General features: G+C 33.2%; 59 protein-coding genes and 1 tRNA gene (2 of these 60 only partly in view). 7 read left to right on the top strand and 53 right to left on the bottom strand.

The window, feature by feature from the left end:
* From AC37UB_RS05565 to AC37UB_RS05555, 3 genes are all read right to left on the bottom strand, one after another.
* A protein-coding gene (locus AC37UB_RS05565; RefSeq protein WP_117972584.1) for a CDP-glycerol glycerophosphotransferase family protein crosses the window boundary here: on the bottom strand, window positions 1–141 show its start. It extends 993 nt beyond the left edge of the window; the window shows 141 of its 1,134 coding nt (coding positions 1–141); the start codon lies at window positions 139–141; its stop codon lies beyond the left edge, outside the window.
* Window positions 122–1,216, bottom strand: a complete 1,095-nt coding sequence (locus tag AC37UB_RS05560; protein ID WP_117972583.1) for an ABC transporter ATP-binding protein — start codon at window positions 1,214–1,216, stop codon at window positions 122–124. Before AC37UB_RS05560 ends, AC37UB_RS05565 begins: the two co-directional genes overlap by 20 nt.
* Window positions 1,217–1,328: 112 nt before the next feature.
* Window positions 1,329–2,471, bottom strand: coding sequence for an LCP family protein (locus AC37UB_RS05555; RefSeq protein WP_117972582.1), 1,143 nt, complete (start codon window positions 2,469–2,471; stop codon window positions 1,329–1,331).
* 194 nt (window positions 2,472–2,665) lie between these two features.
* On the opposite strand from AC37UB_RS05555, the gene AC37UB_RS05550 reads away from it, so the two are divergent.
* The gene (locus AC37UB_RS05550; protein WP_117972581.1) at window positions 2,666–3,796 is read left to right on the top strand and encodes a glycosyltransferase family 4 protein; all 1,131 of its coding nucleotides are present in this window, start codon (window positions 2,666–2,668) and stop codon (window positions 3,794–3,796) included.
* A gap of 5 nt (window positions 3,797–3,801) precedes the next feature.
* On the opposite strand, the gene AC37UB_RS05545 is transcribed toward AC37UB_RS05550, so the two are convergent.
* Together AC37UB_RS05545 and map are read right to left on the bottom strand one after the other, a co-directional pair.
* Complete coding sequence (locus AC37UB_RS05545) at window positions 3,802–4,740, bottom strand: YihY/virulence factor BrkB family protein (protein ID WP_117972580.1); 939 nt, start codon at window positions 4,738–4,740, stop codon at window positions 3,802–3,804.
* A gap of 14 nt (window positions 4,741–4,754) precedes the next feature.
* The gene (gene map / locus AC37UB_RS05540) at window positions 4,755–5,507 is read right to left on the bottom strand and encodes a type I methionyl aminopeptidase (RefSeq protein WP_117972579.1); all 753 of its coding nucleotides are present in this window, start codon (window positions 5,505–5,507) and stop codon (window positions 4,755–4,757) included.
* Window positions 5,508–5,656: 149 nt separating this feature from the next.
* Between map and AC37UB_RS05535 the strand changes: the two genes are divergently transcribed.
* Window positions 5,657–6,103 (top strand): flavodoxin, encoded by a 447-nt coding sequence (locus AC37UB_RS05535; protein ID WP_241699294.1) that lies wholly within the window; start codon window positions 5,657–5,659, stop codon window positions 6,101–6,103.
* 31 nt (window positions 6,104–6,134) lie between these two features.
* Here the strand turns inward: AC37UB_RS05535 and AC37UB_RS05530 are convergent, their stop codons facing one another.
* The gene (locus AC37UB_RS05530) at window positions 6,135–6,704 is read right to left on the bottom strand and encodes a TetR/AcrR family transcriptional regulator (protein ID WP_241699293.1); all 570 of its coding nucleotides are present in this window, start codon (window positions 6,702–6,704) and stop codon (window positions 6,135–6,137) included.
* A 267-nt stretch (window positions 6,705–6,971) separates the two neighbouring features.
* On the opposite strand from AC37UB_RS05530, the gene AC37UB_RS05525 reads away from it, so the two are divergent.
* Window positions 6,972–8,210: an aminopeptidase gene (locus AC37UB_RS05525; protein ID WP_117972576.1), complete on the top strand. Its 1,239-nt coding sequence runs from the start codon at window positions 6,972–6,974 to the stop codon at window positions 8,208–8,210.
* Between the two features lie 38 nt (window positions 8,211–8,248).
* Here the strand turns inward: AC37UB_RS05525 and thiI are convergent, their stop codons facing one another.
* The 18 genes from thiI to AC37UB_RS05435 all read right to left on the bottom strand — a co-directional run bounded on the left by thiI (window position 8,249) and on the right by AC37UB_RS05435 (window position 25,742).
* Window positions 8,249–9,466: a tRNA uracil 4-sulfurtransferase ThiI gene (gene thiI, locus AC37UB_RS05520; protein WP_117972575.1), complete on the bottom strand. Its 1,218-nt coding sequence runs from the start codon at window positions 9,464–9,466 to the stop codon at window positions 8,249–8,251.
* A gap of 13 nt (window positions 9,467–9,479) precedes the next feature.
* Entirely contained in the window at window positions 9,480–10,631 is a 1,152-nt protein-coding gene (locus tag AC37UB_RS05515; protein WP_117972574.1) for a cysteine desulfurase family protein, read from the bottom strand.
* A gap of 121 nt (window positions 10,632–10,752) precedes the next feature.
* The gene (locus AC37UB_RS05510; protein WP_117972573.1) at window positions 10,753–12,477 is read right to left on the bottom strand and encodes a septation ring formation regulator EzrA; all 1,725 of its coding nucleotides are present in this window, start codon (window positions 12,475–12,477) and stop codon (window positions 10,753–10,755) included.
* Between the two features lie 416 nt (window positions 12,478–12,893).
* Window positions 12,894–13,286, bottom strand: a complete 393-nt coding sequence (locus AC37UB_RS05505) for an OsmC family protein (RefSeq protein WP_117972572.1) — start codon at window positions 13,284–13,286, stop codon at window positions 12,894–12,896.
* Window positions 13,287–13,359: 73 nt separating this feature from the next.
* Window positions 13,360–14,187: a MetQ/NlpA family ABC transporter substrate-binding protein gene (locus AC37UB_RS05500; RefSeq protein ID WP_490685421.1), complete on the bottom strand. Its 828-nt coding sequence runs from the start codon at window positions 14,185–14,187 to the stop codon at window positions 13,360–13,362.
* Entirely contained in the window at window positions 14,187–14,864 is a 678-nt protein-coding gene (locus tag AC37UB_RS05495) for a methionine ABC transporter permease (RefSeq protein ID WP_117972570.1), read from the bottom strand. Before AC37UB_RS05495 ends, AC37UB_RS05500 begins: the two co-directional genes overlap by 1 nt.
* Window positions 14,861–15,580 carry an ATP-binding cassette domain-containing protein gene (locus tag AC37UB_RS05490; RefSeq protein ID WP_490685420.1) on the bottom strand — a complete coding sequence of 240 codons (720 nt, stop codon included), beginning with the start codon at window positions 15,578–15,580 and terminating at the stop codon, window positions 14,861–14,863. The genes AC37UB_RS05495 and AC37UB_RS05490 overlap by 4 nt, the downstream gene beginning before the upstream one ends.
* A gap of 206 nt (window positions 15,581–15,786) precedes the next feature.
* Window positions 15,787–16,614 (bottom strand): DUF72 domain-containing protein, encoded by an 828-nt coding sequence (locus AC37UB_RS05485; RefSeq protein ID WP_490685419.1) that lies wholly within the window; start codon window positions 16,612–16,614, stop codon window positions 15,787–15,789.
* Between the two features lie 65 nt (window positions 16,615–16,679).
* Window positions 16,680–16,765 (bottom strand) — tRNA-Leu (locus AC37UB_RS05480).
* 54 nt (window positions 16,766–16,819) lie between these two features.
* Window positions 16,820–17,266, bottom strand: a complete 447-nt coding sequence (locus tag AC37UB_RS05475) for a SprT family protein (RefSeq protein ID WP_242094112.1) — start codon at window positions 17,264–17,266, stop codon at window positions 16,820–16,822.
* 13 nt (window positions 17,267–17,279) lie between these two features.
* Window positions 17,280–19,448 carry a Tex family protein gene (locus AC37UB_RS05470; RefSeq protein WP_117972566.1) on the bottom strand — a complete coding sequence of 723 codons (2,169 nt, stop codon included), beginning with the start codon at window positions 19,446–19,448 and terminating at the stop codon, window positions 17,280–17,282.
* Window positions 19,449–19,450: 2 nt separating this feature from the next.
* Window positions 19,451–21,346, bottom strand: coding sequence for a hypothetical protein (locus AC37UB_RS05465; protein ID WP_490685418.1), 1,896 nt, complete (start codon window positions 21,344–21,346; stop codon window positions 19,451–19,453).
* A gap of 82 nt (window positions 21,347–21,428) precedes the next feature.
* Window positions 21,429–21,815, bottom strand: a complete 387-nt coding sequence (locus AC37UB_RS05460) for a DUF1149 family protein (protein WP_117972564.1) — start codon at window positions 21,813–21,815, stop codon at window positions 21,429–21,431.
* Between the two features lie 144 nt (window positions 21,816–21,959).
* Window positions 21,960–22,655 (bottom strand): hydrolase, encoded by a 696-nt coding sequence (locus tag AC37UB_RS05455; protein WP_117972563.1) that lies wholly within the window; start codon window positions 22,653–22,655, stop codon window positions 21,960–21,962.
* A gap of 58 nt (window positions 22,656–22,713) precedes the next feature.
* Window positions 22,714–23,340: a glycoside hydrolase family 73 protein gene (locus AC37UB_RS05450; protein WP_117972562.1), complete on the bottom strand. Its 627-nt coding sequence runs from the start codon at window positions 23,338–23,340 to the stop codon at window positions 22,714–22,716.
* Window positions 23,341–23,347: 7 nt separating this feature from the next.
* Window positions 23,348–24,091, bottom strand: coding sequence for a M15 family metallopeptidase (locus AC37UB_RS05445; protein WP_117972561.1), 744 nt, complete (start codon window positions 24,089–24,091; stop codon window positions 23,348–23,350).
* Window positions 24,092–24,096: 5 nt separating this feature from the next.
* Window positions 24,097–24,657, bottom strand: a complete 561-nt coding sequence (locus AC37UB_RS05440; protein ID WP_117972560.1) for a hypothetical protein — start codon at window positions 24,655–24,657, stop codon at window positions 24,097–24,099.
* A 122-nt stretch (window positions 24,658–24,779) separates the two neighbouring features.
* On the bottom strand, window positions 24,780–25,742 hold the full coding sequence (locus AC37UB_RS05435; RefSeq protein WP_117972559.1) for an aromatic acid exporter family protein: 963 nt from the start codon (window positions 25,740–25,742) through the stop codon (window positions 24,780–24,782).
* Window positions 25,743–25,863: 121 nt separating this feature from the next.
* Between AC37UB_RS05435 and AC37UB_RS05430 the strand changes: the two genes are divergently transcribed.
* Both AC37UB_RS05430 and AC37UB_RS05425 read left to right on the top strand, forming a co-directional pair.
* Window positions 25,864–26,496, top strand: coding sequence for a hypothetical protein (locus AC37UB_RS05430; RefSeq protein ID WP_117972558.1), 633 nt, complete (start codon window positions 25,864–25,866; stop codon window positions 26,494–26,496).
* A 15-nt stretch (window positions 26,497–26,511) separates the two neighbouring features.
* Entirely contained in the window at window positions 26,512–27,117 is a 606-nt protein-coding gene (locus AC37UB_RS05425) for an FUSC family protein (RefSeq protein ID WP_117972557.1), read from the top strand.
* Between the two features lie 191 nt (window positions 27,118–27,308).
* On the opposite strand, the gene licT is transcribed toward AC37UB_RS05425, so the two are convergent.
* From licT to AC37UB_RS05410, 3 genes are all read right to left on the bottom strand, one after another.
* On the bottom strand, window positions 27,309–28,151 hold the full coding sequence (gene licT, locus AC37UB_RS05420) for a BglG family transcription antiterminator LicT (RefSeq protein ID WP_117972556.1): 843 nt from the start codon (window positions 28,149–28,151) through the stop codon (window positions 27,309–27,311).
* 108 nt (window positions 28,152–28,259) lie between these two features.
* Entirely contained in the window at window positions 28,260–30,137 is a 1,878-nt protein-coding gene (locus tag AC37UB_RS05415) for a beta-glucoside-specific PTS transporter subunit IIABC (protein WP_490685417.1), read from the bottom strand.
* A gap of 248 nt (window positions 30,138–30,385) precedes the next feature.
* Window positions 30,386–31,819, bottom strand: coding sequence for a 6-phospho-beta-glucosidase (locus AC37UB_RS05410; RefSeq protein ID WP_490685416.1), 1,434 nt, complete (start codon window positions 31,817–31,819; stop codon window positions 30,386–30,388).
* A 101-nt stretch (window positions 31,820–31,920) separates the two neighbouring features.
* Here AC37UB_RS05410 and AC37UB_RS05405 point away from each other — a divergent pair, with 101 nt between their 5' ends.
* Complete coding sequence (locus AC37UB_RS05405; protein ID WP_117972553.1) at window positions 31,921–32,895, top strand: LacI family DNA-binding transcriptional regulator; 975 nt, start codon at window positions 31,921–31,923, stop codon at window positions 32,893–32,895.
* A gap of 12 nt (window positions 32,896–32,907) precedes the next feature.
* On the opposite strand, the gene AC37UB_RS05400 is transcribed toward AC37UB_RS05405, so the two are convergent.
* From AC37UB_RS05400 to AC37UB_RS05310, 19 genes are all read right to left on the bottom strand, one after another.
* Window positions 32,908–33,426, bottom strand: a complete 519-nt coding sequence (locus AC37UB_RS05400) for a hypothetical protein (RefSeq protein WP_233519158.1) — start codon at window positions 33,424–33,426, stop codon at window positions 32,908–32,910.
* A gap of 12 nt (window positions 33,427–33,438) precedes the next feature.
* Window positions 33,439–33,822, bottom strand: coding sequence for a DUF4430 domain-containing protein (locus tag AC37UB_RS05395; RefSeq protein WP_233519157.1), 384 nt, complete (start codon window positions 33,820–33,822; stop codon window positions 33,439–33,441).
* Between the two features lie 87 nt (window positions 33,823–33,909).
* Entirely contained in the window at window positions 33,910–36,696 is a 2,787-nt protein-coding gene (gene ileS / locus AC37UB_RS05390; protein ID WP_117972551.1) for an isoleucine--tRNA ligase, read from the bottom strand.
* A 274-nt stretch (window positions 36,697–36,970) separates the two neighbouring features.
* Window positions 36,971–37,762 (bottom strand): DivIVA domain-containing protein, encoded by a 792-nt coding sequence (locus AC37UB_RS05385; protein WP_117972550.1) that lies wholly within the window; start codon window positions 37,760–37,762, stop codon window positions 36,971–36,973.
* A 14-nt stretch (window positions 37,763–37,776) separates the two neighbouring features.
* A complete protein-coding gene (locus AC37UB_RS05380; RefSeq protein WP_117972549.1) occupies window positions 37,777–38,559 on the bottom strand; it encodes a YlmH family RNA-binding protein in 783 nt (260 codons plus the stop codon).
* A gap of 18 nt (window positions 38,560–38,577) precedes the next feature.
* Window positions 38,578–38,841: a YggT family protein gene (locus tag AC37UB_RS05375; RefSeq protein ID WP_199500889.1), complete on the bottom strand. Its 264-nt coding sequence runs from the start codon at window positions 38,839–38,841 to the stop codon at window positions 38,578–38,580.
* A gap of 15 nt (window positions 38,842–38,856) precedes the next feature.
* Window positions 38,857–39,465 (bottom strand): cell division protein SepF, encoded by a 609-nt coding sequence (locus tag AC37UB_RS05370; protein WP_117972548.1) that lies wholly within the window; start codon window positions 39,463–39,465, stop codon window positions 38,857–38,859.
* Window positions 39,466–39,480: 15 nt separating this feature from the next.
* A complete protein-coding gene (locus AC37UB_RS05365; protein ID WP_233519156.1) occupies window positions 39,481–40,167 on the bottom strand; it encodes a YggS family pyridoxal phosphate-dependent enzyme in 687 nt (228 codons plus the stop codon).
* A gap of 13 nt (window positions 40,168–40,180) precedes the next feature.
* Window positions 40,181–41,449 carry a cell division protein FtsZ gene (gene ftsZ / locus AC37UB_RS05360; protein WP_117972547.1) on the bottom strand — a complete coding sequence of 423 codons (1,269 nt, stop codon included), beginning with the start codon at window positions 41,447–41,449 and terminating at the stop codon, window positions 40,181–40,183.
* Between the two features lie 21 nt (window positions 41,450–41,470).
* Window positions 41,471–42,811 (bottom strand): cell division protein FtsA, encoded by a 1,341-nt coding sequence (gene ftsA / locus AC37UB_RS05355; protein ID WP_117972546.1) that lies wholly within the window; start codon window positions 42,809–42,811, stop codon window positions 41,471–41,473.
* A 131-nt stretch (window positions 42,812–42,942) separates the two neighbouring features.
* Window positions 42,943–43,872: a cell division protein FtsQ/DivIB gene (locus AC37UB_RS05350; RefSeq protein ID WP_117972545.1), complete on the bottom strand. Its 930-nt coding sequence runs from the start codon at window positions 43,870–43,872 to the stop codon at window positions 42,943–42,945.
* 21 nt (window positions 43,873–43,893) lie between these two features.
* Window positions 43,894–44,982 carry an undecaprenyldiphospho-muramoylpentapeptide beta-N-acetylglucosaminyltransferase gene (gene murG, locus AC37UB_RS05345; RefSeq protein WP_117972775.1) on the bottom strand — a complete coding sequence of 363 codons (1,089 nt, stop codon included), beginning with the start codon at window positions 44,980–44,982 and terminating at the stop codon, window positions 43,894–43,896.
* Between the two features lie 2 nt (window positions 44,983–44,984).
* Window positions 44,985–46,346 (bottom strand): UDP-N-acetylmuramoyl-L-alanine--D-glutamate ligase, encoded by a 1,362-nt coding sequence (gene murD, locus AC37UB_RS05340; protein WP_117972544.1) that lies wholly within the window; start codon window positions 46,344–46,346, stop codon window positions 44,985–44,987.
* Window positions 46,347–46,359: 13 nt separating this feature from the next.
* Window positions 46,360–47,328 carry a phospho-N-acetylmuramoyl-pentapeptide-transferase gene (gene mraY, locus AC37UB_RS05335; RefSeq protein WP_117972543.1) on the bottom strand — a complete coding sequence of 323 codons (969 nt, stop codon included), beginning with the start codon at window positions 47,326–47,328 and terminating at the stop codon, window positions 46,360–46,362.
* A gap of 1 nt (window position 47,329) precedes the next feature.
* Window positions 47,330–49,222: a peptidoglycan D,D-transpeptidase FtsI family protein gene (locus AC37UB_RS05330; RefSeq protein WP_117972542.1), complete on the bottom strand. Its 1,893-nt coding sequence runs from the start codon at window positions 49,220–49,222 to the stop codon at window positions 47,330–47,332.
* Window positions 49,222–49,614: a cell division protein FtsL gene (locus AC37UB_RS05325; RefSeq protein ID WP_117972541.1), complete on the bottom strand. Its 393-nt coding sequence runs from the start codon at window positions 49,612–49,614 to the stop codon at window positions 49,222–49,224. Before AC37UB_RS05325 ends, AC37UB_RS05330 begins: the two co-directional genes overlap by 1 nt.
* Before the next feature lies 1 nt (window position 49,615).
* On the bottom strand, window positions 49,616–50,581 hold the full coding sequence (gene rsmH, locus AC37UB_RS05320; protein ID WP_241699283.1) for a 16S rRNA (cytosine(1402)-N(4))-methyltransferase RsmH: 966 nt from the start codon (window positions 50,579–50,581) through the stop codon (window positions 49,616–49,618).
* A 19-nt stretch (window positions 50,582–50,600) separates the two neighbouring features.
* Window positions 50,601–51,032, bottom strand: coding sequence for a division/cell wall cluster transcriptional repressor MraZ (gene mraZ, locus AC37UB_RS05315; RefSeq protein ID WP_117972539.1), 432 nt, complete (start codon window positions 51,030–51,032; stop codon window positions 50,601–50,603).
* 147 nt (window positions 51,033–51,179) lie between these two features.
* A complete protein-coding gene (locus AC37UB_RS05310; RefSeq protein ID WP_117972538.1) occupies window positions 51,180–51,554 on the bottom strand; it encodes a DUF3397 domain-containing protein in 375 nt (124 codons plus the stop codon).
* Between the two features lie 169 nt (window positions 51,555–51,723).
* Here AC37UB_RS05310 and AC37UB_RS05305 point away from each other — a divergent pair, with 169 nt between their 5' ends.
* A complete protein-coding gene (locus AC37UB_RS05305; protein WP_277756540.1) occupies window positions 51,724–51,843 on the top strand; it encodes a DUF4044 domain-containing protein in 120 nt (39 codons plus the stop codon).
* Window positions 51,844–51,871: 28 nt separating this feature from the next.
* Here the strand turns inward: AC37UB_RS05305 and recN are convergent, their stop codons facing one another.
* The 7 genes in view from recN to folD are tightly spaced (at most 17 nt apart) and all read right to left on the bottom strand, a layout consistent with a single transcriptional unit that may run on beyond the window.
* Entirely contained in the window at window positions 51,872–53,548 is a 1,677-nt protein-coding gene (gene recN / locus AC37UB_RS05300) for a DNA repair protein RecN (protein WP_117972536.1), read from the bottom strand.
* 16 nt (window positions 53,549–53,564) lie between these two features.
* Complete coding sequence (locus AC37UB_RS05295; protein WP_117972535.1) at window positions 53,565–54,011, bottom strand: arginine repressor; 447 nt, start codon at window positions 54,009–54,011, stop codon at window positions 53,565–53,567.
* 17 nt (window positions 54,012–54,028) lie between these two features.
* Window positions 54,029–54,856 (bottom strand): TlyA family RNA methyltransferase, encoded by an 828-nt coding sequence (locus tag AC37UB_RS05290; RefSeq protein WP_117972534.1) that lies wholly within the window; start codon window positions 54,854–54,856, stop codon window positions 54,029–54,031.
* Entirely contained in the window at window positions 54,853–55,752 is a 900-nt protein-coding gene (locus AC37UB_RS05285) for a polyprenyl synthetase family protein (protein ID WP_158559376.1), read from the bottom strand. Before AC37UB_RS05285 ends, AC37UB_RS05290 begins: the two co-directional genes overlap by 4 nt.
* A 2-nt stretch (window positions 55,753–55,754) precedes the next feature.
* Entirely contained in the window at window positions 55,755–55,982 is a 228-nt protein-coding gene (locus AC37UB_RS05280) for an exodeoxyribonuclease VII small subunit (RefSeq protein WP_117972532.1), read from the bottom strand.
* Window positions 55,979–57,328, bottom strand: coding sequence for an exodeoxyribonuclease VII large subunit (gene xseA, locus AC37UB_RS05275; RefSeq protein ID WP_490685415.1), 1,350 nt, complete (start codon window positions 57,326–57,328; stop codon window positions 55,979–55,981). The genes AC37UB_RS05280 and xseA overlap by 4 nt, the downstream gene beginning before the upstream one ends.
* Window positions 57,325–57,671, bottom strand: the end of a protein-coding gene (gene folD / locus AC37UB_RS05270) for a bifunctional methylenetetrahydrofolate dehydrogenase/methenyltetrahydrofolate cyclohydrolase FolD (RefSeq protein WP_117972530.1). The gene runs 517 nt beyond the window's last position; the window shows 347 of its 864 coding nt (coding positions 518–864); its start codon lies beyond the right edge, outside the window; the stop codon is at window positions 57,325–57,327. The genes xseA and folD overlap by 4 nt, the downstream gene beginning before the upstream one ends.

Raw genomic sequence — 57,671 nt, 5'->3', positions numbered from 1 at the left:
AATTAAGCCTTGATCATTATTAGGGAAGCTCATTAAATAGCACACTTGTTCTACTACCTCATTTTGTCGATTACTATTAGACAACAGGCGTATCAACCAACTGTATATTTCTTTAATCGAACTAATCAATAAACGTTTCATAAAGTTGTTCCGCTGAGATATCTCGTGCTAATTGTTTCTCGACTTGAGGTGTTTGTTTTTCTGCAAAATATGATTTAAAAGAGCGTCCTCTAATATTAATTGTACCAAATACTACAATTCCTACAATCATAAATAACAAAACGACTTTTGTTAACAGTGACATTGTTCCAATAGCAGGACCTCTTAAAGCGGATTTACCATGCCCTCGTTCAGATGCTATTTTTTTTAGATCATCCACACTAAAGTTTTTTTGCTTTTCTTTATAATCGTCTTGATACTCTTTTTTTTCTTGTTCTGATAATGTTCTAAACCACTTTATAAATTTATTATAATTGGCAACAACTTCTGCTGTATCCCCGTATTCACGTAATTCACCATAATGAATCCAAGCGACTTTATCACACAGTTTCTTTACTTGGTTTAAAGAGTGTGACACAAAGAAGATTGTTTTTCCTTCTGCTTTAAATTGTAAAATACGATCCACACATTTTTGATAAAATGTATCATCTCCAACTGATAAGGCTTCATCAATAATTAATACATCTGGGTTATTATGAACAGCAATCGCAAAACCTAATCTTGAACGCATCCCACTAGAATAATTTTTTACCGGCTGATTCACAAAATCCCCTATGTCAGCAAATTCTGTAATATCCGGTAAAATAGCATCAACTTCTTCATTCGTTAACCCTTGCATCAAACACTTTAAACGAATATTTTCAAGACCTGTTAATTGTGGTTTCAACCCAGCACCAATGGCAATAATGGATGTTTCGCCTTTGATTGTCATTTGCCCAGTTGTCTGAGGGATGATTCCTGCTAATATATTTGATAACGTAGATTTTCCAGATCCATTAATTCCGATTAATCCCACTGCTTCACCTGGATAGACTTTCAAATCTATTCCCCTTAGTCCCCAGAAATGCGGCACACGTTTCTCTGAAAATTTAAATAATGCTTTGATTTTATCTGATTTTTTTTTATACAAATCATATTCTTTGGTAATCATCGTTAATTCTACTTTTGGATTTTCTTTTTGATTCACGTTGACCCATCCTATTCTTTTTCTGTTCATTAAAACTACACCATTTTACACTATTATTAGTATTTTATCAAAATTTCATTCTAAACTTAACCCATTCTTCATTAATTTAAAAAAGAGTCTAAGGGAAACGCCCCCTAAACTCCTAATCATCATCTATTGCATACCCATCTTGTGGATAAGTTCTTGGGTCAACAACGCTATCTGTTGTAAATTTATAGCCTTCTTCATCTCGATTATCTGTCGGTTCTAAATTAAGTGATAGACGTAATTTATGCGAGATATAATCAACGCTATCTTTATGTAAACCGACCATACTTTGATCACCATACATGTAACTCATCCAAGAAAAAACATATGAATCGAATTTGTAATCTTTTGTTAAACCAGATTGTGCCACTGACAAAATACGATTAGGTGGCATATCTGTTGTAATATGTCCATCCAATGCATTTAAAATACTTTTATATTTTGCAATCGATCCTACTGCCATCGCTTTTTGTGCAATAGCCTCTAAAACTTCTTGTTGCCTTTTCCCACGCTCAACGTCATTATCCACATAACGTGTTCTAGCAAAAGCTAAGGCTTCTTCGCCATTTAAGTTATGCTTTCCTTCTTTTAACTCAACGACTTTTTTACCTTGTGCATTTTGTTCTGTTAAAGTAAACGGAACATTTATTTCTACCCCGCCGACTGCATTCACGACATCTTCGAATGCTTTAAAATCAGCTGTTGCATAATAATTAATTGGAATGTTCAATAAATTTTCTACTGCATCTATCGATCCTTCAATCCCACCATGTGCATAAGCAGCATTTATTTTATCATTCCCGTCAAAATTTTTCGTCTGAATGTGCGTGTAAGTATCTCTCGGTATACTCACCATACTGACTAATTCTTTAGAAGGATTGATGGTGAGTAAAATCATTGAATCTGTTCTAGCTCCACCAGTTCCCCTCGTATCCTCAGCATCATCATCTAAACCAAGTAATAGTATCGAAATAGGGTCCTTTTGAACGTCAATTTTATCATTAGCAACTTGCATGGTGTCTCTAGGCTTATAAGCATCATTTAGGAACTTATTGCCATCTATAAACATTTTTGCTCCGTAAACAACAACTCCTAGTAAACAAAGTAATAAAATAATACCTAAAACTTTACTGATTTTTAACATATTACGTTTAAGTTTTGTGTCTCTTTTTCTATTTCGTCGTTGATTTAATGAAATATAATTTTCTTCTCGTATTTCTTTATTTTTTGGAGTTTTTTTTTCTTTCTTTTTTTTCACTCTATCCTTCTCCTAATCATATTTGAATAAAAAATAATTTCAATCTTAAACAGTATAGCATAATCTTTATTTTTTAGGAAAACTAATCAGGATATTTAGACTTTTTTAAACAAATCTTCATAGTTAGAATTAAATTGTTTATTAAATAAAGAACGTGTTATAATATAGTTTGAATTCTGAAAGTAGGTAAGAGAATGAACTTTATATTAGAGATATCATTTCGTTTATTTTTAACGATGCTCTTTGCTTTCCTTATAACGCCTTTAATTCGAAATTTAGCCTTTATTATTGGTGCTGTTGACCAACCTAATAAAAGACGAATCAATACAGAACCTATGCCAACTGCAGGTGGGTTAGCTATTTTTATCTCTTTTTCTTTATCCATTTTATTTTTGTTTAATGATATTATTCCAACAAGCTATGCTCTACATCTAATTATTCCTTCTGGAATTATTGTGGTCACTGGCTTAATTGATGATATTTTCGAGATATCACCTAAACAAAAAATGATTGGGATTCTTTTAGCGGCATTATATGTTTGTTTTGTCTTTGACATTATTATGCACTCTATCACCTTGCCATATATTGGAACCATACATTTTGGTTGGCTGAGTTACCCAATTACCATTTTGTGGATTGCAGGATTAACCAATGCAATTAATTTAATTGATGGGTTAGATGGTTTAGCATCAGGGGTTTCCATCATCGCTTTAACTACCATTGGAATTATTGGTTATATTGGAGCATCAACTGGAGCTGTACACATTGTTGTCCCACTTAGCATTTTTATTTTGCTAATGAGCACGCTAGGATTTTTCCCTTTCAATTTTTATCCGGCAACGTTATATCTTGGAGATACCGGAGCTTTATTTTTAGGTTTTTTAATTTCTTTATTATCACTACAAGGGCTTAAAAATGCAACATTCATTTCATTGATTACGCCACTAATTATATTAGGCGTTCCCTTGACAGATACTGTATTTGCCATGATTAGACGATTATTGAATAAAAAACCTATTTCATCAGCTGATAAGATGCATTTGCATCACCGACTCATCTCATTGGGATTTACACACAGGGGAGCTGTTGTGATGATTTATTGCATGTCTCTTATTTTTTCACTTATTTCATTTCTATACTTGTTTACCAATACATGGGGAACTATTTTCTTGACGATTGCGTCTCTTCTTGGTTTACAATTATTTATTGAATTAATTGAACTAAGCGGAGAGAACAGGCAACCCTTATTACATGTACTCAAGTTTATTGGAAACAAAGCTTATCGTCAAAAAAAGTTGTTAGACCGAAAAAAAAAGAAAGAGTAACTCAATTAACTAACTGAGTTTTCTTTCTTTTTTTCTTCTCTTTTTTCTTTTACTCGTTGCATCGTACTTTCTACGTAATTTCCAACAACACTTTCTTTTACGTTAATTGGTCCATAGAGAAATCTTTCGACGGTAACATTGATCACACCACCAATAATAATAATCGAAGCAGCAATATTTAGCCAAAACATAAAAAGGATAAATCCTCCAATAATACCATAGCTGGATATTTTACCTGAGAAATGTATCACATATAAACTAAAAGCTTGGGTCACTATCATCCAAGTAATAGTTGTAAATACTGCACCAAATAAAATGGTCTTAAAATGTATTTTCGCACTCGGTAAAAAATAATAAAGACACGTCATAACAACAAATAAGACAGAGATGGTCACTGGCCATCTCAGTGTTTGAAATGTTGATAATATGTTATCTGGTAACCCTAATATCGGAAGAAGGTGCTCCAATATTACCTGCCCAAACCCCATTATAAACATTAAAACTAATAGAGCTAACATCAATAAAAATACCATAAAAAATGATAATAACCGCCTAATAATTTGCGTTTTTTGCTTAGATACACCATATGCTTTATCTAAACTAATACGAATCCCATTAATACCTTTACTAATCGCCCAAAATGTTCCTACCGCAGAAATAGAAAGTAAACCACCATTACTCTTAGTCAACAAATCTTCTATCGTATCTTTTAAAAGACGATAGATATCTGGTGGTAACAACTCTCTAATATAAGGATAAATTGTGGCCTCATCGATTTTTAAATAGGGCAATATATTACCAATCACAATGAAGAGTGGGAAAAATGATAATAACATGTAATATGTTACAACAATGGAATAGATTGTAACATCGGCTTGTTTTAACGTCGCCATAAAATCCTTAACAAACGATCGCCAATCTTTCTTTTCTTTTATTTTTCCCATTCCGTGCAACGCTCCTATTCGTCTTGTAGTGTTAAAATTTTTGGACCGTCTGCTGTAATAGCAATTGTGTGCTCGTATTGACAGCTAAGTCCACCGTCTTTCGTTCTTGCAGTCCATCCATTATTATCCATCTTCATTTGCCAAGTTCCCGTATTAACCATTGGCTCTATTGTAATAACCATACCTTCTTTTAAACGTAACCCTTTTCCTGCTTGACCATAATGAGGGACAGATGGCGCTTCATGTATTGTTGGTCCTATACCATGTCCTATGAAATCTCGTACTACAGACAGGTTTTCACCTTCAACATACGTTTGAATGGCGTGACCAATATCTCCTATACGATTGCCGACTTTTGCTTGTTCAATCCCTAAATACAAAGCTTTTTTAGTAACTTCCATTAAGTTATCAATTTCAGGTGTTGATTTACCGACAACATATGCCCAACAAGAGTCAGACATCGCTCCTTTTAAATCAATACACATGTCTACTTTAATTAAATCACCGTCTTTTAATGGGGTTTTTCTAGGGAATCCATGACAAATTTCATCATTGATACTGCAACAAGTTGCATACTCATAGCCTTCGTATCCGATTTGAGCTGCAATTCCACCATTTTCTTCAATCATATTTCTGACAAATACTTCAATGTCCCAGCTTGTTACACCTGGTTTAATGAAATCTCTTAGTGCTTCATGGACACTAGCTAATAACTGACCAGACTTTTCCATTTCATCTATCTCTCTTGCTGATTTTAATGTAATCATATTTATTTTCGCTCCCTTTCATTCTTTGCTTTCTTATTCTAGCATAAACACACCCGTTCGACAAAACTCGCAACAGATAAATCTATTGAAAACTATCATTTATTTGTTATAATTTTCTTAGATGATGAATCATAGGAAAGAGGAAAATCATGGCTGTTGCTAAAATTGTTTATGCTAGTCTTACCGGAAATACCGAAGAAATTGCTGATATTGTTGCTGAGCGATTAGAGGATAAAGGCATTGATGTTGAAATTAATGAATGTACACAAGTCGATGCGGATGACTTTCTTGATGCTGATATTTGCATTGTTGGGAGTTATACTTATGATGACTTACTTGTTCCAGATGAAATTGCTGATTTTTATGACGACCTTTTAGAATTAGATTTAACAGGTAAATTATATGGAGTCGTTGGCTCGGGTGATACTTTTTATCCGTGTTTTTGTCAAGTTGTAGACCAATTTGATAAAGCCTTCCAATCAACAGGCGCAAAAAAAGGCGCTGAGTCAGTTAAAGTTGACTTAGCTGCCGAAGAAGATGATATTGTTGCACTTGAAGCCTTTGCTGATTCTTTAGTGCAACAATTAAATAATTAAGTAAAACAGGAAAATTAATTTTCCTGTTTTTTTATCTTGTTAAGGATACATCTGGGTGTTTCATCGATAAATCAATCAGGTTTTTTATTATCTTTTCAATTTCTTCGTTTTTTGGTTTAGCTCGTTTCGACGCTGCAAGAGAAGCTAACCCAACACTCATAACCCAGCAATTTATAAAAATAGCTTCTTTTACTGTATGGCTTAATTTACTATATTTTTCATCACTCGCTACTTTTTCATTAAATAAATCATGGGTAAACTCGTTTAATTGGTTACCACACTCATGTTCATCCACAAATAATGACTTAAAAAGGACGCTATGATCTGAAGCAAATTTAACATAATTGATCGATAAATCAACAATGCAATCACCTGTAAATCGGCGATCGTATACTTCTGATCTAATGTCTGATGTTACTCTATCAATAAAAACAGTTCGTAACTCATCCATGTTTTTAAATTCTAAATAGATAGGTTGTGTGGATGTCTTCATTTTATTTGCTATATTTCTTGCTGTAAATCCACTGAAACCTTCAGTTGAAATCACTTCATATACAGCTGATAAAATATGTTCTCGTGTAATTGTTTTCTTCCTTGCCACAAAAATCTCTCCTTTGTTCTTAATATGTTTATAATACGAACAATACGTGTCAAACTAAAGTTATTTAATTTAATTTTATTATAACATGAATTTATTATCCAACAAGTTAATCTATAAAAAAACATGGCTTTTTTGATACAAAAAAGCATCTTTTAACAATTAATTTTTGACTATGTTTTTATTTTTAAACAAGAATTGATTTTAAATTTGTTACAACACTCATCCTATGCTAAGATAATACTAATAATTTACTTGGAGGATGATAGTATGGTTTTAACTAATTTTGATCATTTATTACAAAAATATGCCGAATTAATCACTAAAGTGGGAGTAAATGTTTCTGATTCACACACAGTGGTATTAAATATACAAGTAGAGCAAGCACCACTAGCTCGTTATATTGTAAAAGAAGCCTATAAATTAGGGGCTAAACAAGTTGTTGTGCAATGGTCAGATGACACAATCAACAGAGAATTTTTCTTACACGCTGATGATGACGTTATTTCAACTGTCCCTGATTATAAGATAAAAGAAGCCAATGACTGGGTAGAAAAAGGGGCAAGTCGCATTAGTGTGGTTTCTCAAAATCCTGACGCGTTCTCTGGTGTAGATGGAGAACGTTTAGCTACTTTCCAATCCGTTAACGGAAAAGCAATGATGCCGCTCAGACAAGCGACTCAAGCAAATAAATTAAGTTGGACCGTTGTTGCAGCCGCTGGTAGTGACTGGGCTAAAAAAGTGTTCCCAGAGTTGTCTTCTAACGAAGAACAAGTTGATGCTTTATGGGACGCTATTTTCAAAGCATGTCGCATGTATGAAGCCGATCCAATTGACGCTTGGCATAAACATGATAAAACGTTGGAAACAAAAGCAGCTGAATTAAATGCTCAACAATTTGATGCCCTACATTACACTGCTCCAGGAACTGACTTAGTGATTGGTCTTCCTGAACATCATCATTGGGAAGGTGCCGGTAGTAAAAATGCACGTGGCGAACGTTTCATGGCGAATATGCCTACTGAAGAAGTATTTACTGCACCTGATCGTCGTCGAATTGATGGCGTTGTTTCAAGCACCAAACCATTAAGTTATGCGGGAAATACAATTGAAAATATGGTCTTTACTTTTAAAAATGGAAAAGTTGTTGATGTGACAGCTGAAAAAGGCGAAGATGTTTTGAAAAAATTACTAGAAACAGATGAAGGGGCTAAAAGCTTAGGTGAAGTCGCTCTTGTACCTGATAGCTCTCCAATTTCTCAATCAGGTATTACATTCTTTAACACATTATTTGACGAGAATGCTTCAAACCATTTGGCTTTAGGCAGTGCTTATGCTTTCAATATTGAAGGTGGTACTGAAATGACTGAAGATGAATTGGAAGAAGCAGGATTAAATCGTAGCCAAACTCATGTTGACTTTATGGTTGGTTCAAATAAAATGAATATTGATGGTATCAAAAAAGATGGCTCACGTGTTCCTATTTTTAGAAACGGCGAATGGGCATAACAAAAAAGAAGTGGACTTATCCACTTCTTTTTTGTTTTTTAAAATAAATCATCCATCTCTTGTGTACTAGTTTGTAAGAAGGTGTCGCTTGATTTAATTTCTTCACTGACAATTCCCTCTAAGGCTCTTTCAACTAATCCGTCAATATCCAATCGTTCTTCATATTTTCGAACTTTGTCTACCTTTGGTTTTGTTTTTGGTTCTGGTGGAGCAAAAATTGTGCAACAGTCTTCAAATGGTTGTGTCGCTAGAGTAAATGTATCAATTTTTTCTGCTATTTCAATGATTTCTGATTTATCCATCGTAATAACCGGACGAATGATTGGGGTTGTGGTCACATCATTTATCGCTAACATACTATGCATCGTTTGTGAGGCGACTTGACCCAGTGATTCTCCATTGACAATCGCTAATCCTTGACGTCTTTCTCTGATTTTATCCGTCAAGCGTAACATAAAACGTCTTGTCACTGTCATCCAATACCCTTGTGGAATCCCTCGTTTAATTTCTTCTTGAATTTCCGTAAATGGGACTGTAATAAATTGTATTTGACCGACATATGGCGTTAATTTAACGGCTAAATCTTTGGCTTTATTTAATGATTGCTCACTTGTATATGGAGGACTATAAAAATGGACTGCCTCTATTTCTACCCCACGTTTCATTGCCAAATATCCAGCAACGGGTGAGTCAATCCCCCCTGATAGCATCAACATACCTTTACCACTTGAGCCAACTGGTAACCCGGCAGCGCCATAAATCGTTTCACAAGATAAATAAGCCGCTTCATTACGAACTTCTACTTCCATACGAATATCTGGCTGAATCATTTTCACTTCAATGCCTTCTATGCCATGAAAAATAGCAGCTCCTACTTCTTTATTAATATCTTTACTATCCCAAATAAATTCTTTATCTGAGCGTCTGCTTTGTACTTTAAAGGTTTTGCCTGGTTTCCAAATATCCTTTACCATCTCGACTGCTGTTTGACAAATTAACTTAGTGTCTTTTTCTATCCGAACGACTGGTGAAAAACTTTGAATACCAAAAATAGGTTTTAATTGTTCCATAACCAATCGATCATCTTCACCATTTAAAATCAAATGCATCCTGTCTCTGTCTGCTCTTACTTTTACATTTGGGTAAGCATGCAAACTTTGTTTCACATTATAAGCTAATCGGTTAATAAAAATGCGTCTGTTTTTTCCTTTTGTTGATAACTCGCCATAGCGAATCATAATTTCTGTTGCTTTCATTTTGGGGCTCCTCTTACGAATAAATTTTCGAAAATTTGTTATACAATTGATTAAAAATAACTAAAAATTGCTCTACTTCTGCTATGGTATTCTGATGATTTAAACTGATACGAACGGCTGTTTCAGCAAAACGATGAGTCACTCCCATTGCATGAAGTGTACTACTATCTGTTTTTTGACGACTTGAACAGGCACTCGTTGTCGAAATATAAATATCTTTGTCTTCAAATGCGTGAACTAATACTTCGCCGCGGACTTTTTTTAACCCGAATGTTAAAATATGAGGGGCTGATGAGTCATCATCTAATGAAGAAAAAATTGTCACATGTTCGTACTGTTGTAATCCTGCTGCTAAGGCATTTTTTAGATGGCGCATTTTTTGTTCTTTCATCTCTTGATCATCTGTTGCAATACGCATTGCTTTTGCCATCGCAACAATCGCTGGTGTATTTTCTGTCCCACTGCGCTTATTATGTTCTTGTCCCCCACCAGTCAATAAAGGAGATAATTTTGCTCCACTTCGCCAATAAACAAATCCAATTCCTCTTGGCCCTTGAAATTTGTGAGCAGAACACGTCATGAAATCTACACGAGGGGTTAAAAATTTATCAACAGACAACTTAGTGATGGCTTGGACTGCATCAACATGATAATGAATCGATGGATAGTTTTCCAATAATGTACTAATCTCTTTAATCCGTTGAACCATTCCTACTTCACTATTTACTGCAACAGTTGATACTAAAATTGTCTCTTCAGTAATTAATTGTTCTAAGTCATGACAATCAATCATGCCATTTCTATCAACGGGACAAAAAGAGACTTTAAACCCAAGTTCTTCTAATTGTTTCGCTGTATTAGAAACAGATGGATGCTCCACACTCGACACGATAATATGATTACCAAAAGAGCGTTTTTCTATCGCTGTCCCCTTTATAACCCAATTATTTCCTTCTGTCCCACCACTGGTAAAAAAGATTTCAGAAGACTCTACCCCTAATATATCTGCTATTTGAACACGTGATTTTTCTAATAACACAGATGATTGTTGACCTAAACGGTGTAAGCTTGAAGGATTTCCCATAAAACGTTGACTGACTTTATTATAGGTATCTAACACTTGCGGATGAATCATGGTTGTGGCACTATTATCAAAATATATCATATCGTCACTCTTTCTTAAAAATTCCTTACCCATTATAACGCGCTACTATTAAATCATCAACTTTCTCTGATGACAAAATAAAAAACCAAGAAAACACGTTTGGCTTTCTTGGACTTTTTTCTTAGACTGTTGTCTCTTTATTATCAAAATAATATTTTCTAATACGTTCTGTTGCTCCTGGTTCGATTCGTTCAATCGCTTCAGAAATAACATCTAAAGCATCTTTGTATTGATGCTCTCTTGAGAATAAACTCAAACTGCGATCAATTGCGTGTTTTATATCTGGATGAGAGAAACGGAAACGGTTAGCGTACTGAATCATTTGCTCTGTTAAAGCGGCACTATCAATCAACTCATTCGTTTTTTCACGAAGCGTGCGCATGTCCTCATCACATACACCAACTAAGCGATCGATATGATTCATATCTATTCTAATTTTATTAAGCTCTTGGCTTAGTTCTTCAATTCGTTCTCCAGTTACAAAGAAAAATTCCAAGTAACTGCTTGGTATTCCAGGTAAGCGTTGTTTTTCAACATAACGTTTTAACATACGCAATTCTAATTCATAGTCATCAATTTTTTGGATAGTTTCACGTTCTCTAGGAGCAAAATCCTTAATAGAACGACTTATCTCAACTTGCCCGTTTTCAATGTCTTTCAATTGGGCTAGACTCTCGCGGTAAAAAGAAGCAACTTGTGAGAAAATCGCTTCTTTATTTTTCATTTGTTCTTCAGTTTCGTCAAATTCTTTTTGTATTTCTTCCATCTGAGCTTGGAAACCTCTGACGCTTCCCAATTCATTGTTATTTAAAATATAACTTTGAGAGACATGATCTAGTTCAATCATTAATAAATGATTGTTTTTATCGGCATGTTCCAATAGGCTTGTTAATTTTGCTTTATTGTCATTAACATAAACTCTTGAAGAAATTTCTTTTTCCATGATGTCATACAAATGATCAATTTCTTTAGCAATTTCAGTATTTAATTTTGAAACATTTTCAATTTCTAATTTTTCTAAATTAGATAATGTTGAGTCAACTTTTGTTTCTAGTTTTTCAACATTAACAGCCACTACGTCATTTTCAAATACATAGTGATCTTTCTTCAATGTTTCGTAGCCTTCTTTTATTTCCTTTAGTTGCTTTGGAAACACATTTGTTAGTGTTTCGACTAAAGGTGGAATTTGCTCGACAATTTTTTGGATTTCGTATGTTCTCTTTTCAGCGTTTTCTAATACAGTACGTGCTTCCATTGGATCACCAGCTGTATTTAATGCAACAAATTGAGTAAAATCGCGTTCAACATTTTGAATTTGTTTTTCAAGTTCACTATAAGAGACACCATATTTTTCAGGATTTTCAGACACTGTATTACTAATTGACTCATATGCATCTAAAGCTTTTTGAACAGCTTCGGAGTTACGTTCTTCACTTCCACGTAATTCTTTCAAGCCCTGACGGATTTCTTCAACTTCTTTTTCCATGCCAGTCAACATGTCATTAGCTTCTACAATGGCTTCTTTAACCTTCATTAATCGATAGGTCTCATTTAAGTTTTCAATTTCAAAAATTAGGCTTTCTAGCTCAGCAAAAGATATGGTAGATATATCAATCCATTTTTGGTTCCATTCCCTAAATGTGTTTTGGCTTTGTCCTACTAAGTGCATTTTCTTTACTTCGTCCACTTCTTCAATCACTGGCAGGTCGAATAACGCAATTTTACGTTTTTCTAATTCCTCCAATTTATCTTGATTTCTGCGCTTCATAAAGAACGCAACTAGGTAGGCAGCTACTGCTAGGATAATTACAAAAAGTAATACCCATAACCAGGTTTTAGTATTCATGAAATTTCCTCCATATATGTTTGTGACCACTACCCTTTCGACTCACCAGAAATACGAGGACTAAATGTCTATATTAAACACACTTAAAACCTCTTTTTCATACAATTGATCAATATATTAGAAAATTTACATCTAAGAAAGATTATAGCACATTCACTACTTTCTATCACTAGTTAATTCTAAAAAAGTCATTTTTTCATGCTTTGACCTTTAAAGTGCCTACTAATGATTCATGTTCCTGTTCAAGTATAACTTATCTATTTCAATTTTAGCAATTAAAAAGACAAATTTTATGTCTTTACTTATTCATAAGACATTTTTATAAGACATTTAGTTGAAATAAATAAAAAACATCCCAACGTCATGATGATATCTTCCACTCATTTCGTTGAGAATAATAAACTTAGTTAATATAGTTAAATAAATTTGATTGTCTCAGATACTGAGATAGCCGGATCAAGTGATTGTATAACTGGGCAATGTTTACTAATCAGTTTTAAAGCACGACGAGCTCTTTCTTGGTCTTCATCAGCTACTTTCACCTCAAATGTCATATCAATACTTTCAATAGGTTTACTTTGTTTTTCTTGATTTCTTGTATACTTCACTGATACTGCCTTAAAGGTGTACGATATGTTTGATTTATTCAAAATCGATTGATACACATATGCACCACACCCTGCGACAGATGCCACCAACATTTGGATGGGTGAATAGCCTTCTTCTTTTAGTAACACCCAGTTACCAGACTCAAATGGTAATTCTATCCCATTTTTTCCTTGAATTAATTCGATGGTTTCACTTGTCATATCTTTTCTCTCCTTTATCACGTTTTTAACTAGAAAATACCCCACCTTTCATCATATAAAAGGTGGGGACATATTAAAACGCTGGAATAGCTGTTTTACTATGTTCTTTCTCGATATATTCTTTAACTGATTTACTTGTCATAGCTTTTTTCAAAGCTTTAATTTTTTCAGATTGCTCATTGTCTTCTCTAGCGACTAAAGAAATCGCGAATCTTTCATCTACTGTATTTTCTAATAAAATCGCATCATCTGGTGCTAGACCAATTTTCGCAATATAAGCTGGGTAATTGTATACCATTGCAACATCTTTTTCATTGTAAGCTTCGGCTAAGTTAAGTAAATCAACTGATAAAAATTCTAGTTCTTTTGGATTTTTTTCGATATCTTTCAGTGTTCCATTAAAACCAACACCTTCTTTTAATGTAATCAATCCTTGTTCGTTTAAAATAGCAAGCGCACGACCTTCATTAGACACATCACTTGGAATGGCAATTTTAGCTTTTTCAAGAATCTCGTCAACTGATTTATAGTCTTTTGAATAATAACCAACTTTTGCATTATAGATTGGTTGAATTACGACTAAGTTTGCATCTTTTTCTTGATTAAATTTCATCATATATGGTTTGTGTTGAGCAAAATTCGCATCTACTTCTTTACTCTTTAACATTTCATTGTATTGGATGTTATCTGTTACTTGAACCAATTCAATATCCCACCCATCTTTTTTGGCTTCTTCTTTAGCTACATTGACAATATCAGTCATTGGTGGTGCCTGAGAAGCCACTTTGATGATTTTATCTTCTTTTGGTGTGTCTTCTTTTTTACTTTCTTGAGCTTTTCCACACGCCACTAACCCTAATGTTAACCCTAATAATACTGAATACTTTAAACTTTTTTTCATTATGACAACGTCCTTTTATCTAATTTTTTTGCTATTTTATACCCTACTAACTGAATTAACCCAACCAATACAATCATCATCACAATAGCCATCATCATGACCGTATATTCATAACGTTGATAGCCATATCGAATGGCGAAGTCTCCAATGCCTCCTCCACCGACTACCCCCATTACAGTCGAATAAGATACCAAACTAATTAACATTGATGTGGCACTTAATACAAGACCACTTCTTGCTTCTAACCATAAAAAATGAATCACTTTTTGCCATAAACTCACACCGAGTGAATCAGATAAAACCAACACACTATTTGGAATATCTAGTAGTACTTGTTCACAAAGTCTAGCAAAGATGGCAATCGCCACTAAACTTAACGATACTGAAGCTGACTTTGGACCAAATCCTGTTCCCACAATTATTCTAGTGAGTGGAATTAACATCACGACCAATAATAGAAATGGAAATGAACGAATAATATTGACATAACTGGAGGTCAGATGATATACCAACTTTTTTTGCCACGTTTCTTTTCCTCGGCATAAAAATAAACTCGTCCCTATTATTAAGCCTAGTAATGACCCAATCATCATACTGACACCAATCATATATAGTGTCTGTCTAAGTGCCAACATTAGTTCTGGAAAATAAATCATCGCATGCGATATAGAGGTCATGTTGTTAACCTCCTGAATGCTTTTTCAGGATAAGATGCCAACAATTCATCTTTACTATGATGAGTCACAGTGACAATACGACTAATACTTCCTTTATCTAAAATCAAACACTCCTGACAAAATGTTTTAATTTTATCCAAATCGTGACTAACAAACATAATGGTAGGTTGATACTCTGTGTGAACTTCCGTCAATACTTGTAAAATCAACTGTGCATTATACTCATCTAGTGCACTGGTTGCTTCATCTAATAAAATGTATTTAGGTTTTGTCACTAACGCTCTCGCTAACGCGACTCGTTGTTTTTGCCCACCACTTAATTGAGAAGGATAGGTTGTTTCATATCCTGAAAGACCTACTTTTTCTAACCAATAGATAGCCTTTGTAACATCTTTTATCCCTTTTAATTTTAATGGCAGATGAATATTTTCAAGTATCGTCAAATTGTTTAGTAAGTGATACTCCTGAAAAATCATACCCATTTCCTGTTTTAACATACGCTGCTGACTTTTAGTCAATGTTTCACAGTGTACCCCATCAATAACTAATTCTCCGTCATCAATTGGTGTAGTTAAATTTAAGATACTTAATAGTGTGGACTTTCCCGAACCACTTTCTCCCACTATTCCATAAATAACGCCTTCATTTATTGTTAAAGTGATGTCTCTTAAATGAAAGTCACCAAATGATTTTCTCACTTTTTTTAATTGAATCACTTTTTCGACTCCTTTACGTATACGTTACTACCTATCGACATCACACATAGTAAGGGCTCTCACGGAAAAATGCAAAATTATCACAAAAAATAAGAGAGTAACTTTTTAGCTACTCTCTCATATCAACAAAAAACATTGATATCACCGCATGTTGATTTAATGTATTTGTTTATTATAGAAACAATTTTGTCTTTTTGTGAATTTTTTTAAAATAAATTTAATTGCGTCGGATTCAACCCTTTATAATCAATGGCTAACATATTTTTTAAAGTTAAGGCATTCTCACCTGCATCTCCCCCTGAATTATTATTAAACACAACAACTATTTTTTTAGCTTCTATTTGTTTAATGTCCTTTGCCAATTCGTTTAACTCACTATCTGAATAACGATAGAGCGTTCTCTTTTTTCGCCAATCTCCTGATTTTTCTGTCCAGTAGCGTTTATTTCTTCCATGTAATCTCAAATAAGCATAATCTTTTGTAGTTACTTTAGGTAAAAATGGCACCGAGTGATGAGCGACTTGTGGTTCATCTACTGTCACTAATGTGTAGTGATACTGTTTCATAAACTCAATCATATCTTGTTTGACAGAGTCGTTGTACCATGTGCCACTTCGAAATTCGATTGCCATAGGAAACTCTTTGAATCGTAATCTTAACTTACGAAGATACTCCACATTTGGTTTATTACAAATAAAAAAACTCGGAAACTGACACAATATCGTTGATAATCGATTTTGTTGAATCAAAGGCATTAAAAACAATTTAAATGCGTCATCCATCTCTTCTTCACGTTGATAAAACTCTTCTATTTTAGCGTGTTTCGTCATGACTTTGAACGCTTTGACACTAAATGAAAAACTTTCAGGTGTCTCATCTACCCATTTTTGGCTAACAGTTGGTTGTTTAATCCCATAAAAAGAGGTATTCATTTCTACCACTGGAAATAAAGACGCGTAGTCAGATAACGCTAAAAATGATTTGTTCAATAATTTCCCATGCTCTTTAAATGTGGTTAGACCTATTTCTATCAACTTTTCTCATTCCTTCTCGTCTATAAAAAAAGTACCAGATCAATAGATCTGATACCCAATCAATATGCGAGAAAAGGGACTTGAACCCTCACGAAGAATACTCTTCACAAGATCCTTAGTCTTGCTCGTCTGCCAATTCCGACATTCTCGCTAATCGTAGTATTATTTTACCATATAATACTTAGTCGTCGCCACTATATTTTTATTATTTTGTTAAATAAATTAATTTCCCACCACACTGGCAACGATACTTTGCCAAATTTAAACGCTTCTTTCGTTGAAACTGTTTATGACATTGACAACATTCAATCATGTAAAACTTTGATTGTTTCTTCTCACAAAGTGGTGGTGTAAATCGTAACCCAGCAACGTGGTTTAATAACTCTTTAAACTCTTTGTCTTTATGTTGATAACCCTTATTCTCTAAATGAAGATGATAATGACAGAGTTCGTGCTTAATAATCCCTATCAGTACTCGTTCATCATAAACCACTAATATTTTAGGATTAAAATCTAACTGGTGGGAGTCTAAATGATACCGTCCACCAGTTGTTTTTAACCGTTTATTAAATGATGCTTGATGACAAAATGGTTTACCAAAATACATTAGAGACGTTTTTTCCACCAAAGACTGTAATTCACCATCATTCATCTAAAGATTCTCCTTATTTTTGAGTTGGATCAATCATTGTCAATGTGATGCGTTGTTTTTGGACGTCTACATCTACTATCCACACTGTCACAACATCTCCAACTGCCACGACATCTGTTGGATGCTTAATGTATGATTGGCTTAATTTTGAGATATGAACTAAACCATCTTGTTTCACTCCAATATCCACAAATGCACCAAAATCAACCACATTTCGGACTGTTCCTTCTAATTGCATCCCGGGTTTTAAATCTTCCATTTTGAGAATATCTTTTCTTAAAATGGGCGCAGCTAAATCATCACGCATATCTCGTCCAGGTTGTCTTAGCGCACTGATTACATCTTCTAGTGTTTCTTTACCAACTGATAATGTCTCACTCATTTGTTCAACAGATACTTTTTCTAATTTCGCATTTGTTTCCTCAGTCCCAATTTCTGATATATCAATCGCTAGTTCTTTTAATAATTGTTTTACTAATCCATAACTTTCAGGGTGAATACCTGTTGTATCTAAAATATTTTTAGCATTTGGAATACGTAAAAATCCGATTGATTGCTCATAGGCTTTTGGTCCTAGGCGTGGTACTTTTTTCAGGCTAGTACGGCTAGTAAATTCACCGTTTTCTTCGCGATAAATCACAATGTTTTTTGCCGTTGTTTTATTTAATCCAGCCACATGCTGTAAAAGTTGGGCACTTGCTGTATTAACATTTACTCCAACTTGGTTAACAACCATTTCAATAACGAAATCAAGTTTTTCTCCTAAGCGTTTTTGTGAGACATCATGTTGGTATTGCCCCACTCCTACTGCTTTTGGATCAATTTTTACTAATTCTGCTAATGGATCTTGCAAGCGGCGACCGATACTAACAGCACTTCGTTCTTCAACTTGTAAATTTGGGAATTCTTCTCGTGCCGTATCACTAGCTGAGTATACTGATGCTCCTGCCTCATTAACAATCACATAAAAAACAGGACGTTTCATTTCTTTCAAGCACTCTGAAACAAATGCTTCTGATTCACGGCTAGCCGTCCCGTTACCGATTGCCACCATTTCAACTTTGTATTCCTCTAATAATTTAATGAACTCCGGCTTAGCTTCTTCACGTTTTTTGGCATTAGCTGGTTTATGTGGATAAATCACATGAACAGCCAATAGTTTACCTGTTGGGTCAACAATAGCTAGCTTACATCCTGTGCGATAAGCCGGGTCAAACCCTAATACAACTTTCCCTTTTAAAGGGGGTTGTAATAATAAATTTTTTAAATTTTCACCAAAAATAGTAATGGCTTGTTCATCTGCTTTTTCAGTCAATTCATTCCGTATTTCTCGTTCAATTGCCGGTCCTATAAATCGTTTATAACTATCTTCATAAGCTGAGCGTATATAAGGTGTTGCAATACTTGTCTCACTCTTAATTAAGTGACGTTCGAAATACTGGTATACTCGGTTGCTATCTATTTCAATCGCAACTTTCAACACACCTTCCTTTTCACCACGATTAGCCGCAAGTACTCTATGTGATACCATTTTTTTCATTGGTTCAGAAAAATCATAATACATTTCATACACACTTTTCTCGTCCAATGATTTATCTTTTACTTTTGTGGTATAAAGACCTGTTTGTTTCGTCATATTACGTAACCATTCACGGTAAGATGGCTCATCACTAATCACTTCAGCGATAATTTCATGTGCTCCAGATAAAGCTTCTTCAGATGTTTTAACTTCTTCATTAACGTATTTAGCTGCTTCATCTTCAACGGACCCATTGCTTGGAAATGTCAATAGCCAATCAGCTAGCGGCTCAAGACCATTTTCTTTTGCAATGGTCGCTTTAGTTCGACGTTTTTGTTTAAAGGGACGATATAAATCTTCCACTCGTTGCATTTTTTTAGCAGCGTTAATTTTTTTCTCTAAATCTTTCGTTAATTTTCCTTGTTCACTGATTAATCGAGTAACTTCTTCTTTACGTTTGACTAATCCCTCAATATAAGCATGGCGTTCTTCAATTTCTCGAATTTCTACTTCATCAAGACTTCCCGTTTGTTCTTTACGGTAACGTGCAATAAAAGGAACCGTATTTCCTTCACTTAATAAGTGCAACACGGTATCGATTTGTTTTCTTTTTATATTGGGTAACTCTTTTTCTAAAATATCAAAAACTTGTGTATCTTGCATAATTATTCTGCCGTCTCCCTATCAAAAAAATGTTTACTTGATTTAAAATAACGTCTCTCTAAATAAGCAGATAACGCTTGGTACGCTTTTAAGCGTAACTTAATTTCCTTATCCATCATAACATATTTTTTCGACAGTAATGGTATCTTGACTAGATTTTCTAGTTCTACAAAGAATTCATTCGCTTCAGATATATAATGCTTACTCCAATTGAGTTCACTTTTACCAGTATCATTGACTTGCATGATATTAGCTTGATACCATCGATACTCCAAAAATTTTAATGATAACCGATATGCCCGGTACTCTTCGACTGGAACCTTAACGTCTTCAACTTCAGCATCATCTGCTTGTTGAAATAAGTCCAAAATATCATCTTCATCGTATCGTATTGCTTGTTCTTCTTCTATTTTTTCCTCATTTATTAAATCTGTCCCTTCGCTGTTATCTTCTTGTTCTTCAACTAAAGTCTGATCAACAAACTGTTGGAGATAAGCAACACGATCACTTAAACGATTAACCTCTTTTAATAATTGTCTCATCTCATTTTGATAATAGTTTTTTTCTTCACTTAATTTCTGATTTAATTCTTTTAAATTAGTTAGATCATTTAACATACTGGATGTATCTAGTTCGTATTTATTATGTTGTTCTTCAAGTTGTTGTTCCATTCCTTGGCTTTTATCAATCCACTCTTTTAATTTTTTTTCTAATTGCCAATACGATTTTTTTTGTTCTTCCAACGTTCTTAAGACATTGTCTTTTTCAACTGATTCTTGATCTAATTTATTTTTTACTGAATGATTTTCTTCTTTTAATTCATCAATTAATAAATCAGATTCTGTCTTTTCACTCACTAATTCATCAATTTTAGCTTGCAATTTAAAGGAATCATTTGATACTAATACTAACTGTCTTTCTTGTTCCGCAATTTTTTCCTCAAATTCTTTCATATCAAGTTGGGCTTGATTGATTAATTGTGCTTTGTCATCTTGTTCTTTTTGATATAGATTTTTTAATGTTGAATTTTCTGTCTCTAATTCTGTCAATTTTAGCTGTAAATCTTTAATTTCATCGACTTGTTTATTTTCAGATATAGTTAATTGCCGATTTTTTTTTGATGTTTCATTCAGCGTTAAACTGAGTAGGTTATTGTTATGTTGCAACTCGCTAATTAAATGTTTAGCATTTGTCAATTCGTTTGACAGGATGGAATAACGTTGATGACTTTCGTCATTTTTAGTTGGGTAAATATCTTCTAATTGTTCTTTTTTAGGTAGTATTTTATTATCTTGAAAAGTATCTACATACCGCAATAAGTCATTATTTTCTTTTTCAATAATATCTAGTTGCTCCATTAATATTTTTTGTTCTTTATCTCGTTCTTTACTCCACTGATTCACTAAAGCGTCTTGTTCCACCACTTTTTTTTGTAATGTATCAATGATTTTATCTTGATCATCTAAAATATTAAAATTCATTTTATTTGACTCATTTCCTGTCTGAAAAACAGGTTGTACCATGTCACTAGATTCTATAGTATTATATGGAGCAGTCAATAATTCCTGAACTGCTTTAAAAAAATGTTTAATTTCAATATCACTTAGTAATGCTGAAACGCTGAAAGAGATGTACAATTTAATTATTCCATTATCATTAATATGATAAAATGCTCTTTCTATTGGATAGATAGATAACACAGAACGCCATCTACGAAAAAAGACAGTTAACCTTTTATCAATTTTATAGAAAAAAATAGGATCGAATAATATTTCTAATTGGTTGGTCATAGATCCTGATGGTCGATTTTTTTCTATTACGGTAATTGATTTTTTACGGGGTTTCTTTTTTTCTTTTTTGAACAACCGCATACTAATTTTCCCCTGGTCACTTTTCATTATATTACCTCCGTTTTTTATCAACTCGCTTACAATGATACTAAAAAAGTGTTGTTAGACCACAACACTTTTTTAGACTTATTTAGCCTTCTTGAGAAAAGTTAAGTTGTACACCAGGTTTGTCTAACGCAATCTCGGTTACTTCATAAGTTAATCGTTCAATCAAAACGAATAAAGGTTGTACCAAAGTGTTCACTTCTTCTGAAGTTAAATCTTCAATTTTATCTACTTTTCTACCTACTGTTTGAACAAATTGAGCGACATCACCACTAATGGCAACATTATCTAATATAATTTTAAATTCGACTCTCAACCCTAAAATCGAGTTGTTTTCTGCATCAATGGTCATTTCATCTGTAATTTCAAAAGGATTTAAACTTACATTAATAGATGTTTCTTCAGAATGATCTTGAGGTAATGCATCATAATGATATGACTGTACAAATTCTTGTTGTCTCTTTAATTCCATTTTATTCTCTCCTAAATATGTCACTATTTAATAAATTCTTTATAGTTATCTTATCTACCTTTTATATTCTACACGAATTTTTCTTAGATTTAAATCTAAATCTAAGTTCATTTATACATTAATTCAATTAATTGATTAAAAAGGCTAGTCTTCATTACTGTCTTCACGTTCTATTGCTCGATAATTCTGCATTTTTTTACTAAATAACATACCGTTTGAAGGTGGTGTATAAGTAATAGCATTCGCTCCAGCTTCAATGGTTTCCATAATTGATTCTTCCGTTGGTCCTCCTGTTGCCATGATAGGAAATAATGGGTATCTTTCTCGAATCATTCGAACAATATGAGCAGTGTGTTTACCACCGCTAACATTTAAAATCTGAACACCAGCTGCAATCTTTTCATCAATGTCGGTAAATTCCGATGTTATTGTTCCAATAATGGGGATATCAATGATCTGTGAGATATCATAAATTGTCTCCTTAGGTGTAGGTGCATTCACAACGACACCTAGAGAACCATTTGCTTCTGCAAACATACTCATATTAACTGAGCGATTTCCTTGAGTTAAACCACCACCAACACCCGAAAAAACAGGAACATCTGCTGCTTCAATAATTGCTTTAGTAATCGTTGGATGTGGTGTAAATGGGTAAACGGCTATCACAGCATCTGCATCAATATTACGAATAATAGCTATATCAGTTGAATAGCAGATTGATTTAATTCGTTTTCCATAAATTCTTATTCCTGAACAATTTCGAATGACGTTTGGGACATTGATTAAATCTTTTCTTAAATTTGTGACAATTTCAGGGGCAATACGTTTTTCTCTATTCATAATTATTTCTCCTCCATAAATAAATTGAACTTTAATCAAAATATTAAAGTTCAATTTATCAATCATATTGATTTAAATGATGTTCTTCAATGAGAGATATTAACTTATCAGCATAGCCTGGATCTGTAGCATATCCAGCAACTTGTAAAGCTCTAGCTGCAGTCTGATAATCATCTGCTAATAACACCCCTTGATATAAATAAGGGTCCCAATCCACGCCTTGTACAAACAACAACGTATGATCTCTAATACAATCAGACCAACTAGCATATACTTTAAAGTTTGCTTTAATAGTTTCCCATTTACCATCTTTATACTCTTTTGTTTCAAGTTTTACTGAATGATCATTGGCACTAAAAGACTTAATACCAAATAAATTATTATATTTAGCACTTAACTCACTTGTTCCCCAATCTGATTCTAAAATAGCTTGAGCTAAAACAATACTTGGCATAATACCATGGCTAGCTTGCATCTCTTTAGCAACCGGAACAATTTCTTCAATAAAAGCCTGTTTATCTGTAGAATTTGACACATCTGATTGCGTCATTGGAGTGGTATCACTTAATCCTCTTAGACTTAATAAAAAAACAATTAATCCAACCATTAAAAGTAACAAACTTAGTATTAAGGGTAACGTTACTTTACGTTGATTGCCATATCTTCTTGTATATTTTTTCGCCATAAATTACCTACTTTTTAATCATTTCAACATATTCTTCTAGCGACAAGTTGTGTTTTTTCATATATAAGGCATTAGCTTTACCGACATAACGAATATGCCATGGCTCATAATTAATACCTGTTATTGACTCTTTACCTTTTTCATAGCGAACAATAAACCCATATTGACAAGCATTTTCTTCAATCCACTTTCCAGCATCTGTATCACCAAATTCACCTTCTAGCATATTACCTTTGTTGTACCAATCTTGATCCAAAATATCAATAGCTAAACCAGTATGATGTTCACTCAATCCTGGTTCTGTTAAATATTCCATTGCTTTTTTCTTTGCTTCTTCATCAGAAAAGCCTTGTGCTTTATAGCTTGCAATGTCTCGCTCTACAATCGCCCTTTGTTCTGCTACGGATCGATAGCCTGAGATAGTCACTATTTTAAATCCTTTTTTGTCAGCAGCATTCACCATTGCATTAAATGTACCAAAGATACGACTATCAATTTTTTCACCATTAGGTAATTCTTTTAAATTAGTTGGTTCTTTTTCAATCTTATTATCTTTATTAACTAAAATAAGATCCCAATCTGTTGCGTTTCCTGGATACGTCTCATCTGATTTTGCTGTAGATTGAACTGGCTCTTTTATCTGATCTGTTTGAGTTGTTTTTTCTACTACTTTTTGGTTATCCCCAACTTTAACCCATAATCCCAGTGCAATAAAACAACTGATAATACCGATGAATATTTTTTTAGCCATGAATACTAGTCATTTCCCTTATGTTGAGTATTTTCTTCTGCATAAGTATCTGTCAAATTTTCATCTAGCCATTCAATTAAATCAACTTTTGATTCCTCTATTTGTTGTTGGACAATTCCTGGCATAAAGAATTCTAGTATGTCATCATATCCCCATTCACCATAATTCATCACAACACGTAGAACAACTACATGTTTTTGTGGGACGTTTAACAATTCTCTATCACTAAAACGCTGTTGGGTAATTAATTCAACTTTTGCTACACCTGATTTAATCCATGTATTAGCAATCACTGTTTTTAAACGTTTATATTCGACACTTGCATAATTTCTTTTTTCTGGAAACATAATTGTCTGACTGACAATTTTTTGGATCAACATCCATTCATAGTCAGAAAATAAATTTTTAATCTTTTGCATCTTATCATTTGGTAACTGTACTAAACCTTTTTTCCAATCTGACCATATCTCTATAGGTAGTTCTAAAATATTTTTACAAAAGGTGTCTTCACTAATAAATTGATCTCTTATACGATCTAACATAATATTAACCATTGCTTGATGCATATACGTCATCCTCTTTCTTATCTATTAAATCAACTAAATAATATAATATCTCTTTTCATTCTACTATATTTAATAAAACTTTTGAATCAAATACATCATTTACCTAGACAAGTTTAGAAAAACTACAACATTTTTTCATTCATTTGACTAAAGTTTACTTTAATATCAATAAATGTTTGAATTTGTAATAACAATTGATATAATTTCGCACGGTTTTCAAATTCTGTTCGTGATGTTGGTAATGATTTTGTTTCATACATTTGGAATACTTCTAATACATCTTCTTTTAAAGATAACGCATTATTGTCTTCAGCATAAGTTTCTGCGATATTTAATAGTAACGTTTCCACACTTTCTGCGACATCTTTATCGACATCAATTTGTTTAATTAACTCATTCATATCTTCTAATGTTTCAAATTGACGTAATCTCATATCAAAATAACTTAAGTAATACTCATCTTGTGATAACAACTGATTTTCCATATGACGTTTTGATAATTGCTTTCCCTGTTTAATCGATTTAGATAATCCTTCAAGTAAAGCATTACATTCATTTTCTACATCTTTTCTATAAAGCATCTCTGAAAACTGCATCAATAATTTTTGGATTGTTTTATCAACTACCTGTTTATTTTCTTCGATATCTTCTTTTACACTAGGCATATGTAAATTAGCAATAAGTGCTAAGGTCACCCCGATAAACAACAAACCAAATGCATTAAAAACTAACCACGGAGCCATTGATTTTTCATTTAAAAAATGAGTCATTAGAACTGAATTGATTGGGACAATTTCAGGCATTTTCCATTTACCAGCAATCGGAATATAAAATAATAATAGCAAACAATAGGCTAATGGATTATATCCTATTACGTGATACCAGAAATAAGCCATAATTGTTGCTAGCATAAATGCTAACAGCCTACCAAGTCCTATCTTAACAGATGAACGTTTCGTATTTGTCACACTTAAAATCGCCACGACCCCTGCTGTTGAGGCGTATTTAAACCCCAAATAGCTTGCTAACCAAATCCCGATAGATGCTGTTAAAGCAGTTTTTATGGTACGTAATCCAATTTTCATATTATTCCTCTTTTCACACTTTATCCTTACTCTATTTAAAGTCAAAATTTGTTTCCCGTCAAATACTAGAAAAATACTTCTCTTTCGTTTATTATAGGGATATATTGAGGAGGGTTACTCTATGACACGTATTAAACCATTTTTAGTCATATTTTTATTTTTGTTTACTTTAAGTGCGTGCGGTATTACACAAGAATTGGATCAATCAGTCACCGTCACAAAAAATATCAATCAACAACTAAAAGAAGAAAAAGCAACTATTTCCTCTTTAAATACACTTATTGAAAATTTTTCAACAACCTATGATAAAGATATCCATGAAAAAAAAATAACCAATATTTTAGGTAATGAAACAAGCAGTCTAAATAAAAGTTATGAAGAACGTGAAAAATTATTATCGACTTTAAAAAAAGATAATAAACTAATTAAGTCCTATAATAAAGAACTAAAAAATATTATTTCCAAAAAGGCAGTTGATGTAGATAATACTAAATTAGTGTCAATTCAGGGTAGTTTAGAGATTATCATCAATAATATTGAATCTCTTCAGCTTTATATTGAAACTAGTTTATCACAAGAAAAAAAATTATATGATGACGTAGCAAATGAGACAGCCGATGCTTTATTCTCTGCTATTGATAGAGCAAATGGTGCAACTTTAATCGTCACAAATGAAACGTTACAAAATATGTCGTATACCACTAAATTAATAAATGATTACCAACGTTCCGTTCCGACAAATCATAATAAATAGGAGAATGCTCATCAGATGGTTATTGGAAAATATCGAATTGGCTTGCGAACACTTAAAACCTCAATTGCTGTTATGTGTTGCATTATTTTTTTTCACTTAACACATCGTGGTTCCCCAATGGTAGCCACACTAGCTGCTGTTTTTGCTTTACGTGAAGATATGTCAACCACCATGAGTTTTGGAAAATCAAGAATACTTGGCAACACCATTGGCGGAATTGCTGGAATTTTATACTATATTTGTTTACTAAAACTCCCTAATCAATCCATTGGAGAAATCTTCCTTGTGCCATTTTTTGTTTTAGTCACCATTACTGTCTCGACTCGTTTAAAAAATCAAAAAGGAATTATTGGTGGTGTCGCGACATTATTGTTCTTATGCTTCTCTATTCCCAAAACTAGCTCTTTTACATATGCTATCGACCGTGTCATTGATACATTTATTGGAACGCTGTTTGCTATCTTATGGAACTATCTAATAAAATCACCATTAGAAGATAAAGAAGAAACCTTAGAAGAAAAGAAAGAAACCTTAGCTAAAAAGAAACAGGATATTAACATTTTAGAACAAGAAATTCAAGCACTAGAAAAAAATATCCCACCAGATAACTCATTAGATTAACGAATAGAAAATAAAAAAGTAGTCTCTTAATATAAGAGACTACTTAGACTGTAGACAAAGTATTGACAAATTTCGATACTTTGTCTTTTTTGATAAAATAGAGAAACGGAGTGACTATTAATGTTGAAATAGTAAGACATGGGTAGTTAGTTTGTCTTCAATCTGAAAGAATAAATACTTGTATTCCTTCTTTATCCTTTATTATCATCCATTACCTTATTGATATGAATCGTTAAATAGATTATTTCTGATTGATTAATGGGAACATCATACTTAGTTAAAAGATAGTCTTTCACCCTTAAACTACATTGAAAGGCTTTTGGGTATTTTGATTGAACTAATTCATACAAAAAATCATCTGTTTCCTCACTTAATTCATTATTTATTATTCGTTGAACAAAAAATTGAATATGAGTCACCATTCTTTGATAGTTTGTTGAGTGTTCATCAAACTCGTATCCAACATATCGTCTAACAATATTTAATATATTTTTGACAATCTCTGTGTTTTTCATTGTTGTTGCCATATCTTGATAATCTGTCACACTATTAGCTAAATGTAGTGCAATCACACCTGCCTCTTCTTCTGTCATGTCCGCATTTAGCTTATCCTTCACAATTTCAACCGCTTTTAAAGCAACTTTAAATTCTTTGGGATAAAATTTTTTTATATCAAATAATAATGGATTAGGAAGTGAAATCTTCTCGCGAGCCCGTTCTATAGCATAAAACAAATGATCAGTTAAACTTAAATAAGATTTCTCAGAGTAATTATAACCAATTTCTTTTTCTGCTAATAACATAATCTCTTTAGATACTTCGATGATATCTGGTGGTATTTTTTCGACCAATTTTTCCATCTCTTGTCTTTCGCTTCCGAAATGATTAACAAACATCTTATCAATAGCAATTAAAGATATTTTATCTCCAACTTTTTTATTAAATGCGATGCCTTTGCCCATCACAACTACTTCTTGAGATTCTTTATTATCAGAAATTACCACATTATTATTTAAAATTTTTTTTATAATCATCTCTTGTGTCCTTTTCTTAACCCAGTGATATTATCATTAATCCTTATTTTATTATACATCCTATAAATGTTTTTTTACAGAATTAATTATCATACCATAAAAACACCATTATTTGATTACCACTAATAATTCTTCTCCTGATACAATATCTTTTTGATCTAATGTAAGGACATCTAAAAACTGATCTGAATTTGTAACTACTATTGGCGTGACAACAGGTTTTCCTGCTTCCTTAATATAATTAATATCGAAGTATCCTAATAAATCACCTTGATTTACTTTATCCCCTTGCTTAGCTTTAATATCAAATCCTTTTCCGTCTAACTCAACAGTATCCATACCAATATGGATCAGTATCTCAGAACCATCATTTGTTGTCATACCTATTGCATGCCCTGTTGGAAATACAGTGGTAATTTCTCCTGTTGCTGGTGCATATAACTCACCGATAGTTGGATTAATAGCGATACCTTTTCCTAACGCACCAGAAGAAAATACTTCGTCTTTGACTTCAGATAGTGGAACAACCTCACCTGTTACAGGAGAAACTAACTCTTCTCTTGATTCTGATTGACTTGTTGTACCAGATGATACATTATTTGGTTCCTCATTATTTGATTCTACTTCTTTATCAAATCCAATAACCAACGTCATAACAAATGCTACAACAATAGATACAATACTTCCAATAATTCCCATCATAACGTTTGATTCAACACCATCAATCGTACTCACAAAGCCAGGTATTGATAATACACTTATCAAACCACTAGCAAATAGTTTAACACCAGCTCCACCGATAACTGCCCCACCAACAGCTCCACCGATACAAGAAGCGATAAATGGTTTTTTTAGAGGTAAAGTCACACCATAAACAGTCGGTTCAGTAATACCAAAAATAGCAGTCAACGTTCCTGAGAGTGCCAATGCTTTTCGTTTTTCATTCTTTGTTCTCAAAAATACCGCAAAAGCAGCTCCTGCCTGAGCTAAAACAGCTCCCAATAACATTGGTGTTAAAGTATCAAAGCCATATTGTGTTAAGTTATTCAATGCTATTGGGATAAGACCCCAATGCATCCCAAACATTACAAACACTTGCCATAAGCCACCCATAACTGCACCTGCTAATATAGGACTAAAATTAAAGACTGCTGTATAAGCTGTTCCTAATCCTGTTCCAATAATTGTACCTAAAGGCCCTATTGCAACAAAAGTTAACGGTACCATGATCATAATAGTAAACATTGGGACTAAAATAATTTTTAAAAATTCAGGAATAATTTTTTTCATAAATTTCTCAATATATTTTTGTAACCAAACAAACAATATGATTGGGATCACTGTTTGCATATAACCTGTTGGACTAATGATGACAGGTATCCCCATAAATGACAATGCTACTTGTTCTCCTGCCATTTGTGTGATAGATGGGTATAATAGAGCTCCTGCTATTGATAAGGCAATAAAAGGATCTGTCTTAAATTTTTTAGCAGCTGTAAACGCAACAGCAAATGGTAAAAATTGCATTAATCCGTCTGATGCCGCATAAAGAATTTGATAAGTTCCTGACTTGTCTGTTAAAACACCTGTCAATAATAAAATAGATAATAGCCCTTTTAATACACCAGTTCCTGCCAGTGCTCCTAAAAATGGTGTAAAAACACCTGATATAATATCAACAAATTTATTAAAAATGTTACTATCTTTTTTCTCATCTTCTGTTGGCTCTCCAAGCCCAGATACATCTAGTAATTCATTAAAGACATCCGATACTCTACTTCCTACTACAACTTGATATTGACCTCCACTTTGAACGACTTGGATAACATCTGGTATTTTTTTTATCTCTTCAGTCTTAGCAATTGATTCATCTTTCAATTTGAATCGTAGGCGTGTTGCACAATGAACAACACTACTAACATTTTCCTTTCCTCCAACTAATTCTAAAACTCGTGTCGCTAACTCTCTATTAGAAAGCTTTGCCATAATAATTCCTCCTTACATTTTTGAATGCAAAAAAGACCTAAACTGACTAAAATAGTCTACGCAAACTAATCCCAGATATATACTGAGACTAATCTTGTCGTTCACTATTTCATTCAATTTAGGTCTTGCCTGCTTAGCAGTTACAATCCTTTACATACAGATAATAACATGTTTCCGCTTTCTTGTAAACAATAAATGTACTTTATTTAAATAAAGACTTCAGAAAAAATCTGAAGCCTTCATAATAATTAGCTATTGCTCAAATCTTCTCCATTTGTTGCAATGACTTTTTTATACCAATCAAATGATTTTTTCTTACTACGATTAAGTGTTCCATTTCCTTCATTGTCACGATCTACATAAATAAATCCATAACGTTTTTTCATTTCACCAGTACCCGCACTGACTAAATCAATACATCCCCAAGTCGTATAGCCTAATAAATCGACCCCATCAATTTCTACGGCATCTCTCATCGCTTTGATATGCTCTGCTAAATACTCAATACGGTAATCATCTGCAACATAACCATTTTCATCTGGTGTATCCACAGCACCTAATCCATTTTCTACAATAAACAATGGTTTTTGATAGCGATCGTATAAATCATTCAACGTGATTCTTAATCCTAGTGGATCGATTTGCCATCCCCACTCACTTGACTCTAAATAAGGATTTTTAAGTGACTCAAAGATATTACCACTCGTTTGTTCATTCACCGCTGGATCCGTCGATTGCAATCTTGATGAATAATAAGAAAATGACACGAAGTCAACAGTGTGCTCTTTCAATAATTCTAAATCGCCTTCTTGAATTGGTAAGGTAATACCTTTTTGTTCCATTTCTTTTAACGCATAAGACGGGTACTCGCCACGAGATTGAACATCAATAAAGAAATAGTTTTCTCTATCAGCTTTTCTTGACGCCCAAACATCTTCAGGTTTACTAGTATAAGCATAGTTTGCTCCTGCAGCAAGCATACATCCTACCTTGTTTTCTGGATCAACTTCATGGGCAATTTTTGTGGCAATCGCACTAGCTAGTAATTCATGATGAGCAGCTTGGTACTTGATTTGTTCCTTATTTTCACCCTCTTCAAAATAAAGCCCTGCTCCCATAAATGGGGCATGTAAAATCATATTAATTTCATTAAACGTTAACCAGTATTTTACTAAACCTTTATAACGATTAAAAATAACATGACACAGATTTTCATAAAAACCGACTAATTCACGGCTTCTCCATGCACCGTATTTTTCAACTAAATGCATTGGACAATCAAAATGAGTTATCGTAACTAATGGTTCAATCCCATATTTTTTACATTCTTTAAATAAGTCTTCATAATATTTTAAACCTGCTTCATTTGGTTCATTTTCATCACCTTTTGGAAAAATACGAGACCAAGCGATGGATAAGCGATATGTTTTAAATCCCATCTCTGCAAATAACGCAATATCTTCTTTGTAACGATGGTACATATCAATGGCTTCTTTGGCTGGATAAAAATGATGTTCATCAAATTCAAACATTTTCATCTCTCCAGTAATAACTGCTGCACGATCTGGTCCAACTGGAGCTAAATCCACATTCGCTAATCCTCGACCATCTTCACGATATGCTCCTTCACATTGATTGGCTGCTGTTGCGCCACCCCATAAAAAATCTTGTCTAAATCCCATTGTATTTCCTCCTTATATTGTTTGTATGTTCATTCTATCTTGTGGGAACATTCCCATGTCAAGTTTTTTTTGGTATAATTTTTGTAAATGGAGGTCTTTATATGACAACAATTATTGATGTAGCAAAAAAAGCAGGTGTTTCAAAATCGACTGTTTCTCGCGTTGTTTCAAATAAAGGATATGTTAGCGAAGCAACAAGATTCAAAATTGAAAAAGCCATGGACGAACTTGGTTATATTCCCAACATGATCGCAAGAAATCTACAAGCTGGTTTAACAAAAACAATTGCCTTCATCTCCTATGATTTTAATCAATATACCAGTATCTTTTTAAATGCTTTCACAAAAACGGCATTAACATATGATTTCTATGTCAACTTATATGTTACTGGTGGAGATAAAGCAAAGGAAATAGATGCGTTAAATTTAATGAAATATAAGCAAGTGGATGCTGTCTTTATATTCACTAGAAGTAACTCTTGGGATGATATTAAACCTTATCGAAAATTTGGCCCCATCTCGACTTGGCATCGAATTGATTCTCCTGATATTTATTCATCTTATGTCAATCAGTACGACAGTTATCTAATGTCTCTTGAATTTTTACTTAGCAGAGGTTATAAAAATATCGGGCACATTTTAGGTTATAAAAATAATAAAAATACCCTTGCTCGAATCAATGCTCTTGATTATTTTTATGAGCAACACCCAGAGCTAGAAAAAAAAGAGGAATGGATTTTTTTAAACACTAAACCTTATCAAATTGGACGAAACATTGCAAAAAAATGGCATGAAACATCAAATAGACCTGACTGCCTTGTGTTTTATACCGACTTCATTGCGGCTGAATGTATCTCTGAATTGCAGCTTTTAGATTATTCTATCCCTAAAGATATTGGTATTATGGGTTTTGATAATAACGCTATCAGCGAAATTATTCACTTAACTACCGTCGACTGTCATTTAGAAACTCAAGCGACCAATTGTTTTAACTATCTTTATAGTGAATTAAAAAACTTAACTTTTTCACCTATTCCCATTACGCAAGACTTAGTTATTCGATCATCGACCAAATAAAAAAGAGATAGCTCAGCTACCTCTTTTTTTCATTTCTTTATTCATTAGATAAATAAAAGGACTCTTTAATAAGATATAAAAAAACATTGTTCCGAAAGCATGCATGATATCAAAACTCATACCAGTCACATAATATGCCCAAAAGTTTGTTACGCCAAATATCGGTGCTAACATCACCGATATGAGAAAGCCATACCCTAGACCGGATATCAGGCACAAAATAAGTTGTAATACCTTGTTATTTTTTACGTTAGTCCATTTATCTAATAGGACTACTAGATAAATGACACACCAAAAAGATACTATTTGGGCAATTGTCCAAACTCCCATACCTAAATAAAAATTTGTAATTAAAATAGAAAGCGAACTAATCACAATTGCTTCAAGTCTTCCCATATAAAGTGTCACTAAAATAAGTGTTGCCGTAATCGGTTGAACATTTGGTATAAAAACCATTAATAATCTACCGACTACACAAAATGCTGTCAGTAAAGCCATCATTGTTAATGATTGTGTGTTAATATGCTTCAAGTTAGTCTCCTATTAATCCAATTTAGATAAATCAAACTCAATATTATCACCATCAGATACTGTTGTTTCTTGAACCCCTTTTTCAGCTTGTTTACCATTGACTGTATATAACCAATACTTATTTTCTTTTTCATCTTGTTTATAACCGTCAATGGATGTGATAAACCCTTTTGTATCTTCAATATCATAGTTATCTTTCAATACATTATATAAAACAGTCTCATCTTTCACGCTAACTTCTTTTGAATCAATTTCTTTATGATCTTCCTTTAGTGTGATATTAACAGTTGCACTTGATTGCGTTGACTCTACTGTTTGGTTCTTTTTACCACTTCCACAACCTGTTAATGTCACTAAAATCGTTGCACTTAACACCAAGCAATTTAATTTTTTCATCATACTTCTCCCTTATTTAAATTCCTTAACTTTTCATAAAGAAACCTCAAACTATCTACTGATAATTTGAGGCTTATTTATTTAGTTTTACTCTAAGCCTTCTGCTACAGCTTCAGGATAATTTACTTCAACAATTTCAGCACATCGATTACATAATGTCGGTAATTCTTGATGACTACCTACATCTTCTTTGATTGCACGACAACGTTGACACGTTTCACCTTGAGCAGGTTCCACTAAAATAGAGACATCATTAAATTTCATAGCAGTTTCTGGTACATCAGTTGTTGATTTTTCAACAACTAAATCTGAAACAATCAATACTTGTGCCAAATTAGTATTTAATGCATCTAACAACATAGCAGTTGGCTCATTTGGATAGATAGTCACTTTTGCTTCAAATGATTTACCAATTAATTTATTATTTCTAGCTTCTTCTAAAGCTTTTAAGACATGTGTTCTCACTTCCATGAATCCATCCCATAATTCCATGATTGAATCTTGATCTGGATAAGTGTCATAACCAGGAAGCTCAGATAACTGCACATATTCTTCTTCTTCTTGTAAATGAGACCAAATTTCTTCTGACGTAAATGGTAAAATTGGTGTCATTAATTTTGTTAAAGCCACTAAAATATCATAAAAGACAGTTTGCATTGCACGACGCTCATGATTATCTCCTGCTTCAATGTAGACAACATCTTTGGCAAAATCTAAATAGAATGCTGACAAGTCATTTGTACAGAAGTTAACTAGACTCTTATAAACAGTCGAGAATGAATAATTGTCATACCCTTTATCACGAATAGTTTTGATTGTATCATTTAAGCGAATCATCATATATTTATCAACCGAACGTAATTCATCATATTCAACACGGTCTTTATTCACATCAAAATCAGATGTGTTTGCTAATAAGAAACGCATTGTATTACGAATTTTACGATAAACTTCAGCAATTTGATTTAACGTATTCATATCCACTTTCACATCTGATTCATAATCCACACTTGAGACCCAAAGTCTTAAAATATCTGCACCCATTTGATTGGTTACTTTATTTGGCTCAATCGTATTTCCTAAAGATTTACTTTGTTTACGTCCTTGTGGGTCTAATGTAAATCCTTGAGAAAGAACTGCTTTATATGGTGCAACGCCATTAATTGCCACACTTGTTGTAATACTTGAGTTGAACCATCCACGGTATTGGTCAGATCCTTCTAAGTACAAGTCAGCTGGAAATGATAAATCACTTCTGCCTCTTAACACTGCTTCATGTGATGAACCAGAGTCAAACCAAACATCCATGATATCAGTTTCTTTTGTAAATTCGCCATTTGGACTACCAGGATGAGTAAATCCTTCTGGTAATAATTCTTTGGCTTCTTTTTCAAACCAGATTTTTGACCCGTGTTCTGCAAATAAATTCGCCACATGTTCTGTTGTTTCTGGTGTAATAATCGCCTCACCGTTTTCTGCATAAAAGACAGGTAATGGTACACCCCATGCACGTTGTCTAGAAATAACCCAATCGCCACGATCACGAACCATGTTATATAGACGCGTTCTCCCCCAAGGAATAATCCAATCTACTTTTTCAATTTCAGATAGAATATCGCCTCTAAATTTATCAATTGATGCAAACCATTGTGGCGTTGCACGATAAATAACAGGTTTTTTTGTACGCCAATCATGTGGGTAACTATGAGTAAAGAAATCTAATTTTAATAAATGACCACTTTTTTCTAGCATTTCAGTAATCATTGGATTAGCTTTATCATAGAAGATACCTTCAAATCCAGGTGCTTCATCTGTATAACATCCTCGAGAATCTACAGGTGAAATAACATCGATACCGTATTTACGAGATACAATGTAGTCATCTTCCCCGTGTCCAGGAGCCGTATGAACCAAGCCAGTCCCTGCATCAAGAGTTACATGATCACCTAAAATCAAACGTGATTCTCTATCATAAAATGGGTGTTGAGCTGTCAGATTTTCTAGCTCTGCCCCTTTAATCTCTTTAATAACTGAAACAGTTTCCCAACCAATTTCTTTTGTCACTGTTTCAAGTAACTCTTTTGCTACGACAAATTTTTTACCATCTGCTTCAATCACGACATAAACATATTCGGGATTTACACTAATCGCTAAATTTGCTGGAAGAGTCCAAGGTGTGGTTGTCCAAATAACAAAACTCGTATCATTATCTAATACTCCGTTTCCATCTTTCACATCAAATGCAACATAAATAGAGGCTGATTTTACATCTTTGTATTCAATTTCTGCTTCTGCTAACGAAGATTCACTAGATGGAGACCAGTAAATTGGTTTTAATCCTTTATAGATATATCCTTTTTCAGCCATTTTTCCAAATACTCGAATTTGAGCTGCTTCATAATCTGGTGTTAGAGTAATGTATGGGTTATCCCAATCTCCTGATACACCTAAGCGTTTAAAATCATTACGTTGTTTATCAACTTGGCTAAGTGCATATTCTTTACACATTTCTAAGTATTCTGCTCTAGGCATTTCTTTGCGTTTAACACCTTTTTTGGTTAATACTTGTTCAATTGGTAAGCCATGTGTATCCCAACCTGGAACAAATGGGGCACGAAAACCTGACATTGATTTAAATCGAACAATAATATCTTTACTTACTTTGTTTAGTGCGTGTCCTAAATGGATATTTCCATTAGCATATGGAGGACCATCATGTAAAATAAAAGTTGGTTTCCCTTCATTTAATTTTTGTCTTTGACCATAAATATCTTTTTCTTCCCATTCTTTTTGCCATTCAACTTCTCTTACTGGTAAGTTTCCACGCATTGGAAAGCTTGTTTTTCCTAAATGAAGCGTTTCTTTCATTTTCATTTTATCTATCATCCTCACTTATTTTATTTTTATATACAAAAAAGCTTCGTCCCTTAAAAAGGGACGAAGCTATCGTGTTACCACCCAAAATTCAGTACAGACATAAGTCTATACTCTCCTGTAGATTGTAACGATTCTCACCGAGAAATCTTACTATAATTTCAGATTTCTTTTTTGTAAAGGATCTTTCTTAATTCAGTGTCTCACTAGGTTTCCACTATCCCTAACTCACTTTCAGAATAAATTAAGCTTTTCTATTTTACATCTAACTTTATTATTTAACTTTTGAACGTGATGAACGTTCCACTTTATTTAATTTTTTTGTTTCTTCACTTTTTTCTTCTTTTTGTTGCTGAACAGGCTGATTAGGCATTTCTTGTGTCGCACTTACCTTAATATCTGTTTTTGATTGAGATACATTATCAAAATTAGGTTTAATATTAATAGCTGGTGAAGTTGCTTCAAGACCATTTGCTGCTTCAACAGCATCTAATACTTCTTTAAATGCTTGATGGCTACTGTCAACATAAGCACCAAATGGTTTAAGGATTTCATCCCACTCATCACTTTGCACAATTTGTAACTGTGATTCTAATAATACATTTAAGTTTCTATGGAAAACACGGGTTTTCTTTTTCAAATCATCTGTCTCAACAGCCAATTGACGAGCACGTTCACTTGCTTCAGATAAAATTTGATTTGCTTTATTTGCCGCACCAGAAATCAACTCATCAGACATTTTATTAGCGTGTGCTAAAATGTCTTCAGATTGAGCTTGAGCTTTTTGAATTGCTAAATCAGACTCTTTAATAGCATTTTCTTTTAATTTATCCGCAGTATCTTGAGCTACAATAATTGATTGGTTTAATGAATCTTTTAATTCATTAAAATAACTTAATTTATCATTTGCCTGTTTTACTTCTTTTTCTAAAGAACGATTTTCTTGGGTTAATTTTTCAACTTCTAAAGCGATTTGATCTAAAAAGTCATCTACTTCATCACGATCATATCCCTTAAATTTATTATTAAAACTTTTATTCGTAATATCAATTGGTTTAATTCCCATTTTTACACTCCTTGCTACTTTCTTAAAACTCTAATTTTTAATCTTATCTTATCTTTTTTAGTATTCCCTAGTGTTTCTAATAGTTGAACTCTTCCTAGTCCTCGAACTGACACAATATCTAAATAATCTACTGGAAAATCAACACGCTCTACTTCGGTCCAATTGACCTTAGCTTTCTTTGATTCTACAATCAGTTTAGCACGTTGTCTAGATACATTATATACTGTTGAAATAATATTATCAATTCTAAGTGAAGAGATTGTTAGAGTCTCATCTAACCATTCATCAGTCGGTTGTAAAATATCTTGCCAACCTACTTCGTCAAATTTTACTCCAAATGAACCAATTTTGTCAACTTGTTGAGTAATATAGTTAGAAATAGATTTTTTTATAAAAACTTGCCATTGTTCTCCATTTGTTATGATATCTCCAATGAATTCTCTTTTTATTCCAGTACTCATTAATGTTCCTAAAATTTTTCCATGAGTTAATTTACCAAACTTAATAGGATATTTTATTTCATAAACTGAGATTTCATAATCTGTTTCATTAGGATTGTAATAACTTGGATAAAGTATGGCACATTTTCTCTCAGAATCTTCAAATCCTCCAAAAAAAGACAATAAAATATCGTCTCTTTTACCTACCAATGTCTTTAAAATAAACATCTCACGTGGGTTTAAAAATTCAGTTACAACGGGTGCGTATTGCATCTCAACTTGTTCCATCCAATTACCGATAGTATCAATAAAAGGATGTTCGTCCTTGCGAAAATGCTGATACACATTAGCTTGCAAAAAACTCACATCCATTCTTTAAATCATATAAACTAATCTTGCTAATATTAAAATTAAACCTTGTCCAGCTAATTGTAAAACAAATATTGCAACAATAATTGTAAAATCAATTGGACCAATACTCAAATTCAAGCGATCAAACATACTTAAATATGGTCTTGAAATTCGTATGATAAATTGACCAATTTTTGAATCATACGCCCCAGGAAACCATGATAATAAAGCATAAATCACTAAAACATAAGTATATAGGGTTATGGCTTTAGAGATTAAAGCTATAATCAAATTAACACATCCTTAATATTCTGTTAAATGGTTTGTTATGATATTTCGAGTAATGCTTGAATCGACATCTACGTTGGCAGGAGTACAGATAAACATTTCATCTCCTAAGCGTTGAATATCTCCATCAATAGCATATACAGTCCCTGTCATAAAATCTACAACACGCCTGGCAGAGCTTTCATTCATTAATTTAAAAGACAAAATAATAATCTCTTTTCTAAACAAAGCTTGAGCAATTTGTTTACAATCAATGTAATCTCTAGGCTCATAAACCGATACTTTTCTATGTTGTCTAGCAACCACCATACGTTTATTTCCATTTGAGGTAGGTTGATAGGTATTCATTTCAACTACTTTTTTATTAGTATACTGGTTTTCTGTTGCAGAAATTTTAACATTTTTTTCTGGTTCTTCTTCATTATGGCTGATAGCATGATTCATACTAGCAACATCATCAAGCGCATCCTCTAAATTATTTGTTTCTCTAATATTAGGTTCTGGCTCAAGAACAGATGATTCTTCATCAATCGTCACTTCTTCATCAACAAATGCATCACTTTCATCATCAGAAACGCCAAAAAAATCGGAAAATCTTTCACCAGCTTTATTGAATAACTTCACTCTATCACCTCTCCCCTAAGATTCGAAAAATCTCGAACCAATTCTTACAAAAGTTGCTCCAGATTCTATAGCTGGTATGAAATCTTGACTCATACCCATACTTAATTCTGTACATGGTGCATGGTCAAGTTTTTCTGTTGCAACTTTGTTTTGTAATAATTTTAATTGGTCAAAATACTGAGATAATTCGTTAAGATTTGAATCAATAGGAGCCATGGTCATTAAACCAATAACTTCAATTCTATCAAAATCTTTTAAATCCTTAATGAAATCTATTAAATTTTCCGGAGAGATTCCTTGTTTGGAAATCTCTCCAGAAACGTTTACTTGAACAAAACACTTAATTTGTTTTATTGCTCTTTTTTGTATTTCTTCAGCCAATGATATTTTATCTAATGCATGAAAGTAATCAATATTATTAATGACTGATTTAACTTTTCGCCGTTGTAAATTTCCTATAAAATGCCATTTAATCTGTTTATTATCTGATAGATACTCTTGCTTTTCTAACAATTTTTCCATCCTATTTTCAGCTAAATGTTCAAATCCTAAATTAACAACTTGTTTTGTTGTCTCTTTGTCAACTGATTTAGTGACACAAATGACAGTCACACTATCGACTGACCTTTGACCGATTTGGCAAGCTTGCTCAACATCTTGTTGAATTGACTCAACATTTTGTTCCAGTTTTTGCAGGACCAATCTAAGTCACCTCTTATTTTTTTCTTCTAAAGAAAGGTGGTGTACTTAATTCATCTTCCGCTTCTAAAGGATGATCAGAATCCTGGTTAGCATTATCATAATCTTTTCTGTCAATTGTTTCAAACTGTGTTTCATCTGGGACTTGACGAGTCGATGGTTCACGTTTTAAATCCCAATCACCAAATGCACTTGTTTGTGCTGTGCGTGATGAATCCATTTCTGGAACTTCACGAATAGGTTCTTGAACTGATCTTGCTTGTCTCTGTTGAACCATTCCATTTGGTGTAGTCACATTATTTCTTCCCATCGCTTGACGTTCTTTTTTTCCTGGATCAATTCCTGTTGCAATGACAGTAACAACAATCTCATCACCTAATTGATCATTAACTGATGTTCCTAAAATAATATTTACATCTCCACCTGTGGCACTCGCTACAATTTCAGACGCATCTTGTGCTTCAAATAAAGTCATATCTGCCCCACCAGTGATATTTAATAGCACTTGTTCAGCACCTTCAATAGATGTTTCAAGCAACGGAGAGGCAATAGCTTTTCTAGTAGCCTCAATCACACGATCTTCTCCATTTGCAACACCAATTCCCATTAGAGCGGTTCCTTGATTTTCCATCACTGTTTTAACATCTGCAAAGTCTAAATTGACATAGCCAGGAGATGTAATTAAATCAGAAATCCCTTGTACACCTTGACGTAATACATTGTCAGCTTCTCTAAAAGCTTCCAACATTGGTGTTCTTTTATCAACGATTTCTAATAAACGATTATTAGAAATGATTACCAAAGTATCCACATTTTCTTTTAAAGCTGAAATTCCTTCAGCTGCAAAACGACTACGTTTTGGACCTTCAAAGCTAAACGGACGTGTCACAACACCGACTGTTAAAGCTCCTTGTTCTTTAGCAATTCCAGCTACTACAGGTGCTGCACCTGTACCGGTACCACCACCCATTCCAGCAGTAATAAATACTAAATCAGCACCTTTTAATGCTTCAGCAATTAAATCTTCGCTTTCAGATGCAGCTTTTTCGCCAATATCTGGTAACGATCCAGCACCTAATCCTTTTGTAAATTTAGGTCCTAGTTGGATGACAGTTTCTGCTTTAGAATGTTGTAGTGCTTGAACGTCTGTGTTTGCAACGATAAACTCTACGCCTTTTACTCCTTCATCAATCATACGGTTTACTGCGTTACCGCCACCGCCACCGACACCAATAACTTTAATTACCGCGCCAGTATTTACAGTATTATCTAATGAAAATTCCATTATTTGTTTCCTCCTAGACTATTAGTCAAATATATTGGATAAGAAACCTTTTACTTTACCGCCAAAACCTTCTTCTTTCTCTTTTACAGGTTCATTGACAGACATATCTGTAACAGGTTCTTGTGCTTGTTGTACAGCTTTTTCATGTTGTTTAGTCTCTACTGAAATGTCACGAACAGGTTTAGCTGTTCGTTTTTTATCACCAGTAACGGCTAATTTAGTCACATGATAAACCTCATCAAGTTGTGCGACATACTCAACAATAGCAATTGCATTAGCATATACAGGATTACGTAATCCCATATGATTTGGAACATACAATTTAACGTTTGTTCCAAACATATCCGCTGCTAACTCGACTACTCCTGGCAAGCTTGCGGCTCCACCAGTTAAAATAACACCACCTGGTAAATTAAGTGCATCAATGCTATCTAACATCATTTTTGATTTTGAAAAAATTTGTTCAACACGCGCTTCTATAATTTCTGACAAGTAGCGTTCATCAATTCTGACAGGTTCATTTTTACCAATGACATCAACAGGAAATTCTTCATTCGGTGAAGTTCTTTCTGGATAAGCATATCCATAGTTGATTTTTAACGCTTCCGCATTAGTTAATGATGTGTTTAAAACAACAGAAATATCCTTGGTTACAAACTCTCCACCTTCTTGTTCAACGTGTGAAAATTTTAATTCACGTTCATACATCACAGAGGTAGTTGTTTGTCCACCACCCATGTCAATAATAGTTGTTCCAAAATCTTTTTCTCCATCCGAAAGAATAGATGAAGCTAAAGCTAAAGGAGCAATGACCATTTCATCAATCACCAATCCAGCTTTTTCAACACATTTTTGAATGTTGTGAACAATTGTCTTAGGTCCAGTATATAATAATCCCTTCATATCTAGACGAACACCAATCATACCTCTTGGATCTTTTATTCCTTCAAAACCATCTACTTTAAATTCTTGAGGAACTAAAGTAATGACTTGACGTTCTGGAGGTGTTGAACGAACAACTGCTGCTGATGCCACATTTTTAACATCTTTGTCAGTTATTTCTTTTGATTCATTATTAACAGCTATCATGCCTTCGCATTTTTCTACTTCTAAAAGATTAGCAGGAATACCTACACTAACACTTTTAATTTGAACACCTGATTTTTCTTCTGCTTGTTTAATTGCTCTTTGAACGGATTGAACAGCTTTGTCTATATCGATAACAATACCACGATCCAATCCTTTTGATTTTGCATTTCCTACGCCAATAATATTAATTTGATTTTCTATGTACTCAGCTACAACAACTTTTATTGATGTTGTACCGATATCAAGACTTACATATATTCCTGTTTTTGCCATGAAAGGTCTTCCCTCCTATAATTCTAACAAAGTCTTCCTTTATTATATGCATAATACCTCACACTATTCTATCATAAATAGTACTATGAAATAAAGAAGAATACTATATTTGCTAGTTTTTTTTCTGAACGTTAAAAACCATTATTTACACTCTCCATTGAGTTTTCGTCCGATAACCCCTCACTTGAGTCGCTATTTTGTGTTTCTAAAGGATATGAAAATATCCCTGTTTTACCCGCTTCCATATCAATAACACCTTTTGACTTCATTTCTGCCGAAATTTTGTCATAAAAAACTAATTTATCCGCAATTGTTGTTGATAATCCAATTACTTGATTGCCATCCTTCATATTTAATTTAATTCTAAAAGGATTTTTTTGAGTGGCCTGTGACTCAATAGAACTAATTTCTGATTTCATTTTTGGCGAAAATTTTTCATATGATGTCAAAAATGAATCCAATCCTTCTCCTTCTTTAAAATCAATTAACTGTGGCAATTTTTTTTCTGATTCTTTTGCTGTTTCACTCAAAATTTTTCCATTAGATAAAACAGGATACATTTTATTATTTCTTAATAAAATAGCCAGGACCTCATATTCTGTTACATGTATATCAAAATGATTAAATTGTTTAATCCTTAATGTCGCTGTGTTGATTCTTGGATTTTCCTTTATCACTCTTTTCATATCCTTTGATTTATTAAAATACTGAGGCCATAATCCATCACCTAATTTAAGGTGACTTGATTTTATAATTTTTTGACTATCTGCTTTGTCGATTCCAGTCACTTCTATATTTTGTAATTTACTTAAAGGAGAAATAATATAAAGAGTAATAAGTATTCCCACTGTTAAGGTAATTAAAATACTCGTTAATCTTCTAGTTAGACGTTTTTCCTCATTAGGAGTTAAACCTTGAAATGGAGATAGTTTATTGATTGTTTTCCTTTTCGTAGAAAGTGTTCCTTGTTTATTACTATCTTTCAATTCTTTTTTTGATGATTTTATCAATCGATGATTACCTCGATTTTCCCCTTTATCATCCTCTTTTTTGTTTGACATCCCTTACTAGCCCTCCTTAAATTAGGTTAGTTCCTGAATCAAACCATACAAGCGATCCATTGCATCAGGAATCCCTTCAGCTTTTGATGCTTTTGCCATAGTTTGTCTATATTGATCATCTAACATTAATTTATCCACTTGTTCAACCAATAATTTTCCTGTCAATTCACTATCTTTAATCATCAATGCTGCTTGATTATCAACAAGACTTTTTGCATTTTTCGTTTGATGATCATCCGTAACATTAGGACTGGGAACCAATATCGAAGGTAATCCTAATGCCGTAATTTCTGCCATACTAGTCGCACCTGATCTCCCAACTAGTGCTTCTACATTGATTAAAACGTCAACCATATTATCAATATATGGCACTACTGTTACATTAGTTAATTGCTTAATTAGCTCTTCTTTTTCTTTAAACTCATCAAAATAAATAGTCCCAGAAGCATATAATACCTGGTATGGTTTTCCTTTAAATAGTGGTAATGCTTCTTTCATCGCGTTATTAATCGTTTGAGCTCCGCGGCTGCCACCAAAGATAACGATAGTGGGCTTATCAGAATCCAAACCATACCCCTCTAACACCTTTTTTTTGTCTACCATCATCACTTCTTGAGCTCGAGGATTCCCTACTAGTGCAACTTTTTCTTTTGGAAAATACTCGGCTGCATCAGTGAAACAAATTCCTACTTTATCAACATATTTTGATAAAAACTTATTCGTCATACCCGCCACGCTATTTTGTTCATGAATAATTGTGGGAATATTTAATTTACTCGCTGCATAAACAACCGATCCACAAACATATCCACCTGTTCCAATCACAATATCAGGTTGAAATTCCTTAATATATTTTTTAGCTTGCTTAATACTTGTTAAAAATAAATACACTGTTTTAAAATTTTTTAACGTTAGTGATCTATAAAACCCCTGAATTTCAATTGTTTTAAATGGAATATTTTGATTAGGCACTAACTGACTTTCTAGCCCTTTTTCTGTTCCAATATATAAAAATTCTGAATCTGGGTATTTTTCTTTAATATAACGAACGATAGAAATAGCTGGATAAATATGTCCACCTGTTCCTCCACCTGATACTAGTACTCTCATCATTAATTCCCTACTTGTTTAGTTATTTCTGCTACAAATTCTTCTCCACGAGTTTCAAAGTTAGGATACATATCCCAACTAGCACATGCCGGCGACAAAAGAATCGTATCCTCTGACTGTGCAACTTTTAAGGCTTCTTTCACTGCTTCTTTCATGTTATCAACACAAATAATTTCTGATACTTGCGCCTTTTTGGCTGCTTCTTTTAATTTATCTTTTGTCTCGCCTAATAATACAATAGCTTTTAGTTGCTCAATAGCTGGTATAAATCCATCAAAAGAGTTTCCTCTATCAAGCCCTCCAGCAATTAATACTAATTTTTCATTATCAAATCCACTAATTGCCTTTTTAGCAGCTAAAATATTAGTCGCTTTTGAATCATTGTATATTTTGATTCCATTATATGTCCCAATGTACTCTGTTCTATGAGGAACACCTGAGAAGAGTGACAAACTTTTTTTTATTGACTCGTTATCTATATTTGAAACTTTTGCTACACAAATTGCTGCTAGAGCATTCTCAACATTATGCGAACCTGGAACACCTAATTCATTTAATTCTATAATTTTTTCACCTTGATACATTAACCAATCTTTTTCCAAATAAGCTCCATTAACTTTTCTAGATACTGAAAAATAAATCACGGTTGCCTTAGATTGTTTGGATAATTTAACGATTTCAGGTAAATCAGCATTTAAAATTAATGTATTATTCTCTGTCATATTTTTTTGAATGCGCCATTTAGCTTTAACGTATTCCTCTCTTGAGCCATGATAATCAATATGAGCTTCATAAATATTAGTAATAACTGCTATCTCAGGCGTAAATTCATCAATTCCCATTAGTTGAAAACTCGATAATTCTGTTACTAATACATTATCTTCTGTAGCCTTTAATACAACATCACTTGCTGGAAAACCAATATTCCCAGCTAAAAGTGCCTTATTAGGTTGATACGTATCAAATATTTGCTTAATCATGGTTGTTGTTGTTGTTTTACCATTTGTTCCTGTAATGCCAATAAAAGGTGCCTCTGAGACTTGATACGCTAATTCCACCTCTGTAATAATTGGAATTTCTTTTTTTATTGCTTTCTCGAGAATAGGATTCGTGTAAGGAATCCCAGGATTTTTCACAATAAGAGAAAATCCTTCATCAAGAAGATCTAAAGGATGACTATCAGTAATAACTGTTATACCTGCTTCTAATAATTCTTGAGCTTCTTTGTTATCTTCTAATTTTTTCGCATCATTGACTGTAACAAATGCCCCTAATTCATGCAATAACTTAGCAGCGGCAACACCACTTCTAGCTAACCCTAATACTAAAATTTTTTCATTTGCATAACGCTTTGACTGTTTCATCCTTGATATCTCCTTAATTATATAAAATGCCCAATGTCAATGCTGACATCACTAATCCTACTATCCAAAAAACAATGTCTATCTTCCATTCTGACCAACCACTTAATTCAAAATGGTGGTGTATTGGAGACATTTTAAAAATACGTTTGCCTGTTAATTTAAATGATGCTACCTGTAACATGACACTAAGTGTTTCTATAACATACACTAAACCGATTAATAAAAGTGTCCATTCTTGATGAAGTAAAATAGAAATAGTGGCTAACATACCACCTAAAGCAAGAGAACCAACATCTCCCATAAAAATTTTTGCTGGTTTTTTATTAAAAATTAAAAAGCCAAAAAGCGCTCCAACAGTTGCTAGGCAAATCAATTCAATAGCAAATTGTTCTTGTTTGTATGCAATAATAGCATAGGTTCCAAAAGAAATCATACCTAAACCAGATACTAAACCATCAATACCATCTGTTAAATTCACTGCATTTGAAAATCCGACCAACCAAATCACAGCAAACAATCCATATAAAAAGCCAAAATTAACATTTCCAATCAATGGGATAAATAATTCATCTGTTACACTATTTGATTTCATCACAGCGTAAAGAATAATCCCACCAATAATTTGACCAATTAATTTTTGTGTTGAATTTAATCCTAAATTTCTTTTTTTAAACACTTTAATGAAATCATCAAGAAATCCTAATAGTCCATATAAAAACAAAATAAATAAAATACTCCAAAAAGAAAATGTCATTTCTTTTTGCCAAGCACCAACAATAAGAGAAGTTAACAAAATACTTATTAAAAAAACAACTCCTCCCATAGTTGGTGTCCCTGATTTTGCAAGATGACCTTCAGGACCTTCTTCACGAATCGCTTGTCCCATTTTCTTCATTTTAAAATAACCTATAAATAGTGGCATAACCATCAATACAAAAGCCACTGCCAATGATAATGGTATTAATAATTCTACTCCGTTCATGTTATTCTCCTTTATCCGTTGTGGTATCTACCTTAAAAGCATGTTTTAACATACCGTTTGATATTTCTGAAATTAATTCTGATGGTGACCCGAATTCACCAGTAATCACTGGTTTTTTCATTGTAACGTACATGATATATTCTGGATTTTCTGTTGGTGCAATTTGAACTACTGAATAAATATAATCATTGGCTCCTGTTAAAAGTTGGCCATTTTCAAATATTTGGGCTGTTCCTGTTTTCGCAGAAACATTCACACCATCAATATTATAAATACCATACCCAGTCCCATATATTTCGTCATTGACAGTATCTTGCATGTATTCAAGAACTGTTTTTGCTGTTGCAGCTTTTATTGGTTCTCCTACCACTTCTGTTTTAATTTCTTTTTCTTTTCCATCTTTATCCACTATTTTCTTAATATATCGCGGTTTTAACATTTTACCCTCATTTGTTATAGCTGTATATGCTTGCATCATCTGCATATTTGTCACAGAAATAGCTTGTCCAAAAGCTGTCATTGCCATATCAACAGGATTTTTATCACTAATACTTCCTGTTGCCTCAAGCGGTAATCCAGAATCAGTTGAATGACCAAATCCAAAACGTTCCAAATACTCTGGCCATATTGAACCCATTTTTTGTTCCAAATTAACCATACCAACGTTACTTGACCAAGCCAATGCCTGTCTATACGTCAACTGTCCTTTTCCAGCCGGTACCCAATCACTAATTGTGGCATCATATAACTGAGTTCGTCCTGAGGTAAATGTCTCATTATATGGAAATTTTCCCGAATCAATGGCTGCTGCAACAGTAAAAACTTTCATCGTAGAACCAGGCTCAAACGGTCGTTGAACAAGTAAATTTTCCCAAACAGGATCAGGTTGCCCTTTTTCTTTATATAATCCTTCTTTTGTTTGTGGATCAAAAGTTGGTCGTTGTGACGCTGCTAAAATATCACCAGTTTTAGCATCCATTAAAATAGCTGTCATATCCTCTGGTTTAGCTTTTTCATTCACACTATCCATCACATCTTCTAGCCTTGTTTGTAAGTTAGTATCTAACGTTGTATAAATATCTTGTCCATCTTTAGCTTTTTTATCAATGACTTCTGTCCCAGGAAGTTCATTTCCCTTGCTATCTTTTTGATAGTACTTAAATCCATCCTCTCCTTTTAACACATTATCATAGGTATTTTCTATACCTAGTCCATTTTTACCACTTAATTTACTATTTTCTTTATCCGTATCTTCTGGTTGTGCATATCCTATGAAATAAGAAGCAAATTTTCCATTCGGATATAATCTGTCAGGGTGCTCCTTAAAATAGATACCAGTAATATTCTCTTTTTTTAATGCTTCCTCAATATTGTTTCTAGTTTCTAAACTTAGATTTTTTCCTTTAGAACCAAATTCTACATTAGTAATTAACTTACCGTCTTTATTTTTCTTAGGTGTTAATTGTTCTAAAACAAGTTTTTTATCAATTCCAGTATACTTATTTAAAATATCAGCAATTTTATCATGATCTTTATCATGCACAAAAAGCTCCACGTTATTAATCCCTTTATAGTTTTTGTCAAGTTCTGCGTATAACGAATAAGAAGTAGCATCTTCAGCAAGTGGCAGCCCATTACGATCGAAAATGGTTCCACGTTTTGCTTTTATAACGCTACTTCCTTGATATATTTTTTGTCTTTCAGAATCAAGACTTTGCGAACCGACCTTACCAACTGTTATGATGTAAACGAAACGTAAAGAAATTAAAACAAAAACAGCAATAGAAGCATAAAACAGGATAACCCCCACTTTTTTTCTATTGCCTGCTGGTGTTAAACTTTTTTCTTGTATTTTTTTGTTTATTTTTCTAAAAAATTCTTTTATTTTTTTCATCATTTTATTTTCCTTATATTCTCATCACGCATTTGCATTCCAGCAGATTCGGCAATTTTTTTCAAACGTTCAGTTCGTTGCAACTCATTTTTCTCTTGATCAAGAGTTTCAATATCTTGTTGCATCTGTTTGCTATCTGCCTGAAGAGAAGAAATAGCTTCTTCCTCACGGTTAATATAGGTTGTCATTCGAATAGTTGCAACCGCCAAGCATAAAAATGTTGCAATAAATACAGTGAAAATAAACTTTTCTAATTTAGTCACTTTTTTCAATTTACTCTGTGGAATTATTGGGGGTTGCACTTCTTCCAATGTACTATTCTCCTTACTAACAGGTGAGTTAACTGGAGAATCATTATATGTAAATGGACTTTGCTTTTCTGGCAGAGACATGTTAATCCACCCTTTCAGGAGCTATTTTTTCGATAATACGTAATTTAGCACTACGAGATCGATTATTCATCCCAAGCTCTTCATCTGAGGCCACGATTGGTTTTCTATTAATTAATTTTATATCAGGTTGATATTCAACTGGTATAATAGGCAGTCCAGGTGGCAAGTCTTGAGGTGTACTGTATTCCTTAAAAATGTTTTTCACTAGCTTATCTTCTAATGAATGAAATGTGATGACACTAATTCGACCAGTTGGTTTCAGTAAATCAATGGCTTGTTCAAGTGTTTCACTAATAACATCCAACTCACTATTTACTTCAATACGAATCGCTTGAAAAATACGTTTAGCTGGATGTCCACCTTTTCGTCTAGCAGGTGCTGGTATAGCTTCTTTAATAATTTCAACTAGCTCTCCCGTTGTTTCAATTGGTTTTTCAATCCGTCGTTTTTCAATCAAGCGAGCCACTTGTTTTGAAAATTTTTCTTCACCATATCTAAAGAATATTTTAACTAATTGTTCATAAGTATATTCATTTACAACTTCTTTAGCCGTTAAATAATTTGTTTGGTCCATCCTCATATCTAATGGTGCATCCTGATGGTAGCTAAATCCTCTTTCTGCTTCATCTAACTGAGGTGATGACACACCCAAATCATAAAGAATTCCATCTACTTGTTGGACACCTAATTCATTCATTTTTTCTTTTAGATAACGAAAATTACTTTTAACAAACGTTACTTTATTTTGTTCTACTTCATCTAATAAAAATTTTTTAGCGTGTTCAATTGCACGTTCATCTTGATCAAAGGCATACAAATGGCCTTTATTGGATAACTGGGACAACAGATATTGACTATGCCCAGCACCACCTAATGTACAATCTATATATATTCCATCTGATTTTATGTTTAATCCATCTACTGTTTCTTTTAATAGAACAGTAATATGTTTAAATGTTTCTGACATTTTCATTCTCCATTTTTACTTATATTCCAAAATCAATAAGGCTTTCTGCGATATCATCAAAATTTTCTTCAGCCTCTTTAGAAAATGCTAACCAGCGATTTTCGCTCCAAATTTCGATTCTATCGGATACCCCTATAATGATACAAGGTTTTTCTAATCCTGCAAATTGTCTTAATTTAATAGGAATATTAATACGTCCTTGCTTATCTATTTCACACTCTGTTGCTGCGGAATAAAAAAATCGAACGAATGTCCTAGCATCTTTTTTAGTAAGTGGCATGTTTTTCATACTCTCTTCTAGGCGAGACCAAGACTCTAGTGTATAACCAAATAAACAGCCATCCATTCCTCTGGTAACAATAAATCGTTCACCAAGAGAATCTCTTAATTTAGAGGGAACGATTAGACGTCCTTTTGAGTCAATATTATGCTGGAATTCTCCCATAAACATAACTAGGTCACCTCACAACGCCACTCAATAATTTCAGTCTACCACATTACCCCACTTTCTACCACATTCTTATAAAAAAAATTATAATTTATCATAGATTTTAAATAATTATCAAAAAAGCATCTTCTACCTAATAGAAGATGCATACTAACGTTTTAAAAATAAAATAATACTACCGATAATCAAAACAACATAAATCATTAATGTTACTAAAAAAGCAATCCGCCACAAAATCTTAAAATAGCGTCGATAATTGATATCATGAAAATAATAAGCAAGCATAATTGCAACAATCATCCCTATGAAAAAAATCATTAAAAAGACATATGCTAAAAAGCTTTTACCTAACGTTCCTACGGATACAAAGTGAAGCCCTATAAAAAAGAACGGTGTTGCTATATCAGGTGTTTTTATACCATACTTTTTATCAATATTTGTTTTTTTTACAAGTAAATTACTTGCAATAATCACTATAACTGGAAATAAGTACCAAAAAAATAGTGCAACTGTAAAATTTGGCATTCTTTTTATCCCTTCGTAGACATTTAATTAATTCTATTATAAGCATTACTCTGCTGTCTTTCAATTTATTTAAGCATTTTTTTACATTTTATTGATTTTCTTGCTATTTTTATAAATCTCATTGTAAAATATAGCATAATAACTATAATATTGGAGTGAATACAACATAATGGATAAAAAACCACAATCAACATTTAATAAAATAACTAAAGTTGTAATATGGATTATGCTTATTGTAACAATTGGCGGCTTAGTTTTAACCTCTTTAGCAGCCTTAGGAATTATTTAACTAAAAAAGACCACTAACATTTAATCAGTTAGTGGCCTTTTTTTGCTAAAGCTAATAATTCCTTAGCATGCTCTTTGGTTAACTCAGTAACATCTGCACCAGATAACATTCTTGCTATTTCATTGACCCTTTCGGTTTTTGTTAATTCATTAACGATTGTTTGCGTACGATTATCCTTAACTACTTTTCTAATAAAATATTGCGTATCGGCAATAGCTGCAACTTGTGGCAAATGGGTAATACAAAGAACTTGCGAATATTTTCCTATTTGATGAATTTTTTCAGCAATTGCTTGAGCTACTCTTCCACTAACGCCCGTATCTACCTCATCAAATACAATACTTGTCACTGATTGTGTGGCAGAAAAAATAGTTTTTAAAGCCAACATAATACGAGATAATTCTCCACCTGAAACAATTTTTGTTAATGGCTTAGGAGATTCACCAACATTAGTAGATAAATAAAATTCAATTTTATCTAGTCCATTTATTGTTAATTCAGTCTCTATAAAATCAACTTTAAAGATTGCTTGTTCCATGTAAAGGCTCGCTAATTGTTTCATGATATTTTTTTCTAATACGTTTGCAACACTACGACGTATTTGACTAATATTTTTAGCTAATTTATTTAACTCATTTTTGTCCTGTTCTAATTTCTCTGTTAATTTATTAACATCCGTTGTATTTCCTAATTCTTCCGACAATTCCTCTGATATACCTTTAAAGTATTCTAATATTTCACCAACGCTATCACCATATTTTCTTTTCAACTGTCTAATGACATCTAGTCTATTTTCAATGACAATCAGTCGCTCATCATCCATCTCTAGCTGCTCCAAAGAACTACTAACTCTCCCGGTTGCTTCTTGCAAGGAATAATAAGCTGTTCTTAATAGTTCTGTTGTTTCAGAATACTCCTCATCAATCGTTTCTATTTGTTCCATTTCAGTCATCGCAGCACCACTTAATGTGACAGCATTTAATTCTTCATTATCTAAATATTGATAGGTTTTCTTTAATGAATCCATAATTTTTTGGAAATTCATTAATTTACGTCGTTCTTCAATTAATGTTTCTTCTTCTCCATCCGTCAACTGTGCGGATTCTATTTCTTTATACTGAAACGTTAACATATCCATTCGTTGAGCAAATTCTTTTTCATTATTTAATAAATGGTTGACGTGCTCTTTAAGAGACATGTAGTTCTTAAATTTTTCTTGATAAACTGTTAATTCATTACCTAATTGTTTCATGCCATATTGATCTAATAAATGCAAATGATTAGAAACATGCATTAATTCTTGATGTTCATTTTGACCATGAATATCTACTATATATGGTCCTATTTCTCGTAATATTTTTGTAGTAACAAGTTGTCCGTTAATGCGACAATTATTTCGTCCAGTACGATAAATTTCACGCTGTATCACCAATTGTCCATCTGATGGCTCTATTCCATTTTTTTCTAAAAAAGTTGCTACATCTTCATTATCTGACACAAAAAAAGACCCTTCAATACGACACTTTTCTGCCCCATCTCGTATATAATCAATTGATCCTCTACCACCAGCAATAAGTCCCATTGCATCAATAATAATTGATTTTCCCGCGCCAGTTTCACCTGTTAAGACGGTCATACCTTCTCGAAAAGGAATTGTTAAATTAGAAATAATCGCAAAATCCTGAACTGTTAACTCTTGAATCATATCAGTCATCACTCCATTATGTCATAGATAAAATTTCTCTTTCTAACATACGCGCTTGTTCATGGGTTCGCGTAATAATGAGTAATTTATCATCGTTAGATACAACAGTAAATAAACTTTCTTCATAAACAAATTCGACTAACTTACCAATAATCACCCCAACTCCAGGCTCTAATTGAAGATTCACTAAATTGTCCATCGTATCAATACTGATAAATGATGTTCCCATCATTTTTTCTAAACGACGCTTTTCAGCTGTGTCATTTTTAGGTAAAAAATATTTAAAAACCCCATTTTCATCAACTTGTTTAATTAAATTTAATTCTTTAATGTCCCTTGATACAGTTGCTTGTGTGACAGGTATACCCCGATCTTTTAACATTATAACTAACTCTTCTTGTTTCCCAACATTTTCTTCAAATATTATTTTTTTTATTAGTTTTTGTCGTTCGGATTTTCTCATACTCAGCCTGACCTCTCTTATTCATTCAAGTGATTGTGGGCTCTTTCTACTAACTCTTCTATTATTTCACGTCCCAAATAATTTCCGGTTGTTTGGCAAGGTCTTAAGTAAGCAAGAAACTCTATATTCCCTTCCCCACCAGTAATTGGAGAATAGTCTAACTTCACTACGTCAAATTGAGATTCCGTCATCATACTAATCATTTTATTTAATACATCCATATGCACTTTTTTATCTCGAACAATTCCCTTTTTTCCCACTTGTTCTTTTCCTGCTTCAAATTGTGGTTTAATCAATGCCACAACTTCTCCATCTTCCGAAATGATGTTTCGTAAGACTGGAATAATCAATTTTAATGAAATAAACGAAACATCAATTGTGGCAATATTTGGTTGACCTAATTTAAAATCCGATAACTTAGCATATCTAAAATTCGTTTTTTCCATGACTTCAACACGTTCATCTTGTCTTAATTTCCATGCAAGTTGATTAGAGCCGACGTCCAAAGCGTAACTCATCATCGCCCCATTTTGTAAGGCAACATCAGTAAATCCTCCAGTTGATGACCCAATATCCAATAAGGTTCGGTTTGAAAAATCAATATTAAATACTTCAATTGCTTTTTCTAATTTCAAACCACCACGAGACACATATTTCATTACTTGTCCTTTTAATCTAAGTTCAGTTGCAATCGGAATTTTTTCTCCAGGCTTGTCATAACGAATATTTTTTTCATCACAAACTAAACCAGCCATGACTGTCCGTTTTGCTTTTTCTCTTGTTTCACACAGTCCTTGTTGCACTAAAAGAACATCAACACGTTCTTTTCCTACTTTTTCTTTCATTCTATTTCCTTCAATTCTTTTAGTATTTCATCTAATATTGTCAAATCAATTATTGGGCGTTTTAACTCTAATTTGACTTGATTCAACGCTTCTTTTGCCTCATCACATTTCTCATAAAAAGCTTTTCTAGCACCAGATAATCCCAATAGGGATACATAAGTTGATTTATTTAACTTTTCATCACTACCAGTGTGTTTACCGATTAATGCTTCATCCCCAATAACATCAAGTAAATCATCACGAATTTGAAATGCAATCCCTAAAGCAGTTGCATACTGTTCTAGTTTATCCTGAACAAAGATATTAACATCCGCTATAATACACGCCATTTCGACAGCACTTTTTATTAATGCTCCTGTTTTTTTCTCATGAATTTTCTGCAACTCTTCCAAAGAAACTGGTTTATTCTCAGCCTGTATATCTTCTACTTGTCCTGCAATCATTCCTTTTGTACCAGCACTAGCTGATAATATCTCCATGATTTTAACTAGCTTTTCAGACTCAATATCAGCCAAAGATAATAAGTGAAACGCTTCAGTTAACAACCCATCTCCTGCTAAAATAGCTAACGCTTCTCCAAATTCAATATGATTTGTTGGCATTCCACGACGTAAGTCATCATCATCCATCGCTGGCAAATCATCATGAATCAACGAATAGGTATGAATCATTTCAAGTGAACTTGCCACATCATATTCAGACTGTGTAATAGAGTAATCAAATAAATCTAACGTTGCTAAAAAAAGAAGTGGACGAAATTTTTTTCCACCCGCTTTAATAGAATAAATCATTGATTTAGTTAATTCTTCTCCAATCGTTTCTTCCCGAATAAATTCACAAATACTTTGTTCAATCTTTGGTGCATTCATTGCGACAAAATCAGAATAATTTGTCATCATTACTCTCCTTTAGCTTCAAACTCTATTTCTTGACCATCTTGACTCATGACTTTTGTTAAGGTCTTTTCGGCATTAGCTAATGTTTCTTGACACTGCTTACTTAATTCTACACCACGTTGAAATTTTTCTAAAGCTATTTCTAACGGAACATCCCCTGATTCAAGCCCTTTAATAATCGTTTCTAACTCTTCCATTGATTCTTCAAATGTTTGTTTTTCTTTGGTCATATCATCCCATCGCTTTCTATTTCTTTTACAATTGTTATTATTTTACCATCTGATACATTTAACGTCACTTCATCTTCAATTTTAACATCTGATACGCTTTTTACAATATGTTGTTGTTTCGTAACATAACTATATCCTCTGCTCATTGTTTTTAAAGGACTTAATAAATCAAGTGATTCAGCCGCTTGATAAAAATGCTTTTCTTTATTAAGTAACAGCTGTTGCATCGAACGCTTAAGTGTTTGTTCAAAAAAAGTAAGCTCTTGATGACGTCTTTTTATTTGTTCTGAAGGGTTTTTAAGTCTTAATGTTTCAGATTGTTTTTGCCACTGCGTTTGTTTTTCATGCAATGTATTTATAATGGTTTGTTTCAAACGTCTGTCTAAACCATCTAATTGTAAGTAAAAGGCTTCGTATAATCTATTCGGTTGCTTAAACATCACTGACTGACTCAATTTATCATAGTTAGCCCGTTTATGTTTCAACTGATTATTTAATGCATTGTATAAACGCATTTGTTTTTCACGAATTTTTATTAACTCTTCTTTTAATACTGGAACTGCTAATTCTGCAGCTGCAGTAGGTGTTGCCGCTCTAACATCGGCCACTAAATCAGTCAGTGTCGTATCTGTTTCATGCCCGACAGATGAAATAACAGGCGTTCTGGATTCGAATACCGCTCTTACAACTTCCTCCGTATTAAAAGACCATAAATCCTCAATAGAACCTCCACCACGACCAACAATCATGGTATCAAAACTTCCTATCTCATTAATTTCTCTAATCCGTTGAGCAATTTCTTTAGAGGCATCGTCTCCTTGAACTTTTGTTGGAAATAAAACGAGTTGTGCAATCGGATAACGTCTTTGAATAGTTGTGATAATATCTTTAATTACCGCGCCACTAGGACTAGTGACAACAGCAATGCGTTTAGGATATTTAACTAATGGTTGTTTATGACTTTCTTTAAATAGCCCTTCTTGATTTAGCGAATTTTTAAGCTGTTCATAAGCTTGATAAAGCGCTCCTACACCATCTGGTTCTATATGATCAATATAAATTTGATAATTTCCTGATGCTTCATAAAGCGAAATTCGACCAACTACTAAAACTTTCATGCCTTCTTCTGGTTGAAATTTTAATTTTTGATAAGCACCTTTAAACATCACCGCAGATAATTTAGCTTTTTCATCCTTCAAGCTAAAATATTGATGACTGTTTGCTCTAGGTCTAAAATTTGATACTTCTCCAGTTAAATAAACTTTCTCCAAATAAGGATCTGCTTCAAATTTTCGTTTTAAATACCTTGTTAAGGCTGTTACTGTTAAATAATTTTTTCCCGTCATTCTTTTTCTTCACCACAATACTTTCTTCCCTGGTTCATGGTTTGCTCCATTAACATCGTAATCGTCATTGGTCCAACGCCTCCTGGAACAGGTGTGATGGCACTAACTTTTGGCAATACATCTTGGTAATCAACATCTCCAACTAATTTGCCCTCACTATTACGATTCATTCCAACATCAACCACAACAGCTCCTTCTTTCACATAATCTGATGTGATAAATTCAGCTTGTCCAATTGCAGCTACCAACACGTCTGCCGTTAGCGTTTCATCCTTCAAATTTTTTGTTTTTGAATGAGCAATTGTCACAGTCGCATCTTCATTCAACATCATATGCATCAATG

The sequence above is a fragment of the Vagococcus changpingensis genome, from assembly GCF_058211775.1.
Note: the sequence above shows the minus strand (reverse complement) of the source record. Positions and strands in the feature narration are given on the sequence as shown.

Excerpts from the sequence above, each read along its gene's own strand:
- AC37UB_RS05560 (WP_117972583.1), bottom strand. The coding sequence starts at position 1,216 with ATGAACAGAAAAAGAATAGGATGGGTCAACGTGAATCAAAAAGAAAAT.
- AC37UB_RS05550 (WP_117972581.1), top strand. The coding sequence starts at position 2,666 with ATGAACTTTATATTAGAGATATCATTTCGTTTATTTTTAACGATGCTC.
- AC37UB_RS05545 (WP_117972580.1), bottom strand. The coding sequence starts at position 4,740 with ATGGGAAAAATAAAAGAAAAGAAAGATTGGCGATCGTTTGTTAAGGAT.
- map (WP_117972579.1), bottom strand. The coding sequence starts at position 5,507 with ATGATTACATTAAAATCAGCAAGAGAGATAGATGAAATGGAAAAGTCT.
- AC37UB_RS05535 (WP_241699294.1), top strand. The coding sequence starts at position 5,657 with ATGGCTGTTGCTAAAATTGTTTATGCTAGTCTTACCGGAAATACCGAA.
- AC37UB_RS05525 (WP_117972576.1), top strand. The coding sequence starts at position 6,972 with ATGGTTTTAACTAATTTTGATCATTTATTACAAAAATATGCCGAATTA.
- thiI (WP_117972575.1), bottom strand. The coding sequence starts at position 9,466 with ATGAAAGCAACAGAAATTATGATTCGCTATGGCGAGTTATCAACAAAA.
- AC37UB_RS05515 (WP_117972574.1), bottom strand. The coding sequence starts at position 10,631 with ATGATATATTTTGATAATAGTGCCACAACCATGATTCATCCGCAAGTG.
- AC37UB_RS05510 (WP_117972573.1), bottom strand. The coding sequence starts at position 12,477 with ATGAATACTAAAACCTGGTTATGGGTATTACTTTTTGTAATTATCCTA.
- AC37UB_RS05505 (WP_117972572.1), bottom strand. The coding sequence starts at position 13,286 with ATGACAAGTGAAACCATCGAATTAATTCAAGGAAAAAATGGGATAGAA.
- AC37UB_RS05500 (WP_490685421.1), bottom strand. The coding sequence starts at position 14,187 with ATGAAAAAAAGTTTAAAGTATTCAGTATTATTAGGGTTAACATTAGGG.
- AC37UB_RS05495 (WP_117972570.1), bottom strand. The coding sequence starts at position 14,864 with ATGACCTCTATATCGCATGCGATGATTTATTTTCCAGAACTAATGTTG.
- AC37UB_RS05475 (WP_242094112.1), bottom strand. The coding sequence starts at position 17,266 with ATGAATGATGGTGAATTACAGTCTTTGGTGGAAAAAACGTCTCTAATG.
- AC37UB_RS05470 (WP_117972566.1), bottom strand. The coding sequence starts at position 19,448 with ATGCAAGATACACAAGTTTTTGATATTTTAGAAAAAGAGTTACCCAAT.
- AC37UB_RS05465 (WP_490685418.1), bottom strand. The coding sequence starts at position 21,346 with ATGAAAAGTGACCAGGGGAAAATTAGTATGCGGTTGTTCAAAAAAGAA.
- AC37UB_RS05460 (WP_117972564.1), bottom strand. The coding sequence starts at position 21,815 with ATGGAATTAAAGAGACAACAAGAATTTGTACAGTCATATCATTATGAT.
- AC37UB_RS05455 (WP_117972563.1), bottom strand. The coding sequence starts at position 22,655 with ATGAATAGAGAAAAACGTATTGCCCCTGAAATTGTCACAAATTTAAGA.
- AC37UB_RS05450 (WP_117972562.1), bottom strand. The coding sequence starts at position 23,340 with ATGGCGAAAAAATATACAAGAAGATATGGCAATCAACGTAAAGTAACG.
- AC37UB_RS05445 (WP_117972561.1), bottom strand. The coding sequence starts at position 24,091 with ATGGCTAAAAAAATATTCATCGGTATTATCAGTTGTTTTATTGCACTG.
- AC37UB_RS05440 (WP_117972560.1), bottom strand. The coding sequence starts at position 24,657 with ATGCATCAAGCAATGGTTAATATTATGTTAGATCGTATAAGAGATCAA.
- AC37UB_RS05435 (WP_117972559.1), bottom strand. The coding sequence starts at position 25,742 with ATGAAAATTGGATTACGTACCATAAAAACTGCTTTAACAGCATCTATC.
- AC37UB_RS05430 (WP_117972558.1), top strand. The coding sequence starts at position 25,864 with ATGACACGTATTAAACCATTTTTAGTCATATTTTTATTTTTGTTTACT.
- AC37UB_RS05425 (WP_117972557.1), top strand. The coding sequence starts at position 26,512 with ATGGTTATTGGAAAATATCGAATTGGCTTGCGAACACTTAAAACCTCA.
- licT (WP_117972556.1), bottom strand. The coding sequence starts at position 28,151 with ATGATTATAAAAAAAATTTTAAATAATAATGTGGTAATTTCTGATAAT.
- AC37UB_RS05415 (WP_490685417.1), bottom strand. The coding sequence starts at position 30,137 with ATGGCAAAGCTTTCTAATAGAGAGTTAGCGACACGAGTTTTAGAATTA.
- AC37UB_RS05410 (WP_490685416.1), bottom strand. The coding sequence starts at position 31,819 with ATGGGATTTAGACAAGATTTTTTATGGGGTGGCGCAACAGCAGCCAAT.
- AC37UB_RS05405 (WP_117972553.1), top strand. The coding sequence starts at position 31,921 with ATGACAACAATTATTGATGTAGCAAAAAAAGCAGGTGTTTCAAAATCG.
- AC37UB_RS05395 (WP_233519157.1), bottom strand. The coding sequence starts at position 33,822 with ATGAAAAAATTAAATTGCTTGGTGTTAAGTGCAACGATTTTAGTGACA.
- ileS (WP_117972551.1), bottom strand. The coding sequence starts at position 36,696 with ATGAAAATGAAAGAAACGCTTCATTTAGGAAAAACAAGCTTTCCAATG.
- AC37UB_RS05385 (WP_117972550.1), bottom strand. The coding sequence starts at position 37,762 with ATGGGAATTAAACCAATTGATATTACGAATAAAAGTTTTAATAATAAA.
- ftsZ (WP_117972547.1), bottom strand. The coding sequence starts at position 41,449 with ATGGAATTTTCATTAGATAATACTGTAAATACTGGCGCGGTAATTAAA.
- ftsA (WP_117972546.1), bottom strand. The coding sequence starts at position 42,811 with ATGGCAAAAACAGGAATATATGTAAGTCTTGATATCGGTACAACATCA.
- AC37UB_RS05350 (WP_117972545.1), bottom strand. The coding sequence starts at position 43,872 with ATGTCAAACAAAAAAGAGGATGATAAAGGGGAAAATCGAGGTAATCAT.
- murG (WP_117972775.1), bottom strand. The coding sequence starts at position 44,982 with ATGAGAGTACTAGTATCAGGTGGAGGAACAGGTGGACATATTTATCCA.
- murD (WP_117972544.1), bottom strand. The coding sequence starts at position 46,346 with ATGAAACAGTCAAAGCGTTATGCAAATGAAAAAATTTTAGTATTAGGG.
- mraY (WP_117972543.1), bottom strand. The coding sequence starts at position 47,328 with ATGAACGGAGTAGAATTATTAATACCATTATCATTGGCAGTGGCTTTT.
- AC37UB_RS05330 (WP_117972542.1), bottom strand. The coding sequence starts at position 49,222 with ATGAAAAAAATAAAAGAATTTTTTAGAAAAATAAACAAAAAAATACAA.
- AC37UB_RS05325 (WP_117972541.1), bottom strand. The coding sequence starts at position 49,614 with ATGTCTCTGCCAGAAAAGCAAAGTCCATTTACATATAATGATTCTCCA.
- rsmH (WP_241699283.1), bottom strand. The coding sequence starts at position 50,581 with ATGTCAGAAACATTTAAACATATTACTGTTCTATTAAAAGAAACAGTA.
- mraZ (WP_117972539.1), bottom strand. The coding sequence starts at position 51,032 with ATGTTTATGGGAGAATTCCAGCATAATATTGACTCAAAAGGACGTCTA.
- AC37UB_RS05310 (WP_117972538.1), bottom strand. The coding sequence starts at position 51,554 with ATGCCAAATTTTACAGTTGCACTATTTTTTTGGTACTTATTTCCAGTT.
- AC37UB_RS05305 (WP_277756540.1), top strand. The coding sequence starts at position 51,724 with ATGGATAAAAAACCACAATCAACATTTAATAAAATAACTAAAGTTGTA.
- recN (WP_117972536.1), bottom strand. The coding sequence starts at position 53,548 with ATGATTCAAGAGTTAACAGTTCAGGATTTTGCGATTATTTCTAATTTA.
- AC37UB_RS05295 (WP_117972535.1), bottom strand. The coding sequence starts at position 54,011 with ATGAGAAAATCCGAACGACAAAAACTAATAAAAAAAATAATATTTGAA.
- AC37UB_RS05290 (WP_117972534.1), bottom strand. The coding sequence starts at position 54,856 with ATGAAAGAAAAAGTAGGAAAAGAACGTGTTGATGTTCTTTTAGTGCAA.
- AC37UB_RS05285 (WP_158559376.1), bottom strand. The coding sequence starts at position 55,752 with ATGACAAATTATTCTGATTTTGTCGCAATGAATGCACCAAAGATTGAA.
- AC37UB_RS05280 (WP_117972532.1), bottom strand. The coding sequence starts at position 55,982 with ATGACCAAAGAAAAACAAACATTTGAAGAATCAATGGAAGAGTTAGAA.
- xseA (WP_490685415.1), bottom strand. The coding sequence starts at position 57,328 with ATGACGGGAAAAAATTATTTAACAGTAACAGCCTTAACAAGGTATTTA.